This window comes from Streptomyces sp. NPDC047525 (assembly GCF_040643025.1).
Classification (GTDB): domain Bacteria; phylum Actinomycetota; class Actinomycetes; order Streptomycetales; family Streptomycetaceae; genus Streptomyces; species Streptomyces durmitorensis.
Genome location: NZ_JBEYTL010000017.1, coordinates 1,413 through 58,564 on the forward strand (window position 1 = coordinate 1,413; position 57,152 = coordinate 58,564).

The 57,152-nt window shown below is 70.0% G+C and carries 52 protein-coding genes, 5 tRNA genes and 1 pseudogene (1 of these 58 only partly in view); 38 read left to right on the forward strand and 20 right to left on the reverse strand.

The window, feature by feature from the left end:
* Positions 1-547 precede the first annotated feature (547 nt).
* The 8 genes from ABZ833_RS35505 to ABZ833_RS35540 all read right to left on the reverse strand — a co-directional run bounded on the left by ABZ833_RS35505 (position 548) and on the right by ABZ833_RS35540 (position 11,125).
* Positions 548-1,132: an ATP/GTP-binding protein gene (locus ABZ833_RS35505; protein WP_190084708.1), complete on the reverse strand. Its 585-nt coding sequence runs from the start codon at positions 1,130-1,132 to the stop codon at positions 548-550.
* Complete coding sequence (locus ABZ833_RS35510) at positions 1,113-1,712, reverse strand: DUF742 domain-containing protein (protein WP_249587537.1); 600 nt, start codon at positions 1,710-1,712, stop codon at positions 1,113-1,115. Before ABZ833_RS35510 ends, ABZ833_RS35505 begins: the two co-directional genes overlap by 20 nt.
* 93 nt (positions 1,713-1,805) lie before the next feature.
* A complete protein-coding gene (locus ABZ833_RS35515) occupies positions 1,806-2,219 on the reverse strand; it encodes a roadblock/LC7 domain-containing protein (protein WP_135330751.1) in 414 nt (137 codons plus the stop codon).
* Positions 2,220-2,229: 10 nt separating this feature from the next.
* A complete protein-coding gene (locus tag ABZ833_RS35520) occupies positions 2,230-5,409 on the reverse strand; it encodes a nitrate- and nitrite sensing domain-containing protein (protein ID WP_361055805.1) in 3,180 nt (1,059 codons plus the stop codon).
* 340 nt (positions 5,410-5,749) lie between these two features.
* Positions 5,750-6,334: an ATP/GTP-binding protein gene (locus ABZ833_RS35525; protein WP_249587535.1), complete on the reverse strand. Its 585-nt coding sequence runs from the start codon at positions 6,332-6,334 to the stop codon at positions 5,750-5,752.
* Positions 6,315-6,719 (reverse strand): DUF742 domain-containing protein, encoded by a 405-nt coding sequence (locus ABZ833_RS35530; protein WP_160507411.1) that lies wholly within the window; start codon positions 6,717-6,719, stop codon positions 6,315-6,317. The genes ABZ833_RS35525 and ABZ833_RS35530 overlap by 20 nt, the downstream gene beginning before the upstream one ends.
* A 119-nt stretch (positions 6,720-6,838) precedes the next feature.
* Positions 6,839-7,258: a roadblock/LC7 domain-containing protein gene (locus ABZ833_RS35535; RefSeq protein ID WP_098244998.1), complete on the reverse strand. Its 420-nt coding sequence runs from the start codon at positions 7,256-7,258 to the stop codon at positions 6,839-6,841.
* A complete protein-coding gene (locus ABZ833_RS35540) occupies positions 7,259-11,125 on the reverse strand; it encodes a nitrate- and nitrite sensing domain-containing protein (protein ID WP_361055810.1) in 3,867 nt (1,288 codons plus the stop codon). It abuts the gene before it with no gap.
* 573 nt (positions 11,126-11,698) lie between these two features.
* Here ABZ833_RS35540 and ABZ833_RS35545 point away from each other — a divergent pair.
* The 9 genes from ABZ833_RS35545 to ABZ833_RS35585 all read left to right on the forward strand — a co-directional run bounded on the left by ABZ833_RS35545 (position 11,699) and on the right by ABZ833_RS35585 (position 15,702).
* Positions 11,699-11,899: a hypothetical protein gene (locus ABZ833_RS35545; protein ID WP_249587533.1), complete on the forward strand. Its 201-nt coding sequence runs from the start codon at positions 11,699-11,701 to the stop codon at positions 11,897-11,899.
* Positions 11,900-12,042: 143 nt separating this feature from the next.
* The gene (locus ABZ833_RS35550; protein ID WP_249587532.1) at positions 12,043-12,831 is read left to right on the forward strand and encodes a fumarylacetoacetate hydrolase family protein; all 789 of its coding nucleotides are present in this window, start codon (positions 12,043-12,045) and stop codon (positions 12,829-12,831) included.
* Complete coding sequence (gene gltX, locus ABZ833_RS35555; RefSeq protein ID WP_361055814.1) at positions 12,824-14,305, forward strand: glutamate--tRNA ligase; 1,482 nt, start codon at positions 12,824-12,826, stop codon at positions 14,303-14,305. The genes ABZ833_RS35550 and gltX overlap by 8 nt, the downstream gene beginning before the upstream one ends.
* Before the next feature lie 70 nt (positions 14,306-14,375).
* Positions 14,376-15,101, forward strand: coding sequence for an HAD family hydrolase (locus tag ABZ833_RS35560; protein WP_361055817.1), 726 nt, complete (start codon positions 14,376-14,378; stop codon positions 15,099-15,101).
* Between the two features lie 87 nt (positions 15,102-15,188).
* A tRNA-Gln gene (locus ABZ833_RS35565) sits at positions 15,189-15,260 on the forward strand.
* A gap of 21 nt (positions 15,261-15,281) precedes the next feature.
* Positions 15,282-15,354 (forward strand) — tRNA-Glu (locus ABZ833_RS35570).
* Between the two features lie 62 nt (positions 15,355-15,416).
* A tRNA-Glu gene (locus tag ABZ833_RS35575) sits at positions 15,417-15,489 on the forward strand.
* A gap of 28 nt (positions 15,490-15,517) precedes the next feature.
* Positions 15,518-15,589, forward strand: a tRNA-Gln gene (locus ABZ833_RS35580).
* A gap of 40 nt (positions 15,590-15,629) precedes the next feature.
* Positions 15,630-15,702, forward strand: a tRNA-Glu gene (locus ABZ833_RS35585).
* A 43-nt stretch (positions 15,703-15,745) separates the two neighbouring features.
* On the opposite strand, the gene ABZ833_RS35590 is transcribed toward ABZ833_RS35585, so the two are convergent.
* Positions 15,746-16,420, reverse strand: a complete 675-nt coding sequence (locus ABZ833_RS35590; RefSeq protein ID WP_361055820.1) for a MerR family transcriptional regulator — start codon at positions 16,418-16,420, stop codon at positions 15,746-15,748.
* A gap of 142 nt (positions 16,421-16,562) precedes the next feature.
* On the opposite strand from ABZ833_RS35590, the gene ABZ833_RS35595 reads away from it, so the two are divergent.
* Positions 16,563-17,021, forward strand: a complete 459-nt coding sequence (locus ABZ833_RS35595; protein WP_361056196.1) for a DUF4188 domain-containing protein — start codon at positions 16,563-16,565, stop codon at positions 17,019-17,021.
* A gap of 88 nt (positions 17,022-17,109) precedes the next feature.
* On the opposite strand, the gene ndgR is transcribed toward ABZ833_RS35595, so the two are convergent.
* Positions 17,110-17,826, reverse strand: a complete 717-nt coding sequence (ndgR, locus tag ABZ833_RS35600) for an IclR family transcriptional regulator NdgR (RefSeq protein ID WP_119295157.1) — start codon at positions 17,824-17,826, stop codon at positions 17,110-17,112.
* A 180-nt stretch (positions 17,827-18,006) separates the two neighbouring features.
* On the opposite strand from ndgR, the gene leuC reads away from it, so the two are divergent.
* From leuC to ABZ833_RS35620, 4 genes are all read left to right on the forward strand, one after another.
* Positions 18,007-19,440 (forward strand): 3-isopropylmalate dehydratase large subunit, encoded by a 1,434-nt coding sequence (leuC, locus tag ABZ833_RS35605; protein ID WP_249587528.1) that lies wholly within the window; start codon positions 18,007-18,009, stop codon positions 19,438-19,440.
* 5 nt (positions 19,441-19,445) lie between these two features.
* Positions 19,446-20,039, forward strand: coding sequence for a 3-isopropylmalate dehydratase small subunit (leuD, locus tag ABZ833_RS35610; protein WP_361055825.1), 594 nt, complete (start codon positions 19,446-19,448; stop codon positions 20,037-20,039).
* Positions 20,040-20,278: 239 nt separating this feature from the next.
* Entirely contained in the window at positions 20,279-20,515 is a 237-nt protein-coding gene (locus ABZ833_RS35615; protein ID WP_249587526.1) for a hypothetical protein, read from the forward strand.
* Positions 20,516-20,688: 173 nt separating this feature from the next.
* Positions 20,689-21,363, forward strand: coding sequence for an HU family DNA-binding protein (locus ABZ833_RS35620; RefSeq protein ID WP_361055828.1), 675 nt, complete (start codon positions 20,689-20,691; stop codon positions 21,361-21,363).
* A 106-nt stretch (positions 21,364-21,469) separates the two neighbouring features.
* On the opposite strand, the gene ABZ833_RS35625 is transcribed toward ABZ833_RS35620, so the two are convergent.
* Together ABZ833_RS35625 and cofC are read right to left on the reverse strand one after the other, a co-directional pair.
* Positions 21,470-21,673, reverse strand: coding sequence for a hypothetical protein (locus ABZ833_RS35625; protein ID WP_190084725.1), 204 nt, complete (start codon positions 21,671-21,673; stop codon positions 21,470-21,472).
* A 13-nt stretch (positions 21,674-21,686) separates the two neighbouring features.
* On the reverse strand, positions 21,687-22,322 hold the full coding sequence (cofC, locus tag ABZ833_RS35630) for a 2-phospho-L-lactate guanylyltransferase (RefSeq protein ID WP_361055832.1): 636 nt from the start codon (positions 22,320-22,322) through the stop codon (positions 21,687-21,689).
* Positions 22,323-22,481: 159 nt separating this feature from the next.
* On the opposite strand from cofC, the gene ABZ833_RS35635 reads away from it, so the two are divergent.
* From ABZ833_RS35635 to ABZ833_RS35645, 3 genes are read left to right on the forward strand one after another with little or no spacing between them, the layout of a single operon-like run.
* The gene (locus ABZ833_RS35635) at positions 22,482-23,273 is read left to right on the forward strand and encodes a lysophospholipid acyltransferase family protein (RefSeq protein WP_361055835.1); all 792 of its coding nucleotides are present in this window, start codon (positions 22,482-22,484) and stop codon (positions 23,271-23,273) included.
* Complete coding sequence (locus tag ABZ833_RS35640) at positions 23,270-24,280, forward strand: NAD(P)H-dependent glycerol-3-phosphate dehydrogenase (protein ID WP_361055838.1); 1,011 nt, start codon at positions 23,270-23,272, stop codon at positions 24,278-24,280. The genes ABZ833_RS35635 and ABZ833_RS35640 overlap by 4 nt, the downstream gene beginning before the upstream one ends.
* Positions 24,281-24,314: 34 nt before the next feature.
* On the forward strand, positions 24,315-25,493 hold the full coding sequence (locus ABZ833_RS35645; protein WP_361055841.1) for a D-alanine--D-alanine ligase family protein: 1,179 nt from the start codon (positions 24,315-24,317) through the stop codon (positions 25,491-25,493).
* A 15-nt stretch (positions 25,494-25,508) separates the two neighbouring features.
* Here ABZ833_RS35645 and ABZ833_RS35650 read toward each other — a convergent pair whose 3' ends face one another.
* Both ABZ833_RS35650 and ABZ833_RS35655 read right to left on the reverse strand, forming a co-directional pair.
* Positions 25,509-25,991: a DUF3515 domain-containing protein gene (locus ABZ833_RS35650; RefSeq protein ID WP_361056199.1), complete on the reverse strand. Its 483-nt coding sequence runs from the start codon at positions 25,989-25,991 to the stop codon at positions 25,509-25,511.
* A 27-nt stretch (positions 25,992-26,018) separates the two neighbouring features.
* Positions 26,019-26,252: an Lrp/AsnC ligand binding domain-containing protein gene (locus tag ABZ833_RS35655; RefSeq protein WP_016642988.1), complete on the reverse strand. Its 234-nt coding sequence runs from the start codon at positions 26,250-26,252 to the stop codon at positions 26,019-26,021.
* A 209-nt stretch (positions 26,253-26,461) separates the two neighbouring features.
* Between ABZ833_RS35655 and ABZ833_RS35660 the strand changes: the two genes are divergently transcribed.
* Entirely contained in the window at positions 26,462-27,427 is a 966-nt protein-coding gene (locus tag ABZ833_RS35660) for a thiamine-phosphate kinase (protein WP_361055845.1), read from the forward strand.
* A 28-nt stretch (positions 27,428-27,455) separates the two neighbouring features.
* Positions 27,456-27,910: pseudogene (locus ABZ833_RS35665) on the forward strand (bifunctional hydroxymethylpyrimidine kinase/phosphomethylpyrimidine kinase).
* Positions 27,911-28,015: 105 nt separating this feature from the next.
* Here ABZ833_RS35665 and rpmB read toward each other — a convergent pair.
* On the reverse strand, positions 28,016-28,201 hold the full coding sequence (gene rpmB / locus ABZ833_RS35670) for a 50S ribosomal protein L28 (protein WP_160507429.1): 186 nt from the start codon (positions 28,199-28,201) through the stop codon (positions 28,016-28,018).
* Between the two features lie 218 nt (positions 28,202-28,419).
* On the opposite strand from rpmB, the gene ABZ833_RS35675 reads away from it, so the two are divergent.
* The 9 genes from ABZ833_RS35675 to mutM all read left to right on the forward strand — a co-directional run bounded on the left by ABZ833_RS35675 (position 28,420) and on the right by mutM (position 37,576).
* Positions 28,420-30,108 carry a DAK2 domain-containing protein gene (locus tag ABZ833_RS35675; protein ID WP_361055849.1) on the forward strand — a complete coding sequence of 563 codons (1,689 nt, stop codon included), beginning with the start codon at positions 28,420-28,422 and terminating at the stop codon, positions 30,106-30,108.
* A 71-nt stretch (positions 30,109-30,179) separates the two neighbouring features.
* Positions 30,180-32,390 carry an ATP-dependent DNA helicase RecG gene (gene recG, locus ABZ833_RS35680; RefSeq protein ID WP_361055852.1) on the forward strand — a complete coding sequence of 737 codons (2,211 nt, stop codon included), beginning with the start codon at positions 30,180-30,182 and terminating at the stop codon, positions 32,388-32,390.
* 81 nt (positions 32,391-32,471) lie between these two features.
* Positions 32,472-33,065: a 16S rRNA (guanine(966)-N(2))-methyltransferase RsmD gene (gene rsmD / locus ABZ833_RS35685; protein ID WP_361055855.1), complete on the forward strand. Its 594-nt coding sequence runs from the start codon at positions 32,472-32,474 to the stop codon at positions 33,063-33,065.
* Positions 33,066-33,091: 26 nt separating this feature from the next.
* Positions 33,092-33,571, forward strand: a complete 480-nt coding sequence (coaD, locus tag ABZ833_RS35690) for a pantetheine-phosphate adenylyltransferase (RefSeq protein WP_361056201.1) — start codon at positions 33,092-33,094, stop codon at positions 33,569-33,571.
* Between the two features lie 99 nt (positions 33,572-33,670).
* Positions 33,671-34,744, forward strand: coding sequence for a cell division initiation protein (locus ABZ833_RS35695; RefSeq protein ID WP_361055858.1), 1,074 nt, complete (start codon positions 33,671-33,673; stop codon positions 34,742-34,744).
* A gap of 171 nt (positions 34,745-34,915) precedes the next feature.
* Complete coding sequence (locus ABZ833_RS35700; RefSeq protein WP_361056204.1) at positions 34,916-35,560, forward strand: DUF177 domain-containing protein; 645 nt, start codon at positions 34,916-34,918, stop codon at positions 35,558-35,560.
* Between the two features lie 2 nt (positions 35,561-35,562).
* Positions 35,563-35,736 carry a 50S ribosomal protein L32 gene (gene rpmF / locus ABZ833_RS35705; protein ID WP_003965982.1) on the forward strand — a complete coding sequence of 58 codons (174 nt, stop codon included), beginning with the start codon at positions 35,563-35,565 and terminating at the stop codon, positions 35,734-35,736.
* Positions 35,737-35,743: 7 nt separating this feature from the next.
* Positions 35,744-36,601 carry a ribonuclease III gene (rnc, locus tag ABZ833_RS35710; RefSeq protein ID WP_361055861.1) on the forward strand — a complete coding sequence of 286 codons (858 nt, stop codon included), beginning with the start codon at positions 35,744-35,746 and terminating at the stop codon, positions 36,599-36,601.
* Positions 36,602-36,712: 111 nt separating this feature from the next.
* A complete protein-coding gene (gene mutM, locus ABZ833_RS35715; RefSeq protein ID WP_361055865.1) occupies positions 36,713-37,576 on the forward strand; it encodes a bifunctional DNA-formamidopyrimidine glycosylase/DNA-(apurinic or apyrimidinic site) lyase in 864 nt (287 codons plus the stop codon).
* On the opposite strand, the gene ABZ833_RS35720 is transcribed toward mutM, so the two are convergent.
* Positions 37,546-37,935, reverse strand: coding sequence for a helix-turn-helix domain-containing protein (locus tag ABZ833_RS35720; protein WP_361055868.1), 390 nt, complete (start codon positions 37,933-37,935; stop codon positions 37,546-37,548). The two genes, mutM and ABZ833_RS35720, sit on opposite strands and share 31 nt — an antisense overlap.
* 92 nt (positions 37,936-38,027) lie before the next feature.
* The gene (locus ABZ833_RS35725) at positions 38,028-38,969 is read right to left on the reverse strand and encodes a CAP domain-containing protein (RefSeq protein WP_361056207.1); all 942 of its coding nucleotides are present in this window, start codon (positions 38,967-38,969) and stop codon (positions 38,028-38,030) included.
* Between the two features lie 131 nt (positions 38,970-39,100).
* On the opposite strand from ABZ833_RS35725, the gene ABZ833_RS35730 reads away from it, so the two are divergent.
* The 4 genes from ABZ833_RS35730 (at position 39,101) to ABZ833_RS35745 (ending at position 45,440) form a co-directional block, all read left to right on the forward strand.
* Positions 39,101-39,382 (forward strand): acylphosphatase, encoded by a 282-nt coding sequence (locus ABZ833_RS35730; protein WP_361055871.1) that lies wholly within the window; start codon positions 39,101-39,103, stop codon positions 39,380-39,382.
* Between the two features lie 383 nt (positions 39,383-39,765).
* The gene (locus ABZ833_RS35735) at positions 39,766-39,969 is read left to right on the forward strand and encodes a hypothetical protein (protein WP_135333243.1); all 204 of its coding nucleotides are present in this window, start codon (positions 39,766-39,768) and stop codon (positions 39,967-39,969) included.
* Positions 39,970-40,224: 255 nt separating this feature from the next.
* A complete protein-coding gene (smc, locus tag ABZ833_RS35740) occupies positions 40,225-43,797 on the forward strand; it encodes a chromosome segregation protein SMC (RefSeq protein ID WP_361055874.1) in 3,573 nt (1,190 codons plus the stop codon).
* A gap of 218 nt (positions 43,798-44,015) precedes the next feature.
* Positions 44,016-45,440, forward strand: a complete 1,425-nt coding sequence (locus ABZ833_RS35745) for a sugar porter family MFS transporter (RefSeq protein ID WP_361055877.1) — start codon at positions 44,016-44,018, stop codon at positions 45,438-45,440.
* A gap of 44 nt (positions 45,441-45,484) precedes the next feature.
* Here ABZ833_RS35745 and ABZ833_RS35750 read toward each other — a convergent pair whose 3' ends face one another.
* A complete protein-coding gene (locus tag ABZ833_RS35750) occupies positions 45,485-46,465 on the reverse strand; it encodes an LLM class flavin-dependent oxidoreductase (RefSeq protein WP_361055880.1) in 981 nt (326 codons plus the stop codon).
* Positions 46,466-46,555: 90 nt separating this feature from the next.
* On the reverse strand, positions 46,556-47,995 hold the full coding sequence (locus ABZ833_RS35755; protein WP_361055884.1) for a cytosine permease: 1,440 nt from the start codon (positions 47,993-47,995) through the stop codon (positions 46,556-46,558).
* Between the two features lie 378 nt (positions 47,996-48,373).
* On the opposite strand from ABZ833_RS35755, the gene ftsY reads away from it, so the two are divergent.
* Complete coding sequence (gene ftsY / locus ABZ833_RS35760) at positions 48,374-49,597, forward strand: signal recognition particle-docking protein FtsY (protein WP_249587505.1); 1,224 nt, start codon at positions 48,374-48,376, stop codon at positions 49,595-49,597.
* A gap of 93 nt (positions 49,598-49,690) precedes the next feature.
* Here the strand turns inward: ftsY and ABZ833_RS35765 are convergent, their stop codons facing one another.
* Entirely contained in the window at positions 49,691-50,353 is a 663-nt protein-coding gene (locus ABZ833_RS35765) for a bifunctional DNA primase/polymerase (protein ID WP_361055888.1), read from the reverse strand.
* Between the two features lie 422 nt (positions 50,354-50,775).
* Between ABZ833_RS35765 and ABZ833_RS35770 the strand changes: the two genes are divergently transcribed.
* The 5 genes from ABZ833_RS35770 to ffh form a co-directional block, all read left to right on the forward strand.
* Entirely contained in the window at positions 50,776-52,251 is a 1,476-nt protein-coding gene (locus ABZ833_RS35770) for a hypothetical protein (protein WP_361055892.1), read from the forward strand.
* 301 nt (positions 52,252-52,552) lie between these two features.
* Positions 52,553-53,905 carry an ammonium transporter gene (locus ABZ833_RS35775; protein ID WP_361055895.1) on the forward strand — a complete coding sequence of 451 codons (1,353 nt, stop codon included), beginning with the start codon at positions 52,553-52,555 and terminating at the stop codon, positions 53,903-53,905.
* Complete coding sequence (locus ABZ833_RS35780; protein WP_249587501.1) at positions 53,902-54,240, forward strand: P-II family nitrogen regulator; 339 nt, start codon at positions 53,902-53,904, stop codon at positions 54,238-54,240. The genes ABZ833_RS35775 and ABZ833_RS35780 overlap by 4 nt, the downstream gene beginning before the upstream one ends.
* Positions 54,241-54,306: 66 nt before the next feature.
* Positions 54,307-56,772: a [protein-PII] uridylyltransferase gene (locus ABZ833_RS35785; RefSeq protein ID WP_361055899.1), complete on the forward strand. Its 2,466-nt coding sequence runs from the start codon at positions 54,307-54,309 to the stop codon at positions 56,770-56,772.
* A 183-nt stretch (positions 56,773-56,955) separates the two neighbouring features.
* A protein-coding gene (gene ffh, locus ABZ833_RS35790; protein ID WP_361055902.1) for a signal recognition particle protein crosses the window boundary here: on the forward strand, positions 56,956-57,152 show its 5' portion. Its footprint extends 1,360 nt past the window's final position; only the first 197 of its 1,557 coding nucleotides appear in the window; its start codon is at positions 56,956-56,958; its stop codon lies beyond the right edge, outside the window.

A 57,152-nucleotide genomic window follows, 5' to 3' on the forward strand; every position in this document is an offset into this window, starting at 1 on the left:
CCAGGTGGCCAACCGGAAAGCCCGTCCGACCAGGGACGGATCCTTCCCGCCCACCGCCCCGATCACCCCGCGGCGCAACCAGGTGGCCAACCGGAAAGCCCGTCCGACCAGGGACGGATCCTTCCCGCCCACCGCCCCGATCACCCCGCGGCGCAACCAGGTGGCCAACCGGAGAGCCCGTCCGACCAGGGGCGGATCTTTCCCGCCCACCCACCCGATCACCCGCGGCGCAACCAGGTGGCCAACCGGAAAGCCCGTTCGTCCAGGAGCGGACGCAGGGCAAACGGGCGGGTGGGCGGGAGAGGCCCGTTCGGTCAGGGGCGGATGCGGGGTAATCGGGCGGGTGGGTGGGAGAGGTCTGTTCGTTCAGAGGTGGACCCGGGTAATCGGGCGGGTGGGTGGGAGAGGCTCGTTCGGTCAGGGGCGGATGCGGGGAGACCCGCGCAGCAGCAGCGCCGGCAGCAGCGGCAGCACCAGCCCGGCCAAAGGCAATGGGCCCCGCACCCACCTGAGGGTGCGAGGCCCATCCACGTACAGGCAAGGACCGCTAACGCAGCCGAGCCATCAACGCATGCTCCACGAGCGTGATCAGCCCGCTCTTCGCGTCCGCGCGATGCCGCGCGTCCGTCGTGATGATGGGGGTGTCCGGGCCGATCTGCAGCGCCTCGCGGACCTCGTCCGGCGTGTACGGCTGGTGGCCGTCGAAGCCGTTGAGGGCGATGACGAAGGGCAGGCCCGAGTTCTCGAAGTAGTCGACGGCCGGGAAGCAGTCGGCGAGACGACGGGTGTCGACAAGGACCACCGCGCCGATCGCGCCCCGGACCAAGTCGTCCCACATGAACCAGAAGCGGTCCTGACCCGGTGTACCGAAGAGGTACAGGATCAGGTCCTGGTCCAGGGTGATGCGGCCGAAGTCCATGGCGACGGTCGTCGTCGTCTTGTCCCCGGTGTGTGTGAGGTCGTCGATGCCCGCGGACGCGGACGTCATGACGGCCTCGGTGCGCAGCGGGTTGATCTCAGAGACCGCTCCGACGAACGTGGTCTTGCCCACGCCGAAGCCGCCCGCCACCACGATTTTCGCGGAAGTGGTGGAGCGGGCTGTTGCTCCGCCGCTAGAGCTTGCGAAGTCCACTGAGCACCCTTTCGAGCAGTGTCACGTCTGGCTGGCCGCCGGCGGACTCGTCGCCGCCCGGCTGATGGATGGCGACAAGTCCGGCCTCCGCCAGGTCGGCTACGAGGATCCGGGCGACGCCGAGGGGAATGGTGAGAAGTGCCGAGATCTCAGCGACTGACTTGATCTCGCGGCACAGATTGCAGATCCGCTGATGCTCGGGCAACTGGCCCTGCAACTGGTGCGGTTGGGCGGTGGTGTGCACCAGCGCCTCGATGGCGAGCTGGTAGCGGGGCCTGGTGCGGCCGCCCGTCATGGCGTACGGGCGCACCAGGGGGTTGCTCGCAGAACCTGCGGGCGCCGCTTCCGGGGCACGTCGCTGTGGTTGCACTGGCTGGATCCTGGGGGTGTGAGGCTGCTCGTACGGGCTCTGGCGGGGGCCCGGCTGCTGCGGCTGCTGATAGGGCCTGCGGTGCTGGCTGGGCGCGGAGGGGAAGTTGTAACGGTTCGGCGCCCCGTCGTGCGGCCCCTGGCCCTGGCCGTGACCAGGCGACCAGTTGGCCGATGACGAACCGTCCGGGGGTGTTCCTGAACCTGCCACGTACTCCTCCTCCGACTGTGCCGGGCACCATCATTCTGGAGCCGCGTCCCGAAACCTTACGGCCACGGGACGCGAAAACGCACCGTACGTCTACTAGTTGAGAAGGCTCCCCTGCAGCTCCGCACGCAGGTCGGGCGTGAGTACGGTGCCGGCGCGGTCGACAAGAAGCGCCATCTCGTACCCAATGAGACCGATGTCCGCATCCGGGTGGGCGAGGACGGCCAGCGAGGAGCCGTCGGAGATGGACATAAGGAAGAGAAATCCTCGCTCCATCTCCACAACGGTCTGGGTCACGGAACCGCCCTCGAAGATCCGGGAGGCCCCGGCGGTGAGGGAGGTCAGACCGGATGCGACGGCCGCGAGCTGGTCGGCCCGGTCGCGGGGGAAGCCTTCGGACATCGCCAGAAGGAGTCCGTCGGCGGAGACCACCACCGTGTGGGACACCCCAGGGGTGTTGTCCACGAAGTTGGTGATCAACCAGTTCAGGTTCTGCGCCGCCTGGCTCATCGGGCTCACACTAACGCTCCTGGTTGTAGGTGCTGTCAGGACCGAAGCCCTGGCCATTCGTGGTGTCACTGCCTGCACTGCGTCCTCGCTGGACGCCGCGGCGCAGGTTGCTCAGCCGACCCCGGACGTCCTCGGGGTCGCGGGAGACCTGAGGGCCGCCCTGTGGGGTCTGTTCCGCCGTGCCCTCGACCAGATTGGCCTTGGGCACCCGCTTCGGGAGACCGGACGGGGTGACGCCACCCGCCTTGGGCTCCTTCAGCGACTCGGCGCGATGCCAGCGGTCGTCGTTGGACGTACGCCAGCTGCTGTCGTCGTTGTTTCCGAACGCGTCGCCGGTCGGGGCCGCTGCCGGGGCGCTGCCGTTGCCGGCCGCTCCCGTGGAGCCGCGGCGCGGAAGACCCGCGGCGGTCGTGTCGTGGACTGCGGACGGGGCCGGTCCGGGACGCTCGAAGCCTACGCGCTCGGCGCCGTTCGCGGGAGCCGCCGGACCAGATTCCGGTTCCGGAGAGTACTCGGCCTGATACGCGCCCGAGTTGTTCTCGTATCCGTCACGCGAGGGCCAGTCGTCCTGGTGAGAGCGGTCGGGGTAGGCCACGAAGGGCTCAGAGACGGCACCCGTACGAGCGGCGTGATCGTCGTGACCGGCCTCCGTATAGGGGGCGTCCTGGTAGCCGTCCTGCGCCGGGTAGTACGCGTCGTCGTACGCCGGTTGTGCGCCCTGGCCCTGGTTGTACTCGTCGTACGCCGGCGCCTGCTGGTCGTACGAGGGGTCGTAGCCACCCTGCTGGTCGTATCCCTGCTGTGCGTCGACCTCGTCGCGGAAGAGCGGACGGCCGTCGGCGGACTGCGCCTGCGCCTCCAGAGCGGCACGCCGCTCCTCGCGCATCAGCGAGCGGCCCACCGGGTCGAGCTCCTGGGCGTCGACGCCGTCGCCGTTGTAGCGGCTGTCGTCGAAGCCCAGTTCGGCCGCCGTACGCATCGGCTGGTGGTTGAAGGCCGGCTGCTCGGGGGCGTGCTGCTCCGGCATGATCGAGGAGACCGTGAACTCGGACTCGGGCAGCTGGTTCTCGCCGCCGCCACCGTGCGTGATCCCGTCCGGGAGCATGACGAGCGAGGTCGTGCCCGCCTGCTCGCCCGAGGGGCGCAGCTGGACGCGGATGCCGTGCCGGTCGGAGAGCCGGCCGACCACGAACAGGCCCATGCGCTGGGAGATCGCGGCGTCCACCGTCGGCGGGTTGGCCAGCTTGTGGTTGATGTCCGCGAAGTCCTCGGCGGTGAGGCCGATGCCCTTGTCGTGGATCTCGACCATGATGCGGCCGTCGGGCAGCCGGGTCGCGGTGACGCGGACCTTGGTCTGCGGCGAGGAGAACGTGGTGGCGTTCTCCAGGAGCTCGGCGAGCAGGTGCACGAGGTCGGTCACGGCGAGGCCGTGGATCTCGGCCTCCGGGACGCCCGAGAGCTCGACGCGCTCGTACTGCTCCACCTCGGAGGAGGCGGCGCGCAGGACGTCGACCAGCGGGACCGGCTGGTCCCAGCGGCGTCCCGGCTCCTCGCCGGAGAGGACCAGGAGGTTCTCGCCGTTGCGTCGCATACGGGTCGCCAGGTGGTCCAGGCGGAAGAGGCTCTCCAGCTGGTCCGGGTCGGCCTCGTTGTTCTCCAGGTCGGTGATGAGGGTCAGCTGGCCCTCGATCAGGGACTGGTTGCGGCGCGAGAGGTTGGTGAAGATCGCGTTGATGTTGCCACGGAGCAGTGCCTGCTCGGCAGCGAGCCGCACGGCCTCGCGGTGCACCTGGTCGAAGGCGCGGGCGACCTCGCCGATCTCGTCCGTGGAGGAGATCGGGATGGGCTGTACGCGGGTGTCGACGCGGCCGGGGTCGGTGCGCGAGAGCTGGTCGACCAGCATCGGCAGGCGCTGCTCGGCGATGCCGAAGGCGGCCGTACGCAGCTGGCGCATCGCGCGGCTCATCTGGCGGGCCATGAGCCCGGCCAGGATGAAGGCGGCGAGCAGCGCGATCACGACGATGGCGCCGGTGATGTAGGCGTTGCGCTGGGCGTCGGCGGCGATGTCCGACGCCTCGGTCACTGCCTTGTCGGCCAGGTCGGACTCGATGGTGCGGTACGCGTCGAACTTGGCGGAGGTGGTGGCCCACCAGGCCTCGGGGGTGACGCCCTTGCCGGCGAGGGCGACCCGGGCGCTGGGCTGCGTGCTCTGCAGCTGCGCCATGGCCGCGACCATCGCCTCGGACGACGGCGGCGGGACGAACGTCTCGCCCTTGGCCTTGGCGGCGGCAGCGGCCTGCTTGGCCTGCTTCTCGCCGTCGGCCTTCAGCTGCTTCTTCGCGGCCTCGAGCTTGGCGACGTCCGCGGGGGTGCCACCGCCCGTGTACTCCTCGATGGCGATGCCTTCGAGGTAGGCGTACGAGGAGAGCGCGACGCGCTGCTTGGCGAGGCTGGTGGCGGTGGGGCCGGGCTTGACGAGCAGGTGCGTGCCGAGGGAGCGCTGCAGGGAGAGTGCGGCCTTGGTCAGCGAGATCGCGTAGACGGTGCGGCCGTAGCTGGTGATGTTTCCGGTGCCCAGACCGAGTTCGTTGGCGAACTCCATCAGGGGGTGCTGGATGGCGACGTAGCCCTCTTCGGTCTGCGCGCCGGAGAGCTTGGAGGTGTAGGCGGCCTGCCGCAGGGACTGCAGTCCCGGCTCCACCTTGTGGAAGCCTTCGAGGCGGCGCTTGAGGCCTTCCTTCTGCGGCATGTTCTCCGCGGCGGCGTCGAACTCGTTCGCGGCTTCGTCGGTGGCCTTGCGGGCCTTCACGACGACCGGGTCGTTCTTCTTGCCGCGCAGCAGCGGAGCGGCGGAGAGGTCACGCTCTTCGATGAGGCGGTTGCCGTAGTTCAGGGAGGCCTGCACGAGGCGGGCCGTGCTCTCGGCGTCCTGGGCTTCGTTCCAGGTGTCGATCGAGCCCTTGACCTGGAATCCGCCCATGACGAGGCCGACCAGCACGGGTATGAGGAGGATCGCGTTCAGGCGGGTCGGCACGCGCCAGTTGCGCGGGGACATTCTGCCGCCGGTGGGCGCCGGCGGCTCCATGCCCTGCACATCGGTGGGGGACGCCGCTGTGCGCGGCGGCGGGGTGAAGTTGCCCCGCGTGTCCCGCGTATGCGGCGGTGCGGGGCTCGTCTTGCTTCGCCTCACTCGACCAACAACCTCTCGGCGGCGGGACCTACACCGGTCCCGCTGTCGTCTCCAAGGCCCGTGCTACTGGGCAGTTCAGCGCATTCCAGCACGTCAGGGGGTCCTCTACCAAACAGTGAGAAGCGCTGGTTCCGAGTGGTGTAAGCCTCAGATAAAACGGTCAAATAGAGCGAGCCCCGCCAAAAGGCGGGGCTCTTGTGCGCACAGCGGCACCGGATGACCGCGACGCGTGGCGGCGCCCGGTCAATTCTCTGTCGAAACGTTATGAACAGAGCGGTCATCCGTGTCAAAGGACACAGACCGCTCTGTGGAAACTACGGCAACTGCCGTATGGCCTCGTCTACTTGAGTCGTGCCATAAGTGCGTGCTCGACCAGCGTGATCAGGCCACTCTTTGCGTCCGCACGGTGTCGCGCGTCCGTCGTGATGATCGGTGTGTTGGGGCCGATCTGGAGAGCCTCGCGGACCTCGTCCGGCGTGTACGGCTGGTGGCCGTCGAAGCCGTTGAGGGCGATGACGAAGGGCAGGCCCGAGTTCTCGAAGTAGTCGACGGCCGGGAAGCAGTCGGCGAGACGGCGGGTGTCGACCAGGACGACGGCGCCGATGGCGCCGCGTACGAGGTCGTCCCACATGAACCAGAAGCGGTCCTGACCGGGCGTACCGAAGAGGTACAGGATCAGGTCCTGGTCCAGGGTGATGCGGCCGAAGTCCATGGCCACCGTGGTGGTGGTCTTGTCCCCGGTGTGTGTGAGGTCGTCGATGCCCGCGGACGCGGACGTCATGACGGCCTCGGTGCGCAGGGGATTGATCTCGGAGACGGCGCCGACGAACGTGGTCTTGCCGACGCCGAAGCCGCCCGCCACCACGATCTTCGCGCTGGTGGTGGAGCGAGCTGTCGCTCCGCTGCTAGAGCTTGCGAAGTCCACTGAGCACCCTTTCGAGCAGTGTCACGTCAGGCTGACCGCCGGCGTTCTCGTCGCCGCCGGGCTGGTGAATGGCGACGAGCCCGGCTTCCGCCAGGTCGGCCACAAGGATCCGGGCCACGCCGAGGGGCATGGAGAGCAGCGCCGACACCTCGGCCACCGACTTGACCTCGCGGCACAGGTGGCAGATGCGCTGGTGCTCCGGGAGCAGCCCCATCAGCTGCGCCGGGTCGGCCGTCGTGCTCACCAGCGCCTCTATCGCGAGCTGGTAGCGGGGCCTGGTCCGGCCGCCGGTCATCGCGTAAGGACGCACCAGCGGCTGGTCGCCTTCATAGCCGTACGACGCCTGAGAGCCGTACGGATCGTGAGAGGCGTTGGGCGGGGTCATGGATCCTCCGGGCGGGACAGCAGGTGGTCTGCGTGCCGTCTGATAGAGCCGGTGGGGGGCACCAGGTTGGCCGGACGGTGGTCAGTACGTTCGGTCGGTGGGGCGGCCGATGGAGAGAGCTAGTGCAACAGGCTGCCCTGCAGTTCGGCGCGGAGGTCCGGGGTGAGGACGGCGCCCGCGCGGTCGACGAGCAGCGCCATCTCGTATCCGACAAGGCCGATGTCGCACTCGGGGTGCGCGAGCACGGCCAGGGACGAACCGTCGGAGACCGACATGAGGAAGAGGAACCCCCGCTCCATCTCCACCACGGTCTGGGTGACGGCGCCGCCCTCGAAGATCCGGGAGGCCCCGGCGGTGAGGGAGGTCAGACCCGACGCCACCGCGGCCAGCTGGTCGGCGCGGTCACGCGGGAAGCCCTCGGACATCGCCAGAAGGAGGCCGTCGGCGGAGACCACGACGGTGTGGGACACCCCGGGGGTGTTGTCCACGAAGTTCGTGATCAACCAGTTCAGATTCTGTGCCGCCTGGCTCGGACTCAACTAACGCTCCTGCTGGTGAGTGGGGAAGCTGCCGGTCTGGCCGGTACCGGCCTGGCGACCCTGCTGGATGCCCCGACGGAGATTCGTCAGCCGGCCGCGTACCTCTTCGGGCGCACGCGAGACCTGCGGACCTGTGCTGTCCTGCTGCTGCTGTGCGGTGCCCGCGACGAGGTTGGCTCGCGGGACACGGCGCGGCAGGCCGGACGTGGTGACGCCACCTGCGGACGGCTGCCGGACGCGCTCGGCCTGTCGGCCCAGCTCGTCGTTGGGGGAGGTGCGCCAGGATGCGGCGCTGCCGTTCGTGACGTTGCCGAAGTTGCCGTTGCCGCCGCCGGTTCCGTTGGACGCGGGGGCGGGCGCTGCGGCCGGGCGCTGGGGCGCGGCCGGGTTCTGCGGCTGCTGTCCCTGCGGACGCTGCCCCTGGGGCCGCGAGGGGAGCGGCGACGAGGGCTGCGGGCGCTGGGGACGCTGGGGCTGCTGCGGTTCGGGGGCATCGGGCGCGGGGGAGCGGTCGCCGCCCTGCGGACCCTGCTGTCCTTGCTGCTGCTGCTGTTGCTGCTGGAACCAGTTGGTCTCCAGCGTGTCGAACAGCGGGGTGCGGCCGTCGCCGGGACCGGCGGGCGGAAGCCCTTCCGGCTGGGCGGGCTGCTGGGGCTGCACGGGCTGCTGCACCGGAGGCACCGGCGGGATGCCGAGCTGGCCGCCCTGCCCCTGACCGGGACCCTGGCCCTGACCACGCCGGGGCGCGTCGCCCGCGTCACGGCCATCGCGCTGCTGCGGCGCACCGGCGCCGGGCGCCCCGCCGTTGTAGCCGGGGGCGCTGGTGCCGGGACGCTGGAACTGGCCCGTGCCGGACGAGGTGTCCTGGCCGCCGAAGACATCCGGGCGGACGAACTGGCCGGTGCCCTGCTGACCCTGGCCCTGGTTCTGGCCCTGACCGCCCTGCTGGCCCGCGTTCTGCGGCGAACCCGTCCCGGGCGGCGGCCCGTTGAAGTCGGGCCGCGCGAACTCGGCGGTCGAGCCGGGGCCCTGCGCGGGGGAGCCGGCCGCGGGGTGCGGGAACTGTCCGGTGGACTCCGGCTCCTCGTGCCCGCGCGGGGTGTCGAAGGGCTCGCGCGAGACCTGCGGCTGCGCGTTCTCGTCGCTCCAACTGGGCACGCGCGGCTGCGGGTTGCCACCGGGAAGCTCGGCACGCGGGCCACCGCGCGGCGGCAGCTGCGGCCTGCGTCCCTGGTCCCCGGCGTTGTTCGCGGAGGGGTTCGCGGGCGCGGCCGGGTTCACCGGATTCGTACGCTGCTGAGGTACGGGAGGCTGCGGCGCGGAGGCCTGGCCGCGGCCACCGCCCTGGCCGCCCCCGAAGAGGCTGCCGCCGGAACCGCCCGGGGCACCGGCGCCCTGTCCGGGCGGCCCCTGCCGGGGAGGCTGCTGACCGGAAGGACCTGCCGGAGCGGACGGCGAACCGGTCCGCGAACCCGCGTCACGCGCGGGAAGCGCGGCCCGCGGCCCCGTACCCGTCACCTGACCGCGCGGCGGACCCGCACCGAGCCGGCCCGCGGAACCCGCGGGACCCGCCGAGCCGGGCGCACCGTTGCCGCCGCCGTTCCCGGCGCCGACGCCACGGCGCGCGGCCGCTGCACCCGCGGACGCCTGCGCGGCGACGGGGCCACCGCCCTGGCCGGGAGCGGGCGCACCGGGCTTGTTCGGCGCCTTCTTGCCGCCCTGGGCGACATCGATGGGCAGCATGACGAGCGCGGTGGTGCCGCCGGAGTCCGACGGACGGAGCTGGATGCGGATGCCGTGACGCTGCGACAGACGGCCGACCACGAACAGACCCATGCGGCGCGAGACCGAGACGTCCACGGTGGGCGGCGACGCGAGCCGCTCGTTGATCGCCGCGAGGTCCTCGGGCGACAGGCCGATGCCCGTGTCGTGGATCTCGATGAGCACACGGCCGTCGGGCAGCGCGTGACCGGTGACCTTGACCTTGGTCTGCGGCGAGGAGAACGACGTCGCGTTCTCGAGCAGCTCGGCGAGCAGGTGCACGAGGTCGTTGACCACGCGTCCGGCGACCTCGGTCGTCGGGACCGCGGAGAGCTCGATGCGCTCGTACTGCTCCACCTCGGACGCGGCGGCGCGCAGCACGTCGACGAGCGGAACTGGCCGGGTCCAGCGGCGGCCGGGCTCTTCACCGGCGAGAACGAGGAGGTTCTCGCCGTTACGGCGCATGCGGGTCGCGAGGTGGTCGAGCTTGAAGAGCGAGGAGAGCTGGTCGGGGTCGGCCTCGCGCGACTCCAGCTCGGAGATGAGCGAGAGCTGGCGCTGGATGAGGCCCTGCGAGCGGCGCGAGAGGTTGGTGAACATCGCGTTGACGTTGCCTCGCAGCAGCGCCTGCTCGGCGGCCAGACGGACCGCCTCGCGGTGCACGTCGTCGAAGGCCGCGGCCACCTGGCCGATCTCGTCCCGGGAGTGCACACCGACCGACTCGACGGAGGTGTCGACGTCCTGCGGGTCGGCCTCGGAGAGCTGCTTGACGAGCTCGGGCAGCCGGTCCTGGGCGACCTTGGTCGCGGTGTCCTGGAGGCGCCGCAGCGAGCGGATCATGGACCGGGCCACGACGAAGGCGCCGACGAGCGAGACACCGAGGACGAGCAGGATCAGCGCACCGTTGAGGATGGCGGCCTGCTCGGACTCGTTGCGCAGCTCGCGGGCCTTCTGCTCCATCTCGTTGAGCAGCGTGAGCTCGATCTTGGACATCGCGTCGATCTTGGTGGTGTCCGCGTCCACCCAGTCCTTGTACGAGCGCTTGTCCTGGAGCTTGATGCCGCCCTCCTGCTCAAGCACGCGCTTGGCGTAGGAGTCGGCGCCCTTGATGGACGAGTTGCCGCCGTCGATGGGCTTGGTCAGCTCGTCGGGGTTGCCCGCGTAGATGCCCTTGAAGGCATCCAGCTCGGAGTTCTCCTTGTCGAGCGCGGACCAGCCGTAGCGGCGGTCGGTCTCGGAGATCTTGCCGAACGTGCTGTCGCCCGCGGGGAGCGAGGCGGCGATCACGGCGCGCTGCACCGAGGCGTACTCCTTGGCGGAGGAGAAGGCCGTCAGGGCGCGGGTGCGCTGGATCATGTCCGGGTTGCTGGTCGCCTGCGCCATGTCCGAGGACAGGGTGAGCAGCTGCTCGATGAGCTGGCTGTAGGCGTCGACCGTCTGCGACGTGGAGTTCGCGTCGCTGTAGGCGTTCTTGCGTACGTCGTTGATCTTCTGGAGCTGCTGGGTGATCTCGACCGTGTTGGCCCGGACGCCGAGGAGGCCCTTGTCGCCGTCGGTGTTGTCGAGGTCCTGCGTCTCCTGGAGGAACCGGTTGTAGGCGCGGTCGGTCTTCTGCCGGGAGCCCTTGACCACGTAGTCCGAGGAGTTCGCGCCGTGCGCGAGGGGACCTGCCGAGCGGTCGCGCTCCTCCTGGAGCGCGGAGGCCAGCTCGGTGGCCCGCTTGGTCATGTCCGTCAGCAGCTTCATGTTGTTGAGCTGCTGGATCTCGTCCATGGACTCGTTGATGCGCAGCGCGCCGAGGGACGTCGCGGTGATCACGGGGAGCGCGAGCAGCGAGACCAGACGGGTGGAGATGCGCCAGTTGCGCAGGGCTATTCGCGAGCCGGGTCCTGTGGGCGACTTCACCGTGCCGGTCGAGCCGCCCGGGTTCGCGGTGGATGCGGGCAGACTCCCGCCACCGGATCCGCGCACGGTCCCGAGACCGTTGTCGCCGGACGGTACCTGCCCGGGGTTCTGGGCGTGCTGGGGCGAGGAGCCGCGGTCGGTCCCGCCGCGCTCCGGCTCTGCCGCAGCGCTGCTGCCATCCCTCTTGAAACGTCCCTGCACTAGCGTCGCAACCTCTGGACCAGGCGTCCCTCCGCACAAACGGCGGGACGGTGTCGGCGTCGTGGGGCGCAGAACGCCCCATGGTGGTCGTGAGTGACCGGCGCTGCTCCCCTTTCCCGCCGCCACTCGGCGCTGCGTTGCGCCCCTGCGCGCCGGTTCGATCCCGCGGCGGTCCCGGGAATTCCAGCACAGTGCAGGATCTCCAACAAGGCCCGTGTGTCGCGTCGCGACCTCCGTGACACGGCGTGAGTGGCGCGTCACGAGACGTAGAAAGTGATCCTGGGCAAAACGGGCGATTAGGCCCAGTAAGCCCGCACGCAAGGGGTGTCCCAGTCTTCATGATCGGGAGCGGAATGATGGCTTCAGTGGGGCAATGTCCGATTCCAACAAGGTCTCCACGAGCCTGAATTGACCCATTTGCCCGCTCGCTCGTGAGCAAACTCACATCAAGATCAAGGCCTCATCCGGGCTTTGGCCGGGAATTGGATGTTTAGCCTGACGCTTTACAGGGATGGCGAATCCGACAACCCGCGTCCACGACACGACGCTCAACTGACAGGGCCTGAAGAGCAGATGAAGACTGTGAAGTCGGCGATGTTCCACAACATAGCCAACCCGCGCCGCACCACCCTCGCGCACCTCACGGACGCCGACGAGGTCCAGCGGGCCGCCGACCAGCCGGAGCACGCAGTCGAACTGCCGACGGTGACGGCCAACCCCAAGCGCACGATCCTGATGGACGCGCCGGAGGAATTCAGCCCGTCCGGCGTCTGAGGGATCCAGCCCCTCCGGCGTTCGAGGGCGAGCGCGCGGCGCGATCGACGGCGGCCGAAGCCGCGGGAGCACGGGAGGCCCGGCGGCACACGGCCACGTTAGCCTGGGGTGTCAGTCTCTCCCTCCAGCAAAGGGCACCGCTCTTGCGCATCGCCAGGTTCTCCATCGACGGCAACGTCGCCTTCGGCGCGGTCGAGGGCGAAAGTCCCCCCGGAACGACCGATGGGCTCGTCCTCGACATCATCAAGGGCATCCCGTTCGCGGACTTCGAGCTCTCCGGCACGAAGGTCCCGCTGAGCAAGGTCAGGCTGCTGCCGCCGGTGCTCCCCAACAAGGTCGTGGGCATCGGCCGCAACTACGCGGACCACGCGAAGGAACTCGGCAACGAGGTCCCCGACACCCCCGTCGCCTTCTTCAAGCCGTCCACCTCGGTGATCGGCCCCGGTGACGCCATCGCGTACCCCTCCTTCTCGCAGGAGGTGCACTACGAGGCCGAGCTGGCCGTGGTCATCGGCCGCATGTGCCGCGAGGTCCCGCGTGAGCGCGCCCGTGACGTCATCCTCGGCTACACCTGCGCCAACGACGTCACCGCGCGTGACGTGCAGAAGCGCGAGAACCAGTGGGCCAGGGCCAAGGGCTTCGACAGCTCCTGCCCGCTCGGCCCCTGGGTGGAGACCGAGCTCGACCCCTCCGACCTCACCATCCAGTGCACGGTCAACGGCGAACAGCGCCAGCTGGGGCGTACGGCCGAGATGGTCCGCTCCATCGAGGACCTGATCGTGCACATCTCCGAGGCCATGACGCTGCTCCCGGGCGACGTCATCCTCACGGGCACCCCCGCAGGGGTCGGCCCCCTCAACGTCGGCGACGAGGTCGCCGTCACCATCGAAGGCATCGGCACTCTCACCAACAAGGTGATCAAGCGTGGCTAACGCGACGAACGTCCGCGTACGTTTCTGTCCCTCGCCGACCGGCAACCCCCACGTGGGCCTGGTCCGCACCGCTCTCTTCAACTGGGCCTACGCCCGGCACAACGAGGGCTCCCTGGTCTTCCGCATCGAGGACACCGACGCGGCCCGCGACTCGGAGGAGTCGTACGAGCAGCTGCTCGAGGCGATGCGCTGGCTGGGCTTCGACTGGGACGAGGGCCCCGAGGTCGGCGGCCCGCACGCGCCGTACCGCCAGTCGCAGCGCATGGACATCTACCAGGACGTCGCCGCCAAGCTCCTGGACGCCGGGCGCGCGTACTACTGCTACTGCTCCACGGAGGAGCTGGACGCCCGCCGCGAGGCAGCCCGCGCCGCCGGCAAGCCGTCCGGCTACGACGGCCACTGCCGCGACCTGACCGCCGAGCAGCGTGCCGCGTACGACACGGAGGGCCGCAAGCCCATCGTGCGCTTCCGCATGCCCGACGAGGCGATCACGTTCACGGACCTGGTCCGCGGCGAGATCACCGTCCAGCCGGAGAACCTCCCGGACTACGGCATCGTCCGCGCCAACGGAGCACCGCTCTACACCCTGGTGAACCCGGTCGACGACGCCCTGATGGAGATCACCCACGTCCTGCGCGGCGAGGACCTGCTCTCCTCGACCCCGCGCCAGATCGCCCTCTACAAGGCGCTCGCCGAGCTGGGCGTCGCCAAGGAGACCCCGGCCTTCGGCCACCTCCCGTACGTCATGGGCGAGGGCAACAAGAAGCTCTCCAAGCGCGACCCGCAGGCGTCCCTGAACCTCTACCGCGAGCGCGGCTTCCTCCCCGAGGGCCTGCTGAACTACCTGTCCCTCCTGGGCTGGTCGTTCTCCGCGGACCAGGACGTCTTCTCGATCCCCGACATGGTCGCCAAGTTCGACCTCGCGGACGTGAACGCCAACCCGGCCCGCTTCGACCTGAAGAAGGCCGAGGCGATCAACGCCGACCACATCCGCATGCTGGACGTGAAGGCGTTCGCGACGGCCTGCGAGCCGTGGCTCAAGGCCCCGCACGCCAACTGGGCCCCCGAGGCCTTCGACCAGGCGGCCTGGGAGGCCATCGCCCCCCACGCCCAGACCCGCATCAAGGTCCTCTCCGAGATCACGGAGAACGTGGACTTCCTCTTCCTCGACGAGCCCGTCGAGGACGAGGCGTCCTGGACGAAGGCCATGGGCAAGGGCGACCCGGCCGCCCTCCTGACGACGGCCCGCGCCAAGCTCGACGCCGCCGACTGGACGTCCCCCGAGTCCCTCAAGGAGGCCGTCCTGGCCGCCGGCGAGGAGCACGGCCTGAAGCTCGGCAAGGCCCAGGCCCCGGTCCGCGTGGCGGTCACGGGCCGCACGGTCGGCCTGCCCCTCTTCGAGTCCCTGGAGATCCTGGGCAAGGAGAAGTCGCTGGCCCGCATCGACGCGACGCTGGCGAAGCTGGCCGCGTAGGCGCGTAGGTACAGAAAGAAGGGCCCGGAAGCCTCCACGGCGTCCGGGCCCTTTCGCGTACGTTCGACACATGACGATCAAAGCCGTGGTCTGGGACGTAGACGACACGATCTTCGACTACGCGCACGCCGACACCACCGGCATGCACGCCCACCTCACCGCCGAAGGCCTCATCGAGCGGTACGAGACCGCCGAGCGCGCCCTCGTGCTGTGGAAAGAGGTCACCGAGCGCCACTGGGCACGCTTCAGCGCCGGAGGGATCGAGTTCGAGGCCCAGCGCCGCGATCGCGTACGCGAGTTCCTGGACGCCGTCATGACCGACCAGGAGGCGGACGCCTGGTTCGCGCGTTACCTCGGTCACTACGAATCCGCCTGGACCCTCTTCCCCGACACGGTCCCCACCCTGGACGCCCTCGCCGGCGAGTACCGCCAGGCGGTCCTCTCCAACTCCGCCCTGGTCGTCCAGGAGCGCAAGTTGAGCGTGCTCGGCGTGCGCGACCGCTTCGAAGCCGTCCTGTGCGCCGCCGAACTCGGCGTCTCCAAGCCCGCGCCCGAGGCCTTCCTCGCGGTGTGCACGGCGATGGGGCTGCGGCCCGACGAGATCGCCTACGTGGGGGACCAGCCGGAGATCGACGCAAGGGGCGCCCGTGACGCCGGGCTTCTCGGGATCTGGCTCGACCGCAACAGCGCGTCCCAGGAAGGCCCGTCGGGGGTGCACCGCATTACGCGTCTCGCCGAGCTGCCCGCGCTGCTCCGCTCCGATACCCGTTTTGGAGCGCCGTCCACCTTCGGGTAATGTTCTTCCTGCGCCGCCCGAGAAGGCCGAAAGGTCCCATCAGGAAGCGCAAGTCGATCAAAACTCCCGCAAGGGGTTGCGTATCGATGGCCTATGGTGTAATTGGCAGCACGACGGTTTCTGGTTCCGTTAGTCTAGGTTCGAGTCCTGGTAGGCCAGCTCGCAGAGCTTATCTGCAACGCCCCCGTTGTGTAGCGGCCTAGCACGCCGCCCTCTCAAGGCGGTAGCGCCGGTTCGAATCCGGTCGGGGGTACAGATCCTTCCCATGGAAGCAGTCCGGGTCGCACCCACTGCAGCCGATGCAGGATCGCTAGGGCCCCCGTTGTGTAGCGGCCTAGCACGCCGCCCTCTCAAGGCGGTAGCGCCGGTTCGAATCCGGTCGGGGGTACGCAAGGTCTGGCTGGTCTAGACCACTGTGGGCTATGGTGTAATTGGCAACACGACGGTTTCTGGTTCCGTTGTTCTAGGTTCGAGTCCTGGTAGCCCAGCGCAGTACGGCAGGACAAAGCAGTACCGCAGGAAAAGCTAGCCCCCGTTGTGTAGCGGCCTAGCACGCCGCCCTCTCAAGGCGGTAGCGCCGGTTCGAATCCGGTCGGGGGTACGCGAATGGACAAGGGGCCTTCCCGCAAGGGAGGGCCCCTTCGTCATTCCTCCGGCGTTTTTGGCCCGCCCGAACTCTCCGCTCCGTAGCGGCGGTTGGACTCCTCGGCCTGGGCGAGCCTGCGCAGGCTCAGCAGAACCGGCTCGTACAGCACGGTGAGGGCGACCGCCGCCTCGAGCTGCTCGTCGGGGGATTCGTAACGCTCCACCAAGTCCAGGTCGGTGACGGCCAGTTGACCGGCCGAGCGCGCGTAGGGCGCCAAGTCCTCGACGGCGCAGGGGTATCCGAGCCGGGCCAGCGTCGCGACCGCGGTCACGAGCATTCCGTACGCCGGTGAATCGGGCCCGTAGTCCTGGCCGTACTGCCAGCCGAGCCGTTCGAGCAGGGCGTCGACCGTGTGGCGAGCCGTCTCCGCCGCCGGATCGTCGGCGGCGGGTTCGGGGCCGTGGGGGAGCGCCCAGACCGCCACGCCCAGACGGGAGTTGTGGTCCAGGGAGTCGTCCTCCAGGGCGGTGAGCACCTCCCGGGCGGAGGCGATCGGCATCCGGCCCACCTGGATGAGCGCCCGGACGAGGCGCAGCCGCTGCAGGTGCTTCTCGTCGTACTCGGCCTGCGTCGCCGTCACGCGACGGCCCGGCGGGAGCAGTCCCTCGCGCAGGTAGTACTTGATCGTGGCCGTCGAGACCCCGCTGCGCGTGCTGAGCTCCGCCAGTCTCATCGGCTCGCTTCTCCTCTTTTCCTCTTGCGCATCCACTTGGTGAGTGGCACTATCCAATCATGGATAGCAGAACTATCCAACGCTGTCCTGAACGCTCTCTGAAGGGGGAACCATCGTGAGCACCAAGCCGATCGAAGGGCGCATGACCGCCGATGCGCAGGGCGGCATCACCGTCTTCACCATCGGGATGCGCGTCAACAACTTCCGCGCCGTGCGCAGCTGGTGGCCCGTCTTCCGTGCGATGCCGCGGATGCTCAAGGAGCTGTCCGTGGACCGGGATATCGGCATGCTGGGCTATCAGCTGCTGCTCGGCGCTCCGCGCGTGCTGTACGTCGTGCAGTACTGGGAGTCGCTGGAGAAGCTGCTCGCCTATGCGTCCGATCAGGGCAAGGAGCACCGGCCCGCCTGGGCCGCCTTCAACCGGCGGATGCGGGAAGGCAAGGGGAAGGTCGGCTTCTGGCACGAGACGTACGCCGTGCCGGCCGGGGCCCATGAGGCCGTGTACGTGAACATGCCGGAGTTCGGCCTGGGCAAGGCCATCGGTGTGGTGCCGGTCGGCCGCCGGGGGGACAGGGCGGCCGACCGGCTCAAGGCGGCCTGAGAACGGACACGAAAAACGCCCGAGGGGCCGCCGCGGCGTTGAGGCGGCCCCTCGGGCGTTCTGTGTGCTGTCTGTGGTGGTGCGGGGGTCAGCCCGTGCGGCGCAGCGCCTCGGACAGGCGCCCGGCGGCGTCGATGATGGCCTGGGCGTGCATCCGGCCCGGGTGGCGCGTCAGGCGCTCGATCGGCCCGGAGACGGAGACGGCGGCGACCACGCGGTTCGAGGGGCCGCGCACGGGGGCGGAGACCGACGCGACGCCCGGCTCCCGCTCGCCGATCGACTGGGCCCAGCCCCGGCGGCGTACGCCCGAAAGGGCTGTCGCCGTGAAGCGGGCGCCCTGGAGGCCGCGGTGCAGGCGCTCCGGCTCTTCCCAGGCCATCAGGATCTGCGCGGACGAGCCGGCCTTCATCGTGAGCGTCGAGCCGACCGGGACCGTGTCCCGCAGGCCCGAGAGGCGCTCGGCCGCGGCGACGCAGATGCGCATGTCGCCCTGGCGGCGATAGAGCTGCGCGCTCTCGCCCGTCACGTCACGCAGGTGCGTGAGGACCGGGCCCGCCGTGGCGAGCAGGCGGTCCTCGCCGGCCGCCGCCGCGAGTTCCGACAGGCGCGGGCCGAGAATGAAACGGCCCTGCATGTCGCGCGCCACCATCCGGTGGTGTTCCAGTGCCACGGCGAGGCGATGTGCCGTGGGTCGTGCGAGTCCGGTGGCCGCGACCAGACCCGCGAGGGTGGCCGGACCGGACTCCAGGGCGCTCAAGACGAGAGCCGCCTTGTCGAGAACGCCGACGCCGCTAGAGTTGTCCATGCGTCGATACTCGCGTCTCACTCTGTGAAACGCAAGTTCAATTTTCCATGGAACACGTCACCCTGTACGTGCGATCCGCGGACCAACGGAAAGCGGTCCACGCGCGGCACGAGGGGTACGGGCGTGGACGAACAATTCTCTAGTTGGGCCGGCACAACACAGCCGGTCGGAGGGAAAGCGATGGGTAGGACACTCGCGGAGAAGGTCTGGGACGACCACGTCGTCCGGCACGCCGAAGGCGAGCCCGACCTCCTCTTCATCGATCTGCACCTGCTGCACGAGGTGACGAGCCCGCAGGCCTTCGACGGCCTCAGGCAGGCCGGCCGCCCGGTGCGGCGTCTCGACCTCACCATCGCCACCGAGGATCACAACACCCCGACCCTCGACATCGACAAGCCGATCGCGGACCCGGTCTCGCGGGCGCAGTTGGAGACGCTGCGCAAGAACTGCGCCGAGTTCGGGGTGCGCCTGCACTCGCTCGGCGACGTCGAGCAGGGCGTCGTCCACGTGGTGGGCCCGCAGCTGGGCCTGACCCAGCCCGGCACCACCGTGGTCTGCGGCGACTCCCACACCTCCACGCACGGCGCCTTCGGCGCGCTGGCGTTCGGCATCGGCACCTCCCAGGTCGAGCACGTCCTGGCCACGCAGACGCTGCCGATGGCCCCGCCGAAGACCATGGCCATCACCGTCGACGGCGAACTGCCCGACGACGTCACGGCCAAGGACCTGATCCTCGCCATCATCGCCAAGATCGGCACCGGCGGCGGCCAGGGCTACGTCCTGGAGTACCGCGGCTCCGCCATCGAGAAACTCTCGATGGAAGCCCGCATGACCATCTGCAACATGTCGATCGAGGCCGGCGCCCGCGCCGGCATGATCGCCCCCGACGCGACCACCTTCGCCTACATCGAGGGCCGCGACCACGCCCCGAAGGGCGAGGAGTGGGACGCGGCGGTCGCGTACTGGAAGACCCTGAAGACGGACGAGGACGCGGTCTTCGACGCCGAGGTCTACATCGACGCCACCAAGCTCGCGCCGTTCGTCACCTGGGGCACCAACCCGGGCCAGGGCGCGCCGCTCTCGGCGAACGTCCCCGATCCTGCTTCGTACGAAGACGCGTCGGAGCGGTACGCCGCCGAAAAGGCCCTGGAGTACATGGGGTTGAGCGCCGGACAGGCGCTGCGCGACATCAAGGTCGACACCGTCTTCGTAGGTTCGTGCACCAACGGCCGCATCGAGGACCTGCGTGCGGCCGCCTCCATCGTCGAGGGCCGCAAAGTCGCCGACGGCGTACGGATGCTGGTCGTCCCGGGCTCGGTCCGGGTCGCCCTGGAGGCCGTCGCGGAGGGCCTGGACAAGGTCTTCACCGCCGCCGGCGCCGAATGGCGGCACGCGGGCTGCTCGATGTGCCTGGGCATGAACCCCGACCAACTGGCCCCCGGCGAGCGCTCCGCGTCGACGTCCAACCGCAACTTCGAGGGCAGGCAGGGCAAGGGCGGCCGCACCCATCTGGTGTCGCCCCAGGTGGCCGCCGCCACCGCGGTGACGGGCCACCTGGCCTCTCCCGCCGACCTGACCGATGCCCCTGACGCCCCCGTCACCGCCGGAGTCTGAGAGCCATGGAAGCATTCACCACGCACACCGGCCGGGCCGTTCCGCTGCGCCGCAGCAACGTGGACACCGACCAGATCATCCCCGCCCACTGGCTGAAGAAGGTCACCAGGGACGGATTTGAGGACGGGCTCTTCGAGGCCTGGCGCAAGGACGGCGAGTTCGTCCTGAACAAACCCGAACGTGAGGGTGCGACGGTCCTGGTCGCGGGTCCCGACTTCGGAACGGGCTCCTCGCGCGAGCACGCCGTCTGGGCGCTGCAGAACTACGGCTTCAAGACCGTCATCTCCTCGCGCTTCGCCGACATCTTCCGCGGCAACTCGCTGAAGAACGGCCTGCTCACCGTCGTGCTCGACCAGAAGGTCGTGGACGCGCTCTGGGCGCTCACGGAGGCCGACCCGCAGGCCGAAATCACCGTTGACCTGCAGGATCGCCAAGTTCGCGCCGAGGGCGTCACCGCCGACTTCGAGCTCGACGAGAACGCCCGCTGGCGTCTCCTGAACGGTCTGGACGACATCAGCATCACGCTCCAGAACGAGCCCGACATCGCCGCGTACGAGTCGAAGCGCCCCTCGTACAAGCCGCGGACGGTGCAGGTCTGACACCCCCGCAACACCCTGGTGTACCCCCAATCGTGGACGGTTGGGGGTACATCTGTGTCTGCCCCCTTTGCGGTGGGCCATGACCTGAACGGGTGGTATCAACTCCCTTGATTCGGACGGCAGAAGAGGCTTGAAATCCCCTTGCACTCGCTCTGACCGGGTACCCTCAGGAGGGCGCCGGATGTGGGTAGTTACCCCCTGCGGAGGCGACAACTCGCCCCAGATGGCACAATCGGTGCATGGAACGTGACAGCCAACTCGAGCTCTACGGGCTTGTTGCGGACCAACTGAAGGAAGCGCACTCAAGGGTGCGTGCACTGCAAGTCCCGGAGGGCGTACGGATGGCGCTGACCCGGAAGCTGCTGGTCATTACGGCCGCGGCCAAACACGATCTCGCCGATGCGGCAAGGCGTCTGGAGCGATTGATGGAGTCCATCGACGAGGCCGACGAGGGCCGATTCCCCGAAGATGCCTGAGCCACAAGGCTCAAACGGCCCTTCGAGGAGCCTTCGAGGAACTCAAGGACAGCCGAGTTCGTTGCGGCACAAGGGTGATTAGCCCGTTTCGTGTTTGATTTGCGGTATATATCTGCCTAACGTGCGAAAAAGCCTGGCGAATACGCTCGGGCGAGGTCTCCGAAGGGGAAGACGTGAACAAGGCGCAGCTCGTAGAAGCGATTGCCGACAAGGTGGGTGGCCGTCAGCAGGCCGCCGACGCCGTGGACGCGGTTCTGGACGCAGTCGTCCGTGCCGTCGTCAGCGGAGACCGTGTTTCGGTCACCGGTTTCGGCTCGTTCGAGAAGGTTGACCGTCCGGCCCGTTACGCCCGCAACCCGCAGACCGGGGAGCGCGTTCGGGTCAAGAAGACCTCGGTTCCGCGTTTCCGCGCAGGACAGGGCTTCAAGGACCTGGTGAGCGGCTCCAAGAAGCTCCCGAAGAACGACGTCGCGGTCAAGAAGGCGCCCAAGGGCAGCCTTTCGGGCGGCAGCGCTTCGGCGACCGTGAAGAAGGCAGCGGCCAAGAAGGCCACCGCCAAGAAGGCGACCGCGAAGAAGGCCGCCACCGCCAAGAAGGCCACCGCCAAGAAGACGACGGCGACGGCGAAGAAGGCGACCGCCAAGAAGACCACCGCCAAGAAGGCGACGGCGACGGCCAAGAAGGCGGCCACGGCCAAGAAGGCGACGGCCAAGAAGGCCGCTCCCGCCAAGAAGGCCACCGCCAAGAAGACCGCGCCGGCCAAGAAGGCCACCGCGAAGAAGGCGCCCGCCAAGAAGTCGACGGCGCGCAAGACCACCGCCAAGAAGGCGACCGCCCGCAAGAAGTAAGGGCACGAGGGCACTCACGCGCCGGGCCGGGCTCCCCACTGGGAGCCCGGCCCGCGGCGTGTGTGGTGGTTGTGGTGGTGCCTGCCGGGACGTCCTCGGACGGCCCTCAGAACGTCTGCAGCGTCACCAGCGTGATGCGGCGCTGCTCGCCCTCTCCCTCGACCTCGATCCGTACGCGCTGGCCGGGCCTCAGGAGCCGCAGGCCACCCGCGTCGAACGCCGGGGGGTCGAAGGGCACCGGGGTGCCGTCGTCGAGCAGCACGCTGCCGCTGCGGGTCTCGGAGTCGTACGTGTACGCGGTCGCCTGCATGGGGGAAGCGTACTCAGTCGGCGATCAGGAGCCTCGCGGCAGCCGTCGCCGTGCGCGGCCCGACGCCCAGCGCGAGGGCGGCCCGCAGATCGTCGCCGGTGTCCACGTCCTGGCGCACGGAGCCGACGCCTTCGAGGGGAAGTTCCACCGCACCCGAAGCCGCGTGCCGGGATCGGGACGCCGCGCCGAATGCCGGCCGCAATTCCGAGCCGGGTGCCGCGGACAGCAGTGTCGTACCGATTCCCGCGGCATCCGCGAGGAAAGAACGGGGAAATGCGGCCGCCCTGTCGAGTACCCGGGCCAATTCCATGGGGCGCAGTGCCGGGAGATCGGCATTCAGCGCCGCGACAGCCGATTGTGGCCGCCCGGTGCGCACCGCCGCCGTTCCGTGCGCCAGAGCGGCGTTGAGGCCCCCCGCGGGCTCGTCCCGCACGATCCGGGCCCCCAGCGCCGCCAGCTCGCGCCCGGCGAGGCCGTCGTCCGTGACGACCACCACATCGCGTACCGCGGGACAGGCCAGCGCGGCGGCCACGGTGTCCTGTGCGAAGGCGAGCGCGAGGCCCGGACGCAGGGTGTCGCCGGTGGTGGCGGTGAGCCTGCTCTTGGCGCGCTCCAGCGGTTTCAGGGGTATGACCAGGGTCCACTGCACGGGTGGCGGCTCCGTCCTTCGCGTCGCGCCCATTGTGACCTGCTGGCCGGGGCACTACCGGGGCCGGGCCGCGGGGGCGGGCGTACGGTGTTCTCGACAGACAGGCAGCCTGGGGCGACACTTGTGCGGCCGACCAGGTTCATGGAGGAAGGTGTCCGAGTGTCCCGCCGCAGAATCGGCTTCTGGTACCGCCTGGCGGCGGTCATCGCCAAACCGCCCCTGGTGGTTTTCTTCAAGCGGGACTGGCGAGGAATGGAACACATTCCGGCCGACGGCGGATTCATCACCGCGGTGAATCACAACTCGTATATCGACCCGCTCTCGTACGCGCATTTTCAGTACAACACCGGACGAGTGCCCCGTTTCCTGGCAAAGGACGGCCTTTTCAAGGACGGGTTCGTCGGCAAGGTCATGAAGGGCACGGGCCAGATCCCGGTCTACCGCGAGACCACGAACGCGCTCGACGCCTTCCGTGCCGCGGTCGACGCGATCGACCGCGGTGAGTGCGTGGCGTTCTACCCCGAGGGCACCCTCACCAGGGACCCCGAGATGTGGCCGATGACGGCCAAGTCCGGTGCCGCGCGGGTCGCCCTGCGCACCAAGTGCCCGGTGATCCCCGTCGCGCAGTGGGGCGCCAACCTCGCGCTCCCCCCGTACAGCAAGAAGCTCAGCCTCTTCCCGCGCAAGAAGCTCCAGGTGCTCGCGGGCGAGCCGGTCGACCTCTCGCGCTTCTACGACAAGGAACCCAGCCCCGAGATCCTGCGGGAGGTGACCGAGACCATCATGGCCGCGGTCACCGAACTCCTGGAGGAGATCCGGCACGAGAAGGCCCCCGAGATCCCGTACGACCCGCGCAAGGCGCGGCTCGCGCAACGACGCAAGGCGGCGGACCGCGGCGGTCGCGGCGTCCCCCGGAACACCCCTGAGAACACCACGGAGGACAGCAAGTGACGAACCCGGTGAAGGCCGCCGTCTTCGGAACGGGCTCATGGGGTACTGCCTTCGGCATGGTGCTCGCCGACGCGGGGTGCGATGTCACCCTGTGGGGCCGTCGCGCCGCGCTCGCCGACGCGGTCAACTCCTCGCACAGCAACCCCGACTACCTCCCCGGTGTCGAGCTCCCGGAGAACCTCAGGGCGACCACCGACCCGGCCGAGGCCGCGGCGGGCGCCGACTTCACCGTGCTCGCCGTGCCCTCGCAGACGCTGCGCGGCAACCTCGCCGAGTGGGCGCCGCTGCTCGCCCCCGACACCGTGCTCGTCTCCCTCATGAAGGGCGTCGAGCTGGGCTCCGCGATGCGGATGAGCGAGGTCATCGAGGACGTCACGAAGGTCGCGGCCGACCGGATCGCCGTCGTCACCGGGCCCAACCTCGCCCGCGAGATCGCCGCCAGGCAGCCCGCCGCCGCCGTGGTCGCCTGCCGCGACGAATCGATCGCGCAGCGCCTCCAGACCGCCTGCCACACGCCGTACTTCCGCCCGTACACGAACACGGACGTCGTCGGCTGCGAACTCGGCGGCGCCGTCAAGAACGTCATCGGTCTCGCCGTCGGCATCGCGGACGGCATGGGCCTGGGCGACAACGCCAAGGGCTCGCTCATCACGCGCGGCCTCGCCGAGACCACCCGCCTGGGCCTGGCGATGGGCGCGGACCCGTTGACGTTCTCCGGACTCGCGGGCCTCGGCGACCTGGTGGCCACCTGCTCGTCGCCGCTGTCGCGCAACCACACCTTCGGCACGAACCTCGGCAAGGGCATGACGCTGGAGGAGACCATCGCGGTCACCAAGCAGACCGCCGAGGGCGTCAAGTCCTGTGAGTCGGTCCTCGATCTGGCCCGCAGGCACGGCGTCGACATGCCCATCACCGAGACGGTCGTGGGCATCGTGCACGAGGGCACACCGCCGGTGGTCGCCCTCAAGGAGCTGATGTCGCGCAGCGCCAAGGCCGAGCGCCGCTGACTCTCCGGGGGCCAGCGGGTACCCTCAAGCCGATATGAGCAGCGAGAACCTCCCCCAGAGCCCCCAGCCGAGCACCGAGCAGAGCTCTGAGCTGCCGCTCCGCAAGCCGCGTGTCGCCGTCGTGTTCGGCGGCCGCAGTTCGGAGCACGGCATCTCGGTCGTCACGGCGGGCGCCGTGCTGCGTGCCATCGACCGCACCAAGTACGACGTCCTGCCCATCGGCATCACGACGGACGGCCGCTGGGCCCTGACCGCCGACGATCCCGAGCGCATGGCGATCACCGACCGGCAGGTGCCCAACGTCGACGCGCTCGCCGAGTCGGCCGACGGCGGCGTCGTGATGCCCCTGGACCCGGGCAACCGCGAGGTCGTCTACAGCGAGCCCGGCTCCGTGCCCAAGGCGCTCGGCGAGGTCGACGTCGTCTTCCCGATGCTGCACGGTCCGTACGGCGAGGACGGCACGCTCCAGGGACTCCTCGAGCTCTCCGGAGTGCCCTACGTGGGCGCCGGAGTGCTCGCATCGGCCGTCGGCCAGGACAAGGAGTACATGAAGCGGGTGTTCACCTCCTTCGGGCTGCCCGTCGGCCCGTACCTGGTGATCCGCCCGCGCGAGTGGGACCGCGACCAGGAGGGCGCCCGCAAGAAGATCGCGGAGTTCGCCGGCGACCACGGCTGGCCGCTGTTCATCAAGCCCGCGCGCGGCGGCTCTTCGATGGGCATCACGAAGGTCGCCTCCTTCGAGGGCCTCGACGACGCGATCGAGGAGGCCCGCCGCCACGACCCCAAGATCCTGGTCGAGTCGCTCCTGCGCGGCCGCGAGATCGAGTGCGGGGTCCTGGAGTTCGAGGACGGGCCGCGCGCGAGCGTGCCCGCCGAGATCCCGCCGGTGCAGTCGCACGACTACTACGACTTCGAGGCGAAGTACATCGACTCGACGCCCGGGATCGTGCCCGCCCCGCTGACGCCCGAGCAGACCGCCGAGATCCAGCGGCTCGCCGTCGACGCCTTCGAGGCCACGTCCTGCGAGGGCCTGGTGCGCGCGGACTTCTTCCTCACCGAGGACGGGTTCGTCATCAACGAGATCAACACGATGCCGGGCTTCACGCCCATCTCGATGTACCCGAAGATGTGGGAAGCGAGCGGCGTCAGCTACCCGGAGCTGGTGGACCGCCTCGTCCAGGCGGCCCTCAACCGGTCCACAGGGCTGCGCTAGCACCCCGTACGGCGCCTACGCGATCCCCTTGGGGATCGACTTCTTGACGGGGGCGGCGAAGTCCGTCAGCGGGCTCACGCCGCTTCCCGCGCGCTCCTTGGGCAGCGTCACCTCCACGTACGCCTTGCGCAGCGTGGAGGTGAAGCGGAACGACCCGTCGTCCTGCTCCTCGATCAGCCAGTTGACGCCGTCCGCCGTCACGCCGTCCGCCTCGGGGTTGTTCATCTCGGACGGCCTGGCGACACCGCAGCGCAGTATGATCGCCGGGTCTCCCCACCCGGCGGTCAGCTCGGACTTCGGCTCGGGATCAGCGCGCCCAAGACCGTCCACCTTCTTCGGCAGCTGCTTGTCCAGGTTCCGGCACAGTTCGGTGACCTTGCCGTCCGGGGTGGGAACCGCAGCCTTCACTGCTTCGTCTGCTGAGGAGCAGCCCGCGGACGCGATCAGGAGTGCGAGGGCGGGGGCCGAGACGAGGCAGCGACGCCGGCGACGGGAAATCTTCACCGGCCAAGGGTAAGACGGGGGCTAGAGGTGCACGACGGGGCAGGTCAGGGTGCGGGTGATGCCGTCCACTTGCTGGACTTTGGCGACCACCATGCGGCCGAGTTCGTCCACCGTGTCCGCCTGGGCGCGCACGATGACATCGTAGGGTCCGGTCACGTCCTCGGCCTGGATGACTCCTGGGATCTTGCCGATCAGCTCGGCGACGGTCGACGCCTTGCCGACCTCTGTTTGGATCAGGATGTACGCCTGTACCACGGAACCTCCAGGGCGGCCACGAGGATCATGTGGGGAGAAGGGACGCCACGGTACCGCGTCGCCGCTTCCCACGGGGAGACCCGGGGGAGCTGTGGCGCGCACATCGCGGTGGACGGGCAACAGAAGTTGACGGTCATCTCGACCGTACCTATGACAGTGAAGGCTCGCGACCGCAAGCCGAGCAGCGTGAAAGGGCATGGTGAGTCCCGGTGAAGGGAACCGTCGGCGAGTTGGGGGAGTTCGGGCTCATCAGGGAACTCACCTCTCGGCTCACCACCACCCCGGCCGTCCGGCTCGGCCCGGGTGACGACGCCGCCGTCGTGTCGGCTCCCGACCGCAGGGTCGTGGCGAGCACCGACATCCTCCTTGAAGGGCGGCACTTCCGCCGCGACTGGTCCACCGCGTACGACGTGGGCCGCAAGGCCGCCGCGCAGAACCTCGCGGACATCGCCGCGATGGGCGCCGTGCCGACCGCGCTCCTGCTCGGCCTGGTCGTCCCCGCCGAACTCCCCGCCAGCTGGCCCACCGAGCTCATGGACGGCCTGCGGGACGAATGCCAGGTCGCGGGAGCGGCCGTCGTGGGCGGCGACGTCGTACGCGGCGACACGATCACCGTCGCGATCACCGCGCTCGGCGATCTGCGCAACCACGAGCCGGTGACCCGCGCTGGCGCACAGCCCGGCGATGTCGTCGCCGTCACCGGCTGGTTGGGCTGGTCCGCCGCCGGACACGCGGTGCTCTCGCGCGGCTTCCGCTCGCCCCGCGCCTTCGTGGAGGCCCACCGCAGGCCCGAACCGCCGTACCACGCGGGCCCCGCGGCCGCCGGCCTCGGCGCCACCTCGATGACGGACGTGAGCGACGGGCTCATCGCCGACCTCGGGCACATCGCCGATGCGAGCAAGGTGCGCATCGACATCCGCTCCGGGGACGTCGACGTGCCCTCCCAGATGAACGACATCGGCCAGGCCGTCGGCGTCGACCCGCTGCAGTGGGTGCTCAACGGCGGCGAGGACCACGCGATCGTGGCGACGTTCCCGCCGGACGTGAAGCTGCCCGCCCGCTGGAAGGTCATCGGCGAGGTCCTGAACCCCTCGGCCCTGCCGCAGGTGACCGTCGACGGCGCGCCCTGGACCAGTAAGGGCTGGGACCACTTCGGCGACAACCTCGAGGACTGAGCATGACCGTGCCGCGCCCCCGCGCGTCCTGACCGTCGCGGGATCCGACTCCGGCGGCGGCGCGGGCATCCAGGCCGACTTGAAGACGATGCTGGCGCTCGCACGCACGGCATGAGCGTCGTCACGGCCGTCACCGCGCAGAACTCCCTTGGCGTACAGGGCTTTTGGGAGCTGCCGGTGGAAGCGGTGCGCGCGCGGTACCGCAGCGTCGTCGACGACATCGGCGTCCAGGCCGTCAAGACCGGCATGCTGGCATCGGCCGAACTGGTCGAGGCGGTGGCCGAGTTGATCGCGGGCACGGACGCACCCTCGGTCGTCGACCCGGGAGGACGGGATGCGGTGGACCTGCTCACCGACGGCTCCGACGAGCACTGGCTGCGGGCGCCCCGCCACGACAACCGCCACACGCACGGCACGGGCTGCACCCTCGCCGGCGGGATCGGGCCCGTGGATCATGGGTGGCGGTTCAAGATCCCGCTATGAAGTGCTGGGGACACCCGAAGAAGTGCTGTGGGCACACGAAAGAGCCGGTCCCCCGAAGGGGGCCAGCTCTTTCAGCAACCAGCTAGGTGGCCGCGCTTACTTGCGTCAGCGCGAGACCTTGCCGGCCTTGATGCACGAGGTGCAGGCGTTGAGCCGCTTCGGCGTCCCGCTGACCACGGCACGAACGCGCTGGATGTTCGGGTTCCAGCGACGGGACGTACGGCGGTGAGAGTGCGAGATGTTGTTGCCGAAGCTCGGCCCCTTGCCGCAGACGTCGCAGTTGGCAGCCACGGGTCACTCCAAGACTTCAGATGCACTTACGGTTAATCCCGGCATGCCGGGATCAGTGCAATGATCGTGGGTGGCGTTGCCAGGAGGAAGGTCCCGATGGGTATCGGGCAACCGGAGCAGCATACAACGACTGCTTCGGTAGAACGAAACTACCATGTCTGGCCCCGGCCCCGCCCCGGGCCCTTCGCCCGTCCCGGTCTACGCTGCGTCCATTCCGGATGCCCTTAGGAGGCGAGCAGGTGCCGCAGAACCTCGACGCCGTCGCGGTGCGCGCCTGGTGCGGCCTCGCTCTGGACGCCCTGGGACGGGCCCGCGAGGAGATCGACGCGATCAACGTCTATCCGGTCGCGGACGGGGACACCGGAACCAATCTCTACCTGACCGTGGAATCGGCGTCCCAGGCGGTCGACGCGGTCTTCACGGGCCTTGAGCCGGCCCGCCCCGCCCTGGCCGAGGCCGCGCGGGCGATGGCGCACGGCGCGCTGATCGGGGCCCGCGGGAACTCGGGCACCATCCTGTCGCAGCTGCTGCGGGGGATGGCGCAGGTGCTCGGCGCCGACCGTGACACCGATCACGCCGACGGCCAGGCCCTGGCGCTCGCGCTGCGGCGGGCCGCCGAGTCGGCCTACCAGGCGGTCGCACATCCCGTGGAGGGCACCGTCCTGACGGTGGCCGCCGCCGCTGCCGACGCGGCCTCCGGCGCCGACGGCGACTGCGGGGCGGTGGCGCGGGCCGCGTACGACGGAGCGTGCCGGGCGCTCGACGCGACGCCGGAGCAGCTCGCGGTGCTCGGGCGCGCGGGAGTGGTGGACGCCGGAGGGCGCGGGCTCGTGGCGGTGCTCGGGGCTCTGGTGGGGGCCCTGTCGGGCGGGACGGCCTCCCCGTACGTGAAGACGGCCGGTTCGGGCGGCCACGCGCGCGTGGAGCTCGCGGAGCCCCTTGAGTGCCAGGACAACCCGGCGGACGCCGCCGCGCCCGCGCCTGCCCCCGCCTTCGAGGTGATCTACCTCCTGGAAGCCGACGACACGGCCGTCGCACGGCTGCGGAGGCGGCTCGACGGGCTCGGTGACTCGCTCGTCGTCGTCGGCGGGGACGGGCTGTGGAACGTCCACGTCCATGTGGACGACGCCGGGGCGGCCGTCGAGGCGGGCGTCGAGGCGGGGCGGCCCCACCGCATCCGCATCACCCACTTCGGGGTGGGCGACGCGCACACCGCGGGCGCCGCGCAGCCGCCCCGGGAACGCACGCAGCGCGCGATCGTCGCCGTCGTGCCGGGGGAGGGGCTCGCCGGTCTCTACGCCGATGCCGGGGCGACCACCGTGCCCACGCGGCCCGGGGAGCCGCCCGCCAGCGGGGAACTCGTCGAGGCGATCCGGCACGCCCACGCGCGCGAGGTGGTGCTCCTGCCGAACGACGGCGAGCTGCGCCACACCGCTGCCGCCGCCGCGGAACAGGCCCGTACCGAAGGGGTGCGCGTCGCGCTGATCCCCACCCGGTCCGCGGTCCAGGGCATCGCGGCGCTGGCCGTGCACGAGCCGGACCGCCGCTTCGACGAGGACGTGGTCGCGATGACCTCGGCGGCCGGAGCGACCCGGTACGCCGAACTGGCCGTCGCCGAGCGGCAGTCGTGGACCATGGCGGGCATCTGCCAGGCCGGTGACGTCCTCGGCCTGATCGACGGCGATGTCGCGGTGATCGGCGACGACGCCACACGCACCGCGCGCTCCGTCCTCGACCGGATGCTGGCCGCGGGCGGCGAGATGGTCACGCTGGTGCTCGGCGACGACGTGCCGGACAGCCTCGGCGAGCAGCTGGAGAAGCATGTGCGCGAGGTGCATCTGGCGGTCGACACGGTGGTCTACCGCGGGGGACGCCAGTCGGCGCTGCTGCTGATCGGCGTGGAGTAGCCGCCGCGTTCAGCCTTCCTGACCAGCGGATTTCAGGGACGTACGCCGAATTGTCAGTGGCGTGGTGTGCAATGGATCTCGTGCCCGCGCTCGAAGAACCCCTGAAGAAAGTGGTCGGTCCCGCCACCGCGAAGGTGATGGCCGAGCACCTGGACCTGCACACCGTCGGCGACCTGCTGCACCACTACCCGCGGAGGTACGCGGAGCGTGGCGAGCTCACCCGCCTCGCCGACCTGCCGCTCGACGAGCACGTCACGGTGGTCGCCCAGGTCGCCACGGCGCGCATCCTGACGTTCAACGGCGGCAGGGGCCAGCGCCTCGAAGTGACGATCACCGACGGCAGCGGCCAGCTCCAGCTGGTCTTCTTCGGCCGCGGCATCCACAAGCCGCACAAGGACCTGCTGCCCGGCACGCGCGCGATGTTCGCGGGCAAGGCATCCGTCTTCAACCGCAAGATGCAGCTCGCACACCCGGCGTACGAACTCCTGAAGGGCGACCCGGACAACGCGGGCGAGGCCGTGGACTCCTGGGCGGGCGCCCTCATCCCGATCTATCCGGCCACCGCCAAGCTGGAGTCCTGGAAGATCGCCAAGTCGGTCGACGCGGTCCTGCCCAGCGCCCAGGAGGCCGTCGACCCGCTGCCGCCGAGCCTGCGCGACGGCCGTGAGCTCATCCCGCTCCCCGAGGCGCTCCTGAAGATCCACCGCCCGCACACCAAGGCGGACATCGAATCCGCCCGCGACCGCCTCAAGTGGGACGAGGCCTTCGTCCTCCAGGTGGCCCTGGCCCGCCGGAGGTACGCGGACGCGCAGCTCCCCGCGATCGCCCGCCGCCCCCGCGACGGCGGCCTGCTCGACGCCTTCGACGCCAAGCTGCCCTTCACGCTCACCGAGGGCCAGGAGAAGGTCTCCAAGGAGATCTTCGACGACCTGGCGACCGAGCACCCGATGCACCGCCTCCTCCAGGGAGAGGTGGGCTCCGGCAAGACGATGGTGGCCCTGCGCGCCATGCTCGCCGTCGTGGACGCGGGCGGGCAGGCCGCGATGCTCGCGCCCACCGAGGTCCTCGCCCAGCAGCATCACCGCTCGATCACCGAGATGATGGGCGAGCTTGCCGAGGGCGGCATGCTCGGCGGCTCGGACCAGGGCACGAAGGTCACGCTGCTCACCGGCTCCATGGGCATGGCCGCCCGGCGCCAGGCCCTGCTCGACCTGGTCACCGGCGAGGCCGGGATCGTCATCGGCACGCACGCGCTGATCGAGGACAAGGTCCAGTTCCACGACCTGGGCCTGGTCGTCGTCGACGAACAGCACCGCTTCGGGGTCGAGCAGCGCGACGCCCTGCGCGGCAAGGGCAAGCAGCCCCCGCACCTCCTCGTCATGACGGCCACGCCCATCCCGCGGACGGTCGCGATGACGGTCTTCGGCGACCTGGAGACCTCGGTCCTCGACCAGCTCCCCGCTGGCCGCTCGCCGATCGCCACCCATGTCGTCCCCGCCGAGGACAAGCCCCACTTCCTGGCGCGCGCCTGGGAGCGCGTGCGCGAGGAGGTCGAGAACGGCCATCAGGCATACGTGGTCTGCCCCCGGATCGGCGACGACGTCGACGAAGCCGCCGACCCGAAGAAGGCCAAGAAGAAGGCCGAGGAGGAGGCGACCGCCGAGAAGCGGCCCCCGCTCGCCGTCATCGAGGTCGCCGAGCAGCTCGCCCGCGGTCCGCTGAGCGGCCTCACGGTGGAGGTCCTGCACGGCCGCATGCAGCCCGACGACAAGGACGCGGTGATGCGCCGCTTCGCCGCGGGCGAGACCCAGGTCCTGGTCGCGACGACGGTCATCGAGGTCGGTGTGAACGTCCCGAACGCCACCGCCATGGTGATCATGGACGCGGACCGCTTCGGCGTATCGCAGCTGCATCAGCTGCGCGGCCGCGTCGGCCGTGGCTCGGCCCCCGGCCTCTGCCTCCTGGTCACCGACATGCCCGAGGCGAGCCCCGCCCGCGCCCGCCTGGGCGCCGTGGCCGCGACGCTCGACGGCTTCGAGCTCTCCCGGATCGACCTGGAGCAGCGCCGCGAGGGCGACGTACTGGGCCAGGCGCAGTCCGGTGTCCGCTCCAGCCTGCGCATGCTCGCGGTCATCGAGGACGAGGAGATCATCGCCGAGGCCCGCGAGGAGGCCGTCGCCGTGGTCTCCAAGGACCCTGACCTTGAGCACCTGCCCGAGCTGCGCACGGCCCTGGACGCCCTCCTGGACGACGAGCGCGAGCGCTACTTGGACAAGGGCTGACAAGGGCTGACAGGCAGCGGGGGCGCAGGGGCTGAGAGACTGAGCCCGGATCTTCCCGTACGTACACCGACAAGGACTCAGATGACCCGCGTGATCGCCGGTGTGGCCGGCGGACGTCGCCTCGCCGTCCCGCCCGGAAACGGCACACGGCCCACGTCCGACCGAGCGCGCGAGGGCCTGTTCTCCACCTGGCAGGCCTTGCAGGGCACGCTCGACGAGGCGCGCGTCCTCGACCTGTACGCGGGGTCCGGCGCCATCGGCCTCGAAGCGCTCTCGCGCGGCGCGGGCCACGCCCTGCTCGTCGAGGCCGACACCGGCGCGGTGCGCACCATCAGGGCGAACGTGAAGTCCATCGGCCTGCCCGGCGCCGAGGTCAGGGCGGGCAAAGCGGCCCAGATCGTCCAGGGCGGCACCCCCACGGCCCCGTACGACCTGGTCTTCCTCGACCCTCCGTACGCCGTCACCGATGACGATCTTCGCGAGATCCTGCTCACACTCCGGGCGGAACGCTGGCTCACGGGCGATGCGCTCGTCACCGTTGAACGCAGTACCAGAGGCGGAGAATTCTGCTGGCCCGACGGCTTCGAGGCACTGAGGTCCCGTCGCTACGGCGAAGGCACGTTTTGGTACGGTCGCGCCGCCTCTACGTGCGACGACTCAGTGATCGCGCCATGACCGGACCGGAGAGCGAGGGACTTCAGTTGCGCCGCGCCGTCTGTCCGGGGTCATTCGACCCCATCACCAATGGACACCTCGACATCATCGCCCGCGCCTCCAGGCTGTACGACGTGGTGCACGTCGCGGTGATGATCAATCAGTCGAAGAAGGGCCTGTTCTCCGTCGAGGAGCGGATCGAGCTGATCCGTGAGGTCACCGCCGACTTCGGGAACGTCGAGGTCGAGTCCTTCCACGGCCTTCTCGTCGACTTCTGCAAGCAGCGCGACATCCCGGCCATCGTCAAGGGCCTGCGCGCGGTCAGCGATTTCGACTACGAACTGCAGATGGCCCAGATGAACAACGGCCTCTCGGGCGTCGAGACCCTGTTCGTGCCCACCAACCCCACCTACAGCTTCCTCTCCTCCTCGCTGGTCAAGGAGGTGGCAGCCTGGGGCGGCGACGTCGCCCACCTGCTGCCGCCGCTCGTCCACGAGGCGCTCGTCGAACGCCTGGGCAAGAAGTGACCCACTGACAGTTCGTCACCCGGTGTCGGGCGGTCGGCCACTGGCCTTACAGTCGTCCCGTCCGTCTCCAAACCAGCTGTAGAGAGTGGCGAGCACACGGTGGACGTGCAGAAGAAGATCGACGAGATCGTCGAGGCGGTCGGCAGTGCCCGGTCCATGCCCATGTCGGCCTCGTGCGTGGTCAACCGCGCCGATCTCCTGTCGATGCTCGAAGAGGTGCGCCAGGCGCTGCCCGGCTCCCTCGCCCAGGCCCAGGAGCTCATCGGCGGCCGCGAGCAGCTGGTCGAGCAGGCCCGCCAGGAGGCGGACCGCATCATCGAGACCGCGCACGCCGAGCGCGGCTCGCTGATCTCCGACACGGAGGTCGCCCGCAATTCCCAGGGCGAGGCCGCACGCATCCTCGCCGAGGCCCGGCAGGCCGCCGACGAGGTCCGAGTCGAGGCCGACGACTACGTGGACAGCAAGCTGGCCAACTTCGAGGTCGTCCTCACCAAGACCCTCGGCTCCGTCGGCCGCGGCCGCGAGAAGCTCCTCGGCACAGGACCCGGCCTCGACGAGCAGGGCTACGAGGACGAGGACGCCCCGCAGCGCAGCATGGACCCCGAGACGCTGCGCCGGGACGCGGACGCGTACGTCGACGCCAAGCTCGGCGCCTTCGAGGCGGTCCTGGCCAAGACCCTGGAGGCGGTCGGCCGCGGCCGTCAGACCCTGCACGGCCGTGCGCCCGCCGACGACCTCGCGGGCCTTGCCGAGGGCCTCGGGTCCCAGGCACACACCACGGACGCCGAGTACCTCGCGGGCCTCACCGACCCCACGGCCCCCGCGGCCCCCGCCCCGGAGGCCCCGCAGCCGCCCCAGGCACCCCCGCAGATCCCCGTGCAGCAGCCGTACGCCCCGCCCCAGCAGGAGCCGGACCCGTACGCCTACCAGCAGCAGGATCAGTACGCCTACCAGCAGCAGTACGCCCAGCAGGATCCGTACGGCTACCAGCAGCAGGATCCGTACGGCTACCCGCAGCAGGGATACGACCAGGCGGCCCAGCAGCAGGGGTACGGGGACCCGCAGCAGCAGCAGCACCAGCAGCAGGCCCCCGGGGTGCTCGACGAGACCAGTCTCTTCGACACCGGCATGATCACCGCGGAGCAGCTGCGCCAGTACGAACAGGGCCGCTAGCCCTTGCCCCGAGGCCTGTCCGGGACCGGATTGGGCCGAGAGCGAATGGTCCAGTATCCTGGCTCTTCGGTCGCGCGTACGTCCGCGATCCAGGCTGCCCGGCTAGTGAGCGAAGCTCACGACGGGGGCGGCCCTCCTTGAACTTCCCAGGATTCGAAAGCAGGAAAAGCCCTGAGTGCTCGCCTTGACCACCGAAACCCACTCGTGTTCGACACACACGAGCTGGGTCGGCGTCCCGGTGCGCTGCAGCGGCTGACCCGTTCCATCGAGGCCCCCGGTTCGCCGGACGTCTTCGGTATCGACGGGGTCATCGGAGTGCCGGCAGGTGCTCCGGTCGAGCTGGAGATCCGTCTTGAGTCGGTCATGGAAGGTGTGCTTGTCACAGGCACCGCCCGTGCGTCGGCCGAGGGGGAGTGCGTAAGGTGTCTGGAGCCGCTGAAGCTTGAGGTGGACGCGGACTTCCAGGAGATGTTCTCGTACCCTGACGCCGACGACCGGAGCCGCACCGCGGAACCGGCCGACGACGCCGAGGAGGATGAGGACAGGCTCTATCTCGAGGACGGCTTGTTCGACCTCGAACCCGCGCTGCGTGACGCGGTAGTGCTCGCACTGCCGATGCAGCCGGTGTGCCGGGACGACTGTCCGGGCCTGTGTTCCCAGTGCGGAGCACGGCTCGCGGACGACCCGGACCATCACCATGACGCCGTCGACATTCGTTGGGCGGCATTGCAGGGACTCGCCGGGACCATCCAGGACGGCGAGAAGGACGACGTGAGCGGCGCCGAAGCCGGCGTCGACGAGAAGCAGGAGAAGTAGCCGTGGCTGTTCCGAAGCGGAAGATGTCGCGCAGCAACACGCGCCACCGCCGGTCGCAGTGGAAGGCTGCGGTCCCCACTCTGGTTTCGTGTGAGCGTTGCCAGGAGCCGAAGCTGCAGCACATCGCGTGCCCGAGCTGCGGCACGTACAACAAGCGCCAGGTCCTCGAGGTCTGAGCGGCTGGTGAGAGGCACCGTGTCTAGCCACAAAATGGCGGATGACGCCAAGGCGGAAAACGCCAAGAAGCAGGCGGAAAACACGGCCTCGTCCCACACGCTTTTGGAAGGGCGGCTCGGGTATAGACTCGAGTCCGCCCTTCTGGTGCGTGCACTGACCCACCGTTCGTACGCGTACGAGAACGGCGGTCTGCCGACGAATGAACGGCTCGAGTTCCTCGGGGACTCGGTGCTTGGACTCGTCGTCACGGACACGCTCTATCGCACCCACCCCGACCTGCCCGAAGGCCAGCTGGCCAAGTTGCGGGCCGCGGTGGTCAATTCGCGTGCGTTGGCGGAGGTCAGTCGTGGCCTCGAACTCGGTCTCTTCATCCGGCTCGGCCGGGGCGAAGAGGGCACGGGTGGCCGGGACAAGGCATCCATCCTCGCCGACACCCTTGAAGCGGTGATCGGCGCGGTCTATCTGGACCAGGGTCTGGACGCGGCGGGCGAGCTGGTGCACCGGCTCTTCGATCCGCTGATCGAGAAGTCCTCGAACCTGGGCGCGGGCCTGGACTGGAAAACCAGCCTCCAGGAGCTCACCGCGACCGAGAGCCTCGGTGTTCCCGAGTACCTCGTCACGGAGAGCGGCCCGGACCACGAGAAGACCTTTACTGCTGCCGCCCGCGTCGGAGGCGTCTCGTACGGCACCGGCACCGGCCGCAGCAAGAAGGAAGCGGAGCAGCAGGCCGCGGAGTCCGCGTGGCGCGAGATTCGCGCTGCCGCGGATGAGCGGATCAAGGCGGCGGAGGTTTCCGCCGCCGCCACCGCTGCTGCTCCCGCTGCCGCGGAGGTTGACGGGGCTGCCGAAGCTTCGTCTGCCTGAACCGCTTTACTGTTGGTGCCGGTCGCCCTTTGGGTGGCCGGCACCAGCCTTTTCGCCGCTTCGCGGCATTTTTTCCCGCCCACCCACCCGTTTACCCCGGAGTGAATCGCCGTGCCCGAGCTGCCCGAGGTCGAAGTCGTCCGGCGTGGGCTTGAGCGGTGGGTGGCTCAGCGCACCGTCGCCGATGTCGAGGTGCTGCATCCGCGGGCCGTGCGGCGGCATGTCGCGGGCGGTGACGACTTCGGGCTCCGGCTCAAGGGCCACCGTGTCGGTACGGCGATGCGGCGCGGGAAGTATCTCTGGCTGCCCGTCGAGGACAGCGGCACCTCGATCCTCGCCCATCTCGGCATGAGCGGGCAGCTGCTCGTCCAGCCCCAAGAGGCGCCGGACGAGAAGCACTTGCGGATCCGGATCCGCTTCGCCGACGCGCTCGGCACCGAGCTGCGCTTCGTCGACCAGCGCACCTTCGGCGGACTCTCGCTGCACGAGAACACCCCGGACGGGCTGCCGGACGTCATCGCGCACATCGCGCGCGACCCGTTGGACGAGAAGTTCGACGACGCGGCCTTTCACGCCGCGCTGCGCCGCCGTCGTACGACGATCAAACGCGCCCTGCTCGACCAGTCGTTGATCAGCGGCGTCGGCAACATCTACGCGGACGAGGCCCTTTGGCGGGCGAAGCTGCACTACGAGCGGCCCACCGCCACGTTCACGCGCCCACGCACGGCCCAACTCCTGGGCCACGTACGGGACGTGATGAATGCCGCCCTCGCCGTCGGCGGCACCAGCTTCGACAGCCTGTATGTGAACGTGAACGGCGAGTCCGGGTACTTCGAGCGGTCGCTCGACGCCTACGGACGCGAGGACGAGCCGTGCCGCCGCTGCGGAACGGCCATGCGCCGGCGGCCCTGGATGAACCGCTCCAGCTACTTCTGCCCGCGCTGTCAGCGACCGCCGGCCGCCACACTGTCGTAGCGCTCGCGCGCTTCGAGCACGCCGTCCATCCTGCCCTCCACGAAGTGGATGAGGCTCATCAGGCGGTCGGTGATCTCCCGTCCCAGCGGGGTGAGCCGATACTCCACGCGCGGCGGGTTGGTGGGCTGTGCCTCGCGGTGGACCAGGCCGTCGCGCTCCAGCGCGTGCAGGGTCTGGGACAGCATCTTCTCGCTCACGCCGTCGACCCGGCGGCGCAGTTCGTTGAAACGGAACGTGCCGTCGTACAGCGCGCCCAGGGTGAGCGCTCCCCAGCGTCCGGTAACGTGCTCCAGGGTGCCGCGCGAGGGGCACTGCTTGGAGAACACGTCGTACGCCGTGTCCTGGTCGATGGGATCCATGCCGAAAGCATACTCTCGCACAGCGCCATCTCATGGGTCGCGCTAACTGAGAGTAAGTGAACCGGCCGGTGGTGACCCGGTGGCCCGGTGTCCTAGAAGCCGAAGTCCTGCGTCCACCAAGGGCCGCCCGGCGCGAAGTGCGCACCGACGCCCAGGGTCTTGTAGTCGCAGTTGAGGATGTTGGCCCGGTGGCCGGGGCTGTTCATCCAGGCGTCCATCACGGACTGGGCGTTCGCCTGGCCGCGGGCGATGTTCTCGCCGCCCAGGTCCGATATCCCGGCCTTCTCGGCGCGGTCCCACGGGGTCGCGCCGTCCGGGTCGGTGTGGTCGAAGAAGTCGCGCTCGGCCATGTCCGAGCTGAACGCTCCGGCGAGCGAGGCCAGCGCGGCGTCGGCGCGCACGGGGGAGCAGCCGACCTTGGCCCGCTCCGCGTTGACCAGGGTGAGCACCGCGGCCTCGGCCGTGCTCTCGGTGGACGGCGACTTCGAGCCGGTGGCCGGCGGGGCCTTCGGCTTCTCGGAGGGGGTGCGCGAGGGGCTCGGGGGAGTCGTCTTCTTCTGCTTCTCGTCGGCCTCGGGCGCGGGCGCCTTGGTCGACGGCTTCTTCGACGGCTCGGCCGAGGGCTTCTCGGTGGTCTTCGAGGGGGAGGGCGTCGGGGCGTCGGGGCGCTCGGAGCCGCGGCTCGGCGGGGCCGACTCGCGGTCGGCGGTGCCGTTCTCGCCGCCCTGGGGCGCCACCTCGCTGGGGGTGGTGGCAGCACGCACCTTGTTCGAGTCGCCGCCACCGCCGAGGGAGTAGTTCTCGGCGCCCGGGACCAGGCCGGACGCGACGGCCACCGCGCCCATGGCGACGGCTGCCGACACGCCGAGCAGGCCGGTGCGCACCGGTGTGGCGCGGCGGCCCCGGTGGCGGTGCGAAGCGTTGGCGGGGCGGGGCTCCGGGACGCCGGCGTGCTCGCCCGCGTACACGTCGGAGACTCCAGTGGCGCGGCCGGTGGCGGCTGCCCCTGCGCCGGAGCGTCGGTGGCGTCCCATCTCCTGGCCTTCCTCGTCCTGGCGGTCAACGTGGCTCACCCATACGAGTGAGGCTCATCGAGTCGGGACTGTACGCGATGGCGCATGGGGACGAAGTGCTCCGAGTGCAATTGGCCGGTTAGCGTGCACCCATGAACGAAGAAGTCAGAGTCACGGCCTGGGTGCGTGGCCAGGTGCAAGGCGTGGGATTCCGCTGGTTCACGCGGGCCAAGGCCTTGGAGATCGGGGGCCTGAGTGGTTTTGCTCTCAATCTGGACGACGGCCGTGTGCAAGTCGTCGCAGAGGGTCCGCGTTCGGGCGCCCAGGGGCTGCTCGACTGGCTGCGCGAGGGCGACACTCCCGGCCGCGTCGACGGCGTCACTGAGATCTGGGACACTCCGCGCGGCATCTACGAGACGTTCGCGATTCGCTGACGGAGAGCCGCCGGGCGGACGCGCTCCGGTGTGGTCAGGGCAACTGCCCGGGGCAGGAAACGCCTGGTGGTTGCCAAGAACGGCACGTCGTGGCAGGCTCCCAAGTGCAGGATGATCGACACGCCCCCAGGGCCCCGCAGCAGAGGCAGCGCCGCCGTTTCCACGGCCGCAAGCCCCCGGGTTGCCCGCCAATACGGGGCGTGATCGTGTTGACCGTCAAACTTTTTGGTGAGACTCTGGAAGCCCCGCGCACCTTAGCTGTTTGGCATGTGAGAACGGCCAGCAAGACCCAGCACGAACAACGAGTGCCAAGCACCGCGGGTGCGATTCCCTCACGACCCACACCGCTTCGGTCGGTCACTCATTGTGGAGGACCATCCATCATGGCAAAGGCGCTTCTCGGTTACGTCGGCGGTTCCGACCCGCGACTTCTCGCCGAGATGCGACGGCTCCAGCAACGCGTCCAGGACCTGGAATCTGAGCTTGTGAAGATCCAGGCCGAGAACGACGCGCTCGCGGCTGCCGCTTCTCACGAATCGCTCCTGGAGAGCATCGACGTACCCCAGGCGGAGCCTGCGCTCACCTGACCACTGCCATCATGAGTAAAGGCGCTTTTCTCGCAGGGCTTGCGTAACGATCATTCAGCGTCGCGCTCTTTTCGCCGTGTGAGCTGCCTCTTCACGCACGTGGTCGGGCTGACCATGTCAGCCGCTTGTCCAGATCTGCAAGGGACGCTTCGGCGTCCCTTCTTTCTTGCCGCCCCCGTAATCTGTTTCCTTTACAGCTGATGTGCCCTGCATCTTCCTGGGTGAAACGGTCAGTGAAAGGTAGAGTCCGGCGGCGTGCACCTCAAGGCCCTGACACTGCGCGGTTTCAAATCCTTCGCGTCGGCCACGACGCTGAAGTTCGAGCCGGGCATCACCTGCGTCGTCGGACCGAACGGCTCCGGCAAGTCCAATGTCGTGGACGCGCTGTCCTGGGTCATGGGCGAGCAGGGCGCCAAGTCGCTGCGCGGCGGCAAGATGGAGGACGTCATCTTCGCCGGCACCACCGGGCGCCCACCGCTCGGCCGTGCCGAGGTGTCCCTCACCATCGACAACTCCGACGGCGCCCTCCCCATCGAGTACGCCGAAGTCACCATCACGCGGATCATGTTCCGCAACGGCGGCAGCGAGTACCAGATCAACGGGGACACCTGCCGGCTGCTCGACATCCAGGAACTGCTCTCCGACTCCGGCATCGGCCGCGAGATGCACGTCATCGTCGGGCAGGGCCAGCTCGACGGAGTCCTGCACGCCGACCCCATGGGGCGCCGCGCCTTCATCGAGGAGGCCGCGGGCGTCCTCAAGCACCGCAAGCGCAAAGAGAAGGCGCTGCGCAAGCTCGACGCGATGCAGGCCAACCTCGCGCGCGTCCAGGACCTGACCGACGAACTGCGGCGTCAGCTCAAGCCCCTTGGCCGGCAGGCCGCCGTGGCGCGCAGGGCCGCCGTCATCCAGGCCGATCTGCGCGATGCCCGCCTCCGGCTGCTCGCCGACGATCTCGTCCGCCTGCGGGACGCGCTGCGGACCGAGGTCGCCGACGAGGCCGCGCTCAAGCAGCGCAAGGACAGCGCCGAGGCCGAGCTGAAGAAGGCGCTCCAGCGGGAGGCGGAGCTGGAGGACGAGGTGCGCCGCCTGACTCCACGGCTCCAGCGGGCGCAGCAGACGTGGTACGAGCTGTCGCAGCTGGCCGAGCGGGTGCGCGGCACGGTGTCCCTTGCCGACGCCCGGGTCAAGAGCGCGACCGCCGCGCCCCCGGAGGAGCGGCGCGGCCGCGACCCCGAGGACATGGAGCGCGAGGCCGCGCGGATCCGTGAGCAGGAGGCGGAGCTGGAAGCCGCCCTCGAAGCGGCCGAGCATGCCCTGGAGGACACCATCGGCCACCGTGCCGATCTGGAGCGGGAGCTCGCGGTCGAGGAGCGCCGCCTCAAGGACGTGGCGCGGGCCATCGCCGACCGGCGTGAAGGGCTCGCGCGGCTGAACGGCCAGGTCAACGCGGCGCGTTCGCGGGCGGGCTCCGCACAGGCCGAGATCGACCGGCTCGCCGTGGCGCGCGACGAGGCGGGGGAGCGCGCGGTCGCCGCCCAGGAGGAGTACGAGCAGCTGAAGGCCGAGGTCGACGGGCTCGACGCCGGTGACGCGGAGCTCGGCGAGCGGCACGACGAGGCGAAGCGTTCCCTCACGGAGGCCGAGGGCGCGCTGACCGCGGCACGGGAGGCGGCGACCGCCGCCGAGCGCAAGCGGGCCGCGGTCGCCGCCCGGCACGAGGCGCTCGCGCTCGGCCTGCGCCGCAAGGACGGTACGGGGGCGCTGCTGGCCGCCAAGGACCGCCTCACGGGGCTGCTCGGTCCCGCGGCCGAGCTGCTCTCGATCACTCCGGGGTACGAGGTCGCCGTCGCGGCGGCGTTCGGTGCGGCGGCGGACGCGATCGCGGTGACCACACCGGCATCGGCGGCGGAGGCCATCCGGCTGCTGCGCAAGCAGGACGCGGGGCGTGCCGCGCTGCTCCTCGCGAGCGCGCCGGAGGCATCGGGCGCCGACTCCCGTGACGTACGGCCGGAAGGTGCCGAAGGGCCGCCCCTGGTCGCCGAACTGGTGCGCGGGCCCGCGGAGTTGATGCCCGCTGTGCGGCGGCTGCTGCGGGGGATGGTCGCCGTCGGCACTCTTGAGGACGCCGAGGACTTCGTATACGCCCACCCGGAGCTCACCGCGGTCACCACCGAGGGAGACCTGCTCGGGGCGCACTTCGCGCAGGGCGGGTCCGCCGGGGCGCCGAGCCTCCTCGAAGTGCAGGCTTCCGTCGACGAGGCGGCGGCCGAGCTCGAGCAACTGGCCGAACTGTGCGACGAGTTGGCGCGCTCCCAGCAGGTGGCGGGCGAACAGCGCAAGGAAGTCGTCGCGCTCGTCGAGGAGTTGGGGGAGCGCAGGCGCGCCGCCGACCGGGAGAAGTCATCCGTGGCGCAGCAGCTCGGCGCGCTCGCCGGGCAGGCACGTGGCGCCGCGGGCGAGGCCGAGCGCAGTGCGGCCGCCGCGGCCAAGGCGCAGGAGGCGCTGGACAAAGCGGTCGAGGACGCCGAGGAGTTGGCCGAGCGGCTCGCCGTGGCGGAGGAGGCGCCGGTGGAGGAGGAGCCCGACACCGCTGTGCGCGACCGGCTCGCCGCCGACGGTGCCAATGCCCGGCAGACCGAGATGGAGGCCAGGCTCCAGGTGCGTACGCACGAGGAGCGGGTCAAGGGGCTCGCGGGACGGGCCGACTCGCTCGACCGGGCCGCGCGCGCCGAACGCGAGGCACGCGCGCGTGCCGAGCAGCGCAAGGCCCGGATGCGGCACGAGGCCGCGGTCGCCGAGGCCGTCGCCCGTGGTGCGCGGCAGCTGCTCGCGCACGTCGAGGTCTCCCTCGTGCGGGCCCAGGAGGAACGTGCCGCCGCCGAGCGCGCCAAGGAGGTGCGGGAGCGGGATCTCACCGCCGAGCGGAGCCAGGGGCGTGACCTCAAGGCGGAGCTCGACAAACTGACGGATTCAGTCCACCGCGGCGAGGTACTCGGTGCCGAGAAGCGGCTGCGGATCGAGCAGCTGGAGTCCAAGGCACTGGAGGAACTCGGTGTGGAACCGGCAGGACTCGTCTCCGACTACGGCCCCGACCAGCTCGTGCCGCCATCCCCCGCGGCCGAGGGCGAGGAGCTCCCCGAAGACCCGGAGCACCCGCGCAACAGGCCCGTGCCGTACGTCCGCGGTGAGCAGGAGAAGCGGCTGAGGTCAGCCGAACGGGCGTACCAGCAGCTCGGGAAGGTGAACCCGCTGGCCCTCGAGGAGTTCGCCGCGCTGGAGGAGCGCCACAAGTTCCTGAGCGAGCAGCTCGAGGACCTGAAGAAGACGCGGGCCGACCTCCTGCAAGTGGTGAAGGAGGTCGACGAGCGCGTCGAGCAGGTCTTCACCGAGGCCTACCGGGACACGGCCCGTGAGTTCGAGGGCGTCTTCTCGCGGCTCTTCCCGGGCGGTGAGGGGCGGCTCATCCTGACCGACCCCGACAACATGCTCGCCACGGGAGTCGACGTCGAGGCGCGCCCGCCCGGCAAGAAGGTCAAGCGGCTCTCGCTGCTCTCCGGCGGTGAGCGGTCCCTGACGGCCGTCGCGCTGCTCGTTTCGATCTTCAAGGCACGGCCGAGTCCCTTCTATGTGATGGACGAGGTCGAGGCCGCGCTCGACGACACCAACCTGCAGCGGCTCATCCGCATCATGGAGGAGCTGCAGGAGGCCTCGCAGCTCATCGTGATCACGCACCAGAAGCGGACGATGGAGGTCGCGGACGCGCTGTACGGCGTCTCGATGCAGGGCGACGGCGTCTCGAAGGTGATCAGCCAGCGGCTTCGCTAGCCCTCCACACGTTCACCTTCATAAGTTCAACACTTGAACGAAGTCGACCCCAGGTGTCCCTAAAATTCACAGGAACCCAGGTATTGACTTCGAAACTTGAAGGCATAGTCTCTGCAACGTTGCTTTTACCTTCAGGTGGTGGGCGGCGTGAAGTTGTGCGCCACTTGAAGTGCTCACCCCCACCCCCGGCGATGTTGCCGGTGGCCCGAGGAGTCCATGTGACCAGCACAACGAAGGCGCCGCAGCCCGAAGGCAGAGAGGCCAGGCCGGACCATCTCGGCCACGTCATCTTCATCACGGCGGCCGCCGCCATGGGCGGCTTCCTCTTCGGCTATGACAGCTCCGTGATCAACGGCGCGACCGTCGCCATCCAGCACCGCTTCGACGTCGACGCGAACATGCTCGGCTGGATCATCGCGACCGCGCTGCTCGGCTGCGCCCTCGGCGCGGCGATCGCCGGGCGCATCGCCGACCGCATCGGCCGCATCCGCTGCATGCAGATCGCCGCCGTCCTCTTCGCGGCGAGCGCCGTCGGTTCCGCCCTGCCGTTCGCGGCGTGGGACCTGACGATGTGGCGCTTCATCGGCGGCATCGGCATCGGCATGGCCTCCGTCATCGGCCCTGCCTACATCGCCGAGGTCGCACCGCCCGCGTACCGAGGCCGTCTCGCCTCCTTCCAGCAGGCCGCGATCGTCATCGGCATCGCCGTCTCCCAGCTGGTCAACTACGGCATCCTGAAGCTGGCGGACGACGACCAGCGCGGCAAGCTGATGGGCCTGGAGGCCTGGCAGCTGATGCTCGGCGTCATGGTCATCCCGGCCGTCCTGTACGGCGTGCTCTCCTTCGTCATCCCCGAGTCGCCGCGCTTCCTGATCTCCGTCGGCCGTGACGTCGAGGCGAAGAAGGTGCTCGGCGAGGTCGAGGGCACCAAGATCGACCTGGACGCGCGCGTCGCCGAGATCGAGGAGGGCATGCGCCGCGAGCACAAGTCCTCGTTCAAGGACCTGCTCGGCAAGGTCGGCTTCCTGCCGATCGTCTGGATCGGCATCGGCCTCTCGGTGTTCCAGCAGCTCGTCGGCATCAACGTGATCTTCTACTACTCGAACCAGCTGTGGCAGTCGGTCGGCAAGGACCCGAGCAGCTCGTTCCTGTACTCGTTCGAGACGTCGATCGTGAACATCATCGGCACGGTCATCGCGATGATCTTCGTCGACCGCATCGGCCGCAAGCCGCTGGCGATCATCGGCTCCGCCGGCATGGCGCTCGCGCTCTTCACCTGCGCCTGGGCGTTCTCGTACCGCACCGGCTCCGGTGACAACGTCACGCTGCCGAACGCGCAGGGCCTGACGGCGATCATCGCCGCCAACTTCTTCGTGCTCTTCTTCGCCCTCTCCTGGGGCGTGGTGGTCTGGGTCCTTCTCGGCGAGATCTTCCCGAACCGGATCCGCGCCGCCGCACTCGGTGTGGCCGCGTCGGCCCAGTGGCTCGCCAACTTCGCGATCACCAAGACGTTCCCGAGCATGTCCGAGTGGAGCCTGACCGGCTCGTACATCATCTACGGCGCCTTCGCCGTGCTCTCGATCCCCTTCGTCATGAAGTTCGTCAAGGAGACGAAGGGCAAGACCCTGGAGGAGATGGGCTAATCCCCGCTGCCCCTCCTCTGAGGAAGCTGCCCCGGTTCAAGGACCTATTCCTTGAGCCGGGGCAGTACGTTTTCGCAGAAGTGGTGCAGGCTGCGCCATCCCTCGTCCACGGGCATCCCTCCCGAGAGCGGATGCAGTACGAGATGGGCGGCGCCGCCCTGCACATGGGCCACGCACTCGTCGGGCGTGAGGATGCGGTAGACGCCCTCGGCGCGCAGCTCGTCGACCGTCGTGGCGGTGGACTTCACCGCCGAGCGGATGTCCTTGGACTGCCAGGAGGCATACGTGCGGGCCTCGTGCAGGAAGTGCTCGCCGTGCTCGGCCCAGGTGCGGTCCGGGTCGTCGGCGATGTGCAGGAGCGAGGTCTCGGCGGCGGGCATCATCGTCCAGCCCTCGGTGCCGTACTCCGCGAGGCGGTCGTTGTAGTACGCCTCGAGGTCCGGCAGATGGGCGCTGGGGAAGAACGGCAGGCCGAGCCGGGCCGCGCGCCGGGCCGCCGCCTGTGAGGAGCCGCCGACCAGGAGCATCGGGTGGGGCTGGGTGTACGGGCGCGGGGTGACGCGCACGGTGCGGCCGCGGAACTCGAAGGGCTCGCCGGTCCACGCCTGCAGCAGGGTCTCCAGGAGCTCGTCCTGGAGCTTGCCGCGCCGCTTCCAGTCGACGTCGAACGCCGCGTACTCCTCGGGCCGGTAGCCGATCCCCGCCACCGTCACCAGACGGCCGCCGCTGAGCAGGTCGAGTACGGCGATGTCCTCGGCGAGCCGCAGCGGATCGTGCAGCGGGCCGATGATCGCGGAGACCGTGACCGCGATGCGCCGGGTCGCGCCGAACACCGCGCCCGCGAAGGTGAAGGGCGAGGGCAGCCAGTTGTTGCCGACGCCGTGGTGCTCCTCGGTCTGCACGGTGGAGATGCCCCGGTCGTCCGCGTACGTGGCCATCTCCAGGGCGGCCTTGTAGCGCTCGCTCAGTGAGGCGGGTGTGGCGTCCGGATCGACGAGGTTGAAACGTACGACTGTGACGGGCATGAAAACGTCCCCCTTCACCGTGGGCGGGCGAAGAGGGACGTTAGATGACGCGGTGTCAGATGACCAGTGTGCGGGGGCAGTTGTTCCGGATCAGGCCGAGATCAGTTCGGTGTCGCCCGTGCCCTCGGGTGCCTCGGCGGCCGGGGTCCTCGGCAGCACCGCGTACAGCGCGGCCGCGATGAGGATCGTGGCCAGCCAGCCCAGGCCGTTGCGGCCGACCCAGGAGGTGGCGAGCGGGCCGCTGAACCAGTCGACCTTCGTGAAGAGCAGGCCCATCACCAGGGCGATCGCCCACGCGGTCATGGCCTGCCAGGCGAAGCCCGCCTTGTACCAGTAGGCGCTGGTGCGCTTGGTGTCCATCAGCGCCTCGGCGTCGTACGTCTTCCTGCTCAGCATGTCGACGCCGAAGACGCCGATCCAGGCGGAGAACGCGACCGCGAGCAGGGTCAGGAAGGAGATGAACGAGCCGATGAAGCTGGTGGCCACGTTCATCAGGAGGTAGCCGAAGATCAGGCTGATGATGGCGTTGATGGACACCGCCCACGTGCGCGGGACCTTGATGCCGAGCGTCATCGCGGTGAAGCCCGCGGAGTACATCGACATCGAGTTGATCAGGAGCATGCCGATCAGGGCCATCACCAGGTACGGCACCGCGATCCACGTCGGAAGCAGCTGGCCGAGGAAGGAGACCGGGTCCGAGGCCTTGGACAGGCTCGGCGTGCTGACCGCCATGACCGCGCCCATCAGGACCATCGGTACGACGACGATGCCGGCGCCGCCGATGGCGTTGCCCACCAGGGCCTTGCTGGACGCCTTGCGCGGGAGGTAGCGGGTGAAGTCCGGTCCCGTGGGGACCCAGCTGATGCCGCCGGCGGCGATCACGCCGACGCCCGCGACCATCGCCGCGGTGGAGCCCGCGGGGCGCGAGAAGACGTCCGACCAGGGGGTGTTGGCCACGAGGTAGACGAGGACGAGGACGCTGAACGCGCCGAAGAGGTACGTCGCCCAGGTGTTGCAGATGTGCAGGACCTTGCGGCCCAGGCCGCTGATCAGGAACGTACAGGCGACGAAGGCGATCAGCGTCACGATCGTCAGCCACGTGCTGGACTTCACGCCGAAGCAGATGTCCAGGACGGTGATGATCGCGTACGCGCCCGTCACCGCGTTGATGGTCTCCCAGCCCCAGCGGGCGACCCAGATGAGCGAGCCCGGGAAGAGGTTGCCGCGCTGGCCGAAGACCGCGCGCGAGAGCGTCATGCCGGGGGAGCCGCCGCGCTTGCCCGAGATGGAGATCAGACCGACCATGCCGTAACTCAGGACGGGTGAGACGAGGGCGACGACCAGGGCCTGCCAGAAGTTGAGGCCGTTGGTCACGATGAGGCCCGCGCCCATGGTGAGCAGCAGGACGCTGATGTTGGCCGCCACCCAGGTGGGGAACAGCTCGCGGGTCCGGCCCGTGCGCTCGGAGTCGGGGACGGGCTCGAGGCCGCGTGTCTCCAGGGCGCCTTCGGTTTCGGCGGTGGTGCTCATGGGGTGGGGTCCGTGCCTCTCGCTCGGATCGCAACGCCGCGATCCGTCCGTGGGGGTGATCGCGTTGGACTCTACGCGCGTTGATGCGGAGAGCTCCATCGTACTTTAGTCCGAGTAGCGCCCTCTTTGGCGGTATATGTTTCATGCGATCGCACAAAAGCAGGGCGTGTGCGGCCCACATCATGGGCCGTACACGCCCTGGGTACGTCACTTGCGTACCGCGACCCACACGCTCTGATACTGGGTGGGTTGTGACTCCGCCCGGAGGGCTTCTCGCCCGACGCGATGTCGAGTGGCGGACCAGCCCGGCCCGCAGGGCGTGGCGCCCCGCGAAGTCAACGCACCAGGGCCCCGGAGGTCACGCATACTGGACGCGTTATGGAAATCGTCATCCTTGCTGTAGTCATCGCCGTGGTCGTGATCGGCGCGCTCGGCGGGCTCGTGATCGGCAGCCGCAAGAAGAAGCAGCTGCCGCCGCAGGCCCCGTCGTCCACGCCCACCATCACCGCCCCTCCGGCCGAGCCGCATATCGGCGACGAGGCCGAGACGCCGCGCGACGAACCGCGCCGCACGATCGAGGAGGTGGAACTCCCGGGCGCCTCAGCCGAGGCGCCGGTCGTCACCGAAGAGGCCCCCGAGGCCGCCCCGGAGATCGAGACCCCGGAGCCCACGGCAGGTCGCCTGGTCCGCCTGCGCACGCGGCTCTCCCGCTCGCAGAACGCACTCGGCAAGGGGCTGCTCACGCTCCTCTCCCGCGAGCACCTGGACGAGGACACGTGGGAGGAGATCGAGGACACGCTCCTCACCGCCGACGTCGGCGTCGCCCCCACCCAGGAACTGGTCGAGCGGCTTCGCGAGCGCGTCCGCGTGCTCGGCACCCGCACCCCGGACGACCTGCGCGCGCTGCTCCGTGAGGAACTCCTCGCGCTGCTCGGCACGCGCGAGGGCGCGGAGTTCGACCGCGCCGTGAAGACCGAGTCGGGCCTGGAGACGCCCGGCATCGTGATGGTCGTCGGCGTGAACGGCACCGGCAAGACCACCACCACCGGCAAGCTCGCCCGTGTCCTCGTCGCCGACGGCCGCTCCGTGGTCCTCGGTGCCGCGGACACCTTCCGCGCCGCCGCCGCCGACCAGCTGCAGACCTGGGGCGAGCGCGTCGGCGCGCGCACGGTCCGCGGCCCCGAGGGCGGCGACCCGGCGTCGATCGCCTTCGACGCGGTCAAGGAAGGCATCGCGGAGGGGGCCGACGTCGTCCTCATCGACACCGCGGGGCGCCTGCACACCAAGACCGGCCTCATGGACGAGCTCGGCAAGGTCAAGCGCGTCGTCGAGAAGCACGCGCCGCTGGACGAGGTGCTGCTCGTCCTGGACGCCACGACCGGGCAGAACGGCCTCGTGCAGGCGCGGGTCTTCGCCGAGGTCGTCGACATCACCGGCATCGTCCTGACGAAGCTGGACGGCACCGCCAAGGGCGGAATCGTCGTCGCCGTCCAGCGGGAGCTGGGTGTGCCGGTGAAGCTGGTGGGTCTTGGCGAGGGCGCGGACGACCTGGCTCCGTTCGAGCCGGAGGCGTTCGTCGACGCGCTCATCGGTGACCAGTAGGCCGCGTCCGGCGGATCAGTAGGAGACGTACGCCAGAGAAATGCCCCACCCCGGGGTGCAGCCGGGGTGGGGCATTTCCGTGTGCGGGCGTGTCTACGCCGGGGAGCGGTGCGCCACGTAGGCCAAGGTGCCGAGCACCAGCCGTGCCTGCGGGGGGTGCGTCGCCGAGTCCAGGTCGGGGGCGCGCAGCCAGCGGACCGGGCCCAGGCCCGCGCGGTCGGACGGCGGGGCCGTGATGTGCGTGCCGGGGCCCAGGCCGTGCAGGTCGATGCCGGCGTCGTCCCAGCCCATGCGGTAGAGCAGCTGGGGGAGTTCGGCGGCGGCGCCGGGTGCGACGAAGAAGTGCGCGCGGCCCTCCGGGGTGGCCGCCACCGGGCCGAGCGGCAGGCCCATGCGCTCCAGGCGGACCAGCGCCCTGCGTCCGGCGGCCTCGGCCACCTCGATCACGTCGAAGGCGCGCCCCACGGGAAGCAGCACGGCGGCGCCGGGGAACTGGGCCCAGGCTTCGGTCACTTCGTCCAGCGTCGCCCCCGCGGACACCTCGGGGGCGAACTCCAGGGGGTGGGCGCCGGGGGCGGCGCAGTCGGCCGCGCCGCAGGAGCAGCGGCCGTCCAGGGCGCGTGCGCCGGGCACGGCGGCCCATCCCCACAGTCCGGTGTACTCGGCCACCGCGGTGCAGTCCGACGCGCGGCCGCGCCGCCGAGAACCGGTGCGGGGCTTGTCGGTCCCCCGGATGCCGCCGATCGTGAAGCCCATGCCCCCTCCAACGGGTCGAGCGCGGTGTGGTTACGTGACGGAATCGGATCGTGACCCTGTGCTTTTGTTCAGGCGCCCGGTGCCCCGAGGGGGGTGCGCTCGGTCATACGCGCCCCCAAGTGCTCCCTTCCGCCCACCTTCGGTCGTCCACTGTCAAGTCAATCGCTTGTGGCGGGCCGGGAGTTCATTCGAAGGGGTGGCGAATGGTGGCGTTTCCGCGATCGCCCTCGCCGGAGGGGTGATCGTAGGATTACTTTCAGTGCACGGACCCTAAGTGCTGTGCACTCGTGGGTATGCCGGAGGCAAGTCGGTTTCCTGTTCGATGGGTGACGTTCTCCGGACGGAGAGCCGCAACGCGCGGCATTCTGGTAGGGCTTGGCGTGAGACCGCGCGTAAGTGTCGTGAGGGATGGGGGCGTTCCAGTGGGCGGCAATGGCGGAAGTGGTGCGAACGCTGAGAAGCGCCCCAACGAACTGCTCAATTCGTGGTTCGTGCGCAGCGGCTGGTCGAAGGGCGAGCTCGCGCGCCAAGTGAACCGCAGGGCACGGCAGTTGGGCGCCCATCACATCTCCACGGACACCTCGCGCGTGCGGCGCTGGCTGGACGGCGAGAATCCCCGCGAGCCCATTCCGCGCATCCTCTCCGAGCTGTTCTCCGAGCGATTCGGCTGTGTCGTCGCGGTCGAGGACCTCGGCCTGCGCGCCGCGCACCAGTCGCCCTCCGTCTCGGGCGTCGATCTGCCCTGGACCGGCCCGCAGACCGTCGCGCTCATCAGTGAGTTCTCGCGCAGCGACCTGATGCTGGCCCGGCGCGGATTCCTCGGCACCTCGCTGGCGCTCTCCGCGGGCCCCGCCCTCATCGAGCCCATGCAGCGCTGGCTCGTCCCCGGCCCGACGACCCCGGTCGGCGACCCCGAGCCGCTCACGCCGTCCCGCAGGCCCGGCAGGCTCTCCAAACCCGAGCTGGACCTCCTGGAGTCCACGACCGTGATGTTCCGGCAGTGGGACGCGCAGTGCGGGGGAGGGCTGCGGCGCAAGGCGGTCGTCGGCCAACTGCACGAGGTGACGGACCTGTTGCAGGAGCCCCAGCCGGAGGCCACGTCCAAGCGGCTCTTCAAGGTCGCGGGCGAGCTGGCCGAGCTGGCCGGCTGGATGAGCTATGACGTCGGGCTCCAGCCCACCGCCCAGAAGTACTTCGTCCTGGCCCTGCACGCCGCGAAGGAAGCGGGCGAGAAGCCGCTCGGTTCGTACGTCCTGTCCAGCATGAGCCGCCAGATGATCCACCTCGGGCGGCCCGACGACGCGCTCGAACTCATCCACCTCGCGCAGTACGGAAGCCGTGACTGCGCGAGCCCGCGCACCCAGGCCATGCTGTATGCGATGGAGGCCCGCGCCTACGCCAGCATGGGCCAGCCCGGCAAGTGCAAGCGGGCGGTGCGCATGGCCGAGGACACCTTCGCCGACGCCGCCGACTTCGACGAGCCCGAGCCCGACTGGATCCGCTTCTTCTCCGAGGCCGAGCTGAACGGCGAGAACGCCCACTCGTTCCGCGACCTGGCCTACGTGGCGGGCCGCAGCCCCACGTACGCCTCGCTCGCCGAGCCCGTCATGGAGCGCGCCGTCGACCTCTTCTGCAAGGACCCCGAGCACCAGCGTTCGTACGCACTGAACCTCATCGGGATGGCCACGGTCCACCTGCTCCAGCGCGAGCCCGAGCAGAGCACCGTGCTCGCCGGTGAGGCCCTCACCATCGCCAAGAAGGTCCGCTCCGAGCGGGTCAACACCCGCCTTCGCAAGACCGTGGACACCGCCGTGCGGGACTTCGGCGACATCGCCGAGGTCGTGCAGCTCACCGACCAGCTCGCCATCGACATGCCGGAGACCGCGGAAGCGGTCTGACGGCGCCCCACCAGAACTCCGGTCGCGGCCGGACCATCCCGAACTGCCCGACTCGGCTCCCCCACGCCAGGTCAATCGGATGGCCGCCGCGGCCGGTTTTTGCCGTGTGCGCAGGGTATGGAACCGCGCCCCGCCTGACCCGGCAGTTCATGGACGCGTAACACGCACGACCTCTTCGTCACTGCGGCGAAACATCGAGGGGCGCCCCCGGAAACGGCGCTGCGCCAATCTCATGGCGCATAACGGCCCACCCCCTCTTGCCCCGCCCGCACGGGCCGCATACGACGACGAGGAGACGCCGATGCCCCCAGGCATCACGATCGCCGCAGACGCCCCGCAGCTGTCTGCCGCCAACACCGGGTTCATGCTCATCTGTTCCGCCCTGGTGATGCTCATGACGCCGGGACTCGCCTTCTTCTACGGAGGCATGGTCCGCGTCAAGAGCACGCTGAACATGCTGATGATGAGCTTCATCAGTCTGGGGATCGTCACCATCCTCTGGGTGCTGTACGGCTTCTCCATCGCGTTCGGCACCGACCACGGCAGCCTCTTCGGCTGGTCCTCCGACTACGTCGGGCTGAGCGGCATAGGGCTCAACGAGCTGTGGGACGGCTACACCATCCCGGTCTATGTCTTCGCGGTCTTCCAGCTGATGTTCGCGATCATCACGCCCGCCCTGATCAGCGGTGCGCTCGCCGACCGCGTGAAGTTCACCGCCTGGGCGCTGTTCGTCACGCTCTGGGCCACGATCGTCTACTTCCCTGTCGCGCACTGGGTGTGGGGCGCGGGCGGCTGGGCCTTCGAGCTCGGCGTCATCGACTTCGCAGGCGGCACGGCCGTGCACATCAACGCGGGCGCCGCGGCGCTCGGCGTGATCCTGGTCATCGGCAAGCGCGTCGGCTTCAAGAAGGACCCGATGCGGCCGCACAGCCTGCCGCTCGTCATGCTCGGCGCGGCGCTCCTGTGGTTCGGCTGGTTCGGCTTCAACGCCGGATCGTGGCTGGGCAACGACGACGGCGTCGGCGCGATGATGTTCCTGAACACGCAGGTCGCCACCGCCGCGGCCATGCTGGCCTGGCTCGCCTACGAGAAGATCCGGCACGGCGCGTTCACCACGCTCGGCGCCGCTTCGGGTGCCGTCGCCGGTCTCGTCGCGATCACCCCGTCCGGCGGCTCCATCTCGCCGCTCGGCGCGATCGCCGTCGGTGCCATCGCCGGTCTGCTCTGCGCCATGGCCGTCGGTCTCAAGTTCAAGTTCGGCTACGACGACTCCCTCGACGTCGTCGGTGTCCACCTCGTCGGCGGTGTCGTGGGCTCGCTGCTCGTCGGCTTCTTCGCCACCGGCGGCGTCCAGTCCGACGCCAAGGGCCTCTTCTACGGCGGCGGACTCGACCAGCTGGGCAAGCAGGCCGCCGGTGTCGGCGCCGTCCTCGCGTACTCCCTGATCGCCTCCGCGATCCTCGCCCTCCTGGTCGACAAGACCATCGGGATGCGGGTCAGCGAGGACGAGGAGGTCGGCGGCATCGACCAGGTGCAGCACGCCGAGACCGCGTACGACTTCAGTGGAGCGGGCGGTGGCACGGCTCCCCGTACCGCCTCCGTGCCCGGCCCGCCGGCCCAGGACGCCGGTAAGAACAAGAAGGTGGACGCATGAAGCTCATCACCGCGGTCGTCAAGCCGCACCGGCTCGACGAGATCAAGGAAGCCCTCCAGGCCTTCGGCGTCCAGGGCCTGACCGTCACCGAGGCCAGCGGCTACGGCCGCCAGCGCGGACACACCGAGGTCTACCGTGGTGCGGAGTACACCGTCGACCTCGTGCCGAAGATCCGGATCGAGGTCCTGGTCGAGGACGACGACGCCGAACAGCTCGTGGATGTCGTGGTGAAGGCCGCCCGAACCGGCAAGATCGGGGACGGCAAGGTCTGGAGCGTCCCGGTCGAGACGGCGGTACGGGTGCGGACCGGCGAACGTGGGCCTGATGCGTTGTGAGCTCGGTCGGCAAGGCTGAGCTGCCTGAACTGAGCGGAACTGAGCGGGACTGACAGGAGCTGCTGGGTGACGAGTGTGGATGTACGTACTGAATCGGACTCGGAAGACTCCGGACCCAGCGGCTATGCGGCGGCCCGGCTGCGCCTCCTTCAAGGGGAGGCGCAGTCCGGGCCGCCGCGCCGTTCGGCCCTCGCCGACCTCACGGACGACTGGCTGACCGGGCTCTTCACGGCCGCGGGCGCGCCGCGTGGGGCGTCGCTGGTCGCGGTCGGTGGCTATGGAAGGGGCGAGCTGTCGCCGCGCAGCGACCTCGACCTGCTCCTGCTGCACGACGGCAGCGCGGACGCCGGTGAGGTGGCGGCCCTCGCGGACCGCATCTGGTACCCCATCTGGGACCTCGGGCTCGCGCTCGACCACTCCGTGCGGACCCCGGCGGAGGCGCGCAAGACCGCGGGCGAGGACCTCAAGGTGCAGCTGGGGCTCCTCGACGCGCGGCACGTCGTGGGCGACCTCGGTCTGACCGCCGGGCTGCGCACAGCGGTGCTCGCCGACTGGCGCAACCTCGCGCCGAAGCGGCTGCCGGAGCTGCGGGAGCTGTGCGAGGAACGGGCCGAGCGGCAGGGGGAGTTGAGCTATCTCCTGGAGCCGGACCTGAAGGAGGCGCGGGGCGGGCTGCGGGATGCGACCGCCTTGCGGGCCGTCGCTGCCTCGTGGCTGGCCGACGCGCCCCGGGAGGGGCTCTCCGACGCCCGGCGTCGCCTCCTTGACGTGCGGGACGCGCTGCATCTGACGACGGGCAGGGCCACGGACCGGCTCGCGCTGCAGGAGCAGGATCAAGTCGCCGCGGAATTGGGTCTGCTGGACGCCGACACTCTGCTGCGGCAGGTGTACGAGGCGGCGCGCACGGTGTCGTACGCGAGTGACGTGACGTGGCGCGAGGTGGGCAGGGTGCTGCGGTCCCGGTCCGTGCGGCCTCGGCTGCGGGCGATGCTGGGGGGCGGCAAGGGGGCCGCTGCCGAGCGGTCGCCGCTGGCCGAGGGCGTGGTGGAGCAGGACGGGGAGGTGGTCCTCGCGCGGGCGGCCAGGCCCGAGCGCGATCCCGTGCTGCCGCTTCGGGCGGCTGCCGCTGCCGCTCAGGCGGGGTTGCCGCTGTCGCTGCACGCGGTGCGCAGGATGGCGGCGGCCGTGCGGCCGCTGCCGACGCCGTGGCCCGCGGAGGCCCGGGAGCAGTTGGTGACGCTCCTTGGGGCGGGGCGGCCGACGGTCGAGGTGTGGGAAGCGCTGGAGGCCGAAGGGCTCATCACCCGGCTGCTGCCCGACTGGGAGCGGGTGCGGTGCCGGCCGCAGCGCAACGCCGTGCACACGTGGACGGTGGACCGGCATCTGGTGGAGACGGCGGTGCAGGCCTCGGAGCTGACCCGGCGTGTGGGGCGGCCCGACCTGTTGCTGGTCGCCGGGCTGCTGCATGACATCGGGAAGGGGTGGCCGGGGGACCACTCCGTGGCCGGCGAGATCATCGCGCGGGACGTCGCCGCGCGGATCGGATTCGACCGGGGCGACGTGGCGGTTCTCGCGACGCTGGTGCGGCACCACTTGCTGCTGATCGAGACGGCCACGCGGCGGGACCTCGACGACCCGGCCACGGTGCGGGCCGTCGCGGACGCGGTGGGCTCGCAGGGCACGCTGGAACTGCTGCACGCGCTGACGGAGGCGGACGCGCTGGCCACCGGTCCCGCGGCGTGGTCCGCCTGGCGGGGTTCGCTGGTCGCCGATCTGGTGAAGCGGGTGGGGGCGGTGCTGTCGGGGGAGGAACCGGAGGCGGCGGAGGACGTCGCTCCGACCGCCGAGCAGGAGCGGCTTGCGGTGGAGGCGTTCCGTACGGGTGGGCCTGTGCTGGCGTTGCGGGCGCACACGGAGGGGGCCGAAGACGCTGCCGGGAATCCCGAGCCACTGGGGGTTGAACTGATCATCGCGGTGCCGGACCAGCCGGGTGTGCTGTCCGCTGTCGCGGGGGTGCTCGCGATGCACCGCCTTGCGGTACGTACGGCGGAGCTGCGGGGGGTCGGGCTGCCGTCCGGCCTGGAGGACTCGGTGCTGCTCCTGAACTGGCGGGTCGCCGCGGAGTACGGCTCCCTGCCGCAGGCCGCGCGGCTGCGGTCGGATCTGGTGCGGGCGCTTGACGGGTCGCTGGACATCGCGTCGCGGCTGGCGGAACGGGACGCGGCGTACCCGCGCCGCCGGGGGACGGTGGCACCGCCGCCGCGCGTGACGGTGGCGTCGGCGGGCTCGCGCCTGGCCACGGTGATCGAGGTGCGGGCACAGGACGCGCCGGGCCTGCTGCACAGGATCGGGCGGGCTCTGGAGTCGGCGGGGGTGGTGGTGCGCAGTGCGCATGTGTCGACGCTGGGGGCGAATGCGGTGGACGCGTTCTATGTGACGGAGCCGGGTGCCGGGGCGGGGACGCCGTCGCCGCTCTCGGGGGAGCGGGCCGTGGGAGTGGCTCGGGCCGTGGAGGAGGGGTTGCGGGGGTAGGGGACCACCCTCGCAACGGGTAGGGGACCACCCCGCTCCGGGGTAGGGAAACCCGGCCCAGATGCTGCGCTCCCACGCGCCGAGTGGGACAGATACCCTGGAGGGCGACCTATCCGCCCTCCCCCTGGTTCTCGGCTCCGTTCGAGCAGGGGGCGCCCTTCGACCCGAGGATTCGCGACCGCCGTGTTCGACACTCTCTCCGACCGCCTCGCAGCGACATTCAAGAACCTCCGGGGCAAGGGCCGCCTGTCCGAGGCGGACATCGACGCCACGGCGCGCGAGATCCGCATCGCCCTGCTCGAGGCGGACGTCGCCCTGCCCGTCGTCCGGGCCTTCATCAAGCAGGTCAAGGAGCGCGCCGCCGGGGTCGAGGTCTCCCA

Excerpts from the sequence above, each read along its gene's own strand:
- ABZ833_RS35515 (WP_135330751.1), bottom strand. The coding sequence starts at position 2,219 with ATGAGCCAGGCGGCGCAGAACCTGAACTGGTTGATCACCAACTTCGTG.
- ABZ833_RS35530 (WP_160507411.1), bottom strand. The coding sequence starts at position 6,719 with ATGACCCCGCCCAACGCCTCTCACGATCCGTACGGCTCTCAGGCGTCG.
- ABZ833_RS35545 (WP_249587533.1), top strand. The coding sequence starts at position 11,699 with ATGAAGACTGTGAAGTCGGCGATGTTCCACAACATAGCCAACCCGCGC.
- ABZ833_RS35560 (WP_361055817.1), top strand. The coding sequence starts at position 14,376 with ATGACGATCAAAGCCGTGGTCTGGGACGTAGACGACACGATCTTCGAC.
- ABZ833_RS35590 (WP_361055820.1), bottom strand. The coding sequence starts at position 16,420 with ATGAGACTGGCGGAGCTCAGCACGCGCAGCGGGGTCTCGACGGCCACG.
- ABZ833_RS35595 (WP_361056196.1), top strand. The coding sequence starts at position 16,563 with ATGACCGCCGATGCGCAGGGCGGCATCACCGTCTTCACCATCGGGATG.
- ndgR (WP_119295157.1), bottom strand. The coding sequence starts at position 17,826 with ATGGACAACTCTAGCGGCGTCGGCGTTCTCGACAAGGCGGCTCTCGTC.
- leuC (WP_249587528.1), top strand. The coding sequence starts at position 18,007 with ATGGGTAGGACACTCGCGGAGAAGGTCTGGGACGACCACGTCGTCCGG.
- leuD (WP_361055825.1), top strand. The coding sequence starts at position 19,446 with ATGGAAGCATTCACCACGCACACCGGCCGGGCCGTTCCGCTGCGCCGC.
- ABZ833_RS35615 (WP_249587526.1), top strand. The coding sequence starts at position 20,279 with ATGGAACGTGACAGCCAACTCGAGCTCTACGGGCTTGTTGCGGACCAA.
- ABZ833_RS35625 (WP_190084725.1), bottom strand. The coding sequence starts at position 21,673 with ATGCAGGCGACCGCGTACACGTACGACTCCGAGACCCGCAGCGGCAGC.
- ABZ833_RS35645 (WP_361055841.1), top strand. The coding sequence starts at position 24,315 with ATGAGCAGCGAGAACCTCCCCCAGAGCCCCCAGCCGAGCACCGAGCAG.
- ABZ833_RS35675 (WP_361055849.1), top strand. The coding sequence starts at position 28,420 with ATGCCCTTAGGAGGCGAGCAGGTGCCGCAGAACCTCGACGCCGTCGCG.
- recG (WP_361055852.1), top strand. The coding sequence starts at position 30,180 with ATGGATCTCGTGCCCGCGCTCGAAGAACCCCTGAAGAAAGTGGTCGGT.
- rsmD (WP_361055855.1), top strand. The coding sequence starts at position 32,472 with ATGACCCGCGTGATCGCCGGTGTGGCCGGCGGACGTCGCCTCGCCGTC.
- ABZ833_RS35720 (WP_361055868.1), bottom strand. The coding sequence starts at position 37,935 with ATGGATCCCATCGACCAGGACACGGCGTACGACGTGTTCTCCAAGCAG.
- ABZ833_RS35725 (WP_361056207.1), bottom strand. The coding sequence starts at position 38,969 with ATGGGACGCCACCGACGCTCCGGCGCAGGGGCAGCCGCCACCGGCCGC.
- ABZ833_RS35730 (WP_361055871.1), top strand. The coding sequence starts at position 39,101 with ATGAACGAAGAAGTCAGAGTCACGGCCTGGGTGCGTGGCCAGGTGCAA.
- ABZ833_RS35735 (WP_135333243.1), top strand. The coding sequence starts at position 39,766 with ATGGCAAAGGCGCTTCTCGGTTACGTCGGCGGTTCCGACCCGCGACTT.
- ABZ833_RS35750 (WP_361055880.1), bottom strand. The coding sequence starts at position 46,465 with ATGCCCGTCACAGTCGTACGTTTCAACCTCGTCGATCCGGACGCCACA.
- ABZ833_RS35755 (WP_361055884.1), bottom strand. The coding sequence starts at position 47,995 with ATGAGCACCACCGCCGAAACCGAAGGCGCCCTGGAGACACGCGGCCTC.
- ftsY (WP_249587505.1), top strand. The coding sequence starts at position 48,374 with ATGGAAATCGTCATCCTTGCTGTAGTCATCGCCGTGGTCGTGATCGGC.
- ABZ833_RS35765 (WP_361055888.1), bottom strand. The coding sequence starts at position 50,353 with ATGGGCTTCACGATCGGCGGCATCCGGGGGACCGACAAGCCCCGCACC.
- ABZ833_RS35775 (WP_361055895.1), top strand. The coding sequence starts at position 52,553 with ATGCCCCCAGGCATCACGATCGCCGCAGACGCCCCGCAGCTGTCTGCC.
- ABZ833_RS35780 (WP_249587501.1), top strand. The coding sequence starts at position 53,902 with ATGAAGCTCATCACCGCGGTCGTCAAGCCGCACCGGCTCGACGAGATC.